Origin of the sequence: Mycobacterium arosiense ATCC BAA-1401 = DSM 45069 (assembly GCF_002086125.1) — a bacterium.
GTDB classification, from domain to species: Bacteria; Actinomycetota; Actinomycetes; order Mycobacteriales; family Mycobacteriaceae; genus Mycobacterium; species Mycobacterium arosiense.
The window spans coordinates 1-41910 of record NZ_MVHG01000040.1; the positions used below are offsets into that span (position 1 = coordinate 1).

Annotated in this window: 40 protein-coding genes; 12 read left to right on the top strand and 28 right to left on the bottom strand. The window is 69.3% G+C overall.

All coding sequences use genetic code 11. From position 1 onward, the window contains the following. The first annotated feature begins 102 nt into the window (after positions 1 to 102). The 4 genes from BST14_RS16025 (at position 103) to BST14_RS16040 (ending at position 3888) form a co-directional block, all read left to right on the top strand. Complete coding sequence (locus BST14_RS16025; RefSeq protein WP_083065334.1) at positions 103 to 1365, top strand: HNH endonuclease; 1263 nt, start codon at positions 103 to 105, stop codon at positions 1363 to 1365. A gap of 71 nt (positions 1366 to 1436) precedes the next feature. After that, positions 1437 to 2069 (top strand): class I SAM-dependent methyltransferase, encoded by a 633-nt coding sequence (locus tag BST14_RS16030; protein WP_142279429.1) that lies wholly within the window; start codon positions 1437 to 1439, stop codon positions 2067 to 2069. 52 nt (positions 2070 to 2121) lie between these two features. Continuing rightward, positions 2122 to 3336: a serine hydrolase domain-containing protein gene (locus tag BST14_RS16035; RefSeq protein ID WP_083065336.1), complete on the top strand. Its 1215-nt coding sequence runs from the start codon at positions 2122 to 2124 to the stop codon at positions 3334 to 3336. A 12-nt stretch (positions 3337 to 3348) separates the two neighbouring features. Next, positions 3349 to 3888: a GNAT family N-acetyltransferase gene (locus BST14_RS16040; protein WP_083065337.1), complete on the top strand. Its 540-nt coding sequence runs from the start codon at positions 3349 to 3351 to the stop codon at positions 3886 to 3888. On the opposite strand, the gene BST14_RS16045 is transcribed toward BST14_RS16040, so the two are convergent. The 6 genes from BST14_RS16045 to BST14_RS16070 are packed head-to-tail and all read right to left on the bottom strand — an operon-like array spanning position 3889 to position 10605. After that, a complete protein-coding gene (locus tag BST14_RS16045; protein WP_211280731.1) occupies positions 3889 to 6603 on the bottom strand; it encodes a fumarate reductase/succinate dehydrogenase flavoprotein subunit in 2715 nt (904 codons plus the stop codon). Next, on the bottom strand, positions 6600 to 7352 hold the full coding sequence (locus tag BST14_RS16050; RefSeq protein ID WP_083065338.1) for an ABC transporter ATP-binding protein: 753 nt from the start codon (positions 7350 to 7352) through the stop codon (positions 6600 to 6602). Before BST14_RS16050 ends, BST14_RS16045 begins: the two co-directional genes overlap by 4 nt. Then, complete coding sequence (locus BST14_RS16055; protein ID WP_083065339.1) at positions 7349 to 8221, bottom strand: ABC transporter permease; 873 nt, start codon at positions 8219 to 8221, stop codon at positions 7349 to 7351. The genes BST14_RS16050 and BST14_RS16055 overlap by 4 nt, the downstream gene beginning before the upstream one ends. Continuing rightward, positions 8218 to 9606 carry an ABC transporter substrate-binding protein gene (locus BST14_RS16060; protein WP_083065340.1) on the bottom strand — a complete coding sequence of 463 codons (1389 nt, stop codon included), beginning with the start codon at positions 9604 to 9606 and terminating at the stop codon, positions 8218 to 8220. The genes BST14_RS16055 and BST14_RS16060 overlap by 4 nt, the downstream gene beginning before the upstream one ends. 25 nt (positions 9607 to 9631) lie before the next feature. Continuing rightward, positions 9632 to 9862, bottom strand: a complete 231-nt coding sequence (locus tag BST14_RS16065; RefSeq protein ID WP_083065341.1) for a 4Fe-4S dicluster domain-containing protein — start codon at positions 9860 to 9862, stop codon at positions 9632 to 9634. Continuing rightward, positions 9859 to 10605 carry a GntR family transcriptional regulator gene (locus tag BST14_RS16070; RefSeq protein ID WP_083065342.1) on the bottom strand — a complete coding sequence of 249 codons (747 nt, stop codon included), beginning with the start codon at positions 10603 to 10605 and terminating at the stop codon, positions 9859 to 9861. The genes BST14_RS16065 and BST14_RS16070 overlap by 4 nt, the downstream gene beginning before the upstream one ends. A 260-nt stretch (positions 10606 to 10865) precedes the next feature. On the opposite strand from BST14_RS16070, the gene BST14_RS16075 reads away from it, so the two are divergent. Together BST14_RS16075 and BST14_RS16080 are read left to right on the top strand one after the other, a co-directional pair. After that, the gene (locus BST14_RS16075) at positions 10866 to 11324 is read left to right on the top strand and encodes a hypothetical protein (RefSeq protein ID WP_083065343.1); all 459 of its coding nucleotides are present in this window, start codon (positions 10866 to 10868) and stop codon (positions 11322 to 11324) included. 115 nt (positions 11325 to 11439) lie between these two features. Next, positions 11440 to 12108 carry a response regulator transcription factor gene (locus BST14_RS16080; protein ID WP_083065344.1) on the top strand — a complete coding sequence of 223 codons (669 nt, stop codon included), beginning with the start codon at positions 11440 to 11442 and terminating at the stop codon, positions 12106 to 12108. Here BST14_RS16080 and BST14_RS16085 read toward each other — a convergent pair. Beyond that, positions 12090 to 13505 carry a sensor histidine kinase gene (locus tag BST14_RS16085; RefSeq protein WP_083065345.1) on the bottom strand — a complete coding sequence of 472 codons (1416 nt, stop codon included), beginning with the start codon at positions 13503 to 13505 and terminating at the stop codon, positions 12090 to 12092. The genes BST14_RS16080 and BST14_RS16085 overlap by 19 nt on opposite strands. 106 nt (positions 13506 to 13611) lie before the next feature. On the opposite strand from BST14_RS16085, the gene BST14_RS16090 reads away from it, so the two are divergent. After that, positions 13612 to 13857: a hypothetical protein gene (locus BST14_RS16090; protein ID WP_245845429.1), complete on the top strand. Its 246-nt coding sequence runs from the start codon at positions 13612 to 13614 to the stop codon at positions 13855 to 13857. Between the two features lie 4 nt (positions 13858 to 13861). Here BST14_RS16090 and BST14_RS16095 read toward each other — a convergent pair whose 3' ends face one another. The 5 genes from BST14_RS16095 to BST14_RS16115 form a co-directional block, all read right to left on the bottom strand. Beyond that, the gene (locus BST14_RS16095; RefSeq protein ID WP_083065346.1) at positions 13862 to 16726 is read right to left on the bottom strand and encodes an aminotransferase class I/II-fold pyridoxal phosphate-dependent enzyme; all 2865 of its coding nucleotides are present in this window, start codon (positions 16724 to 16726) and stop codon (positions 13862 to 13864) included. A gap of 93 nt (positions 16727 to 16819) precedes the next feature. Continuing rightward, positions 16820 to 17341 (bottom strand): transcription antitermination factor NusB, encoded by a 522-nt coding sequence (nusB, locus tag BST14_RS16100; protein ID WP_083065347.1) that lies wholly within the window; start codon positions 17339 to 17341, stop codon positions 16820 to 16822. After that, complete coding sequence (efp, locus tag BST14_RS16105) at positions 17338 to 17901, bottom strand: elongation factor P (RefSeq protein WP_083065348.1); 564 nt, start codon at positions 17899 to 17901, stop codon at positions 17338 to 17340. The genes nusB and efp overlap by 4 nt, the downstream gene beginning before the upstream one ends. Before the next feature lie 125 nt (positions 17902 to 18026). Continuing rightward, positions 18027 to 18245, bottom strand: coding sequence for a hypothetical protein (locus BST14_RS16110; protein WP_083065349.1), 219 nt, complete (start codon positions 18243 to 18245; stop codon positions 18027 to 18029). A gap of 47 nt (positions 18246 to 18292) precedes the next feature. Further along, the gene (locus BST14_RS16115; RefSeq protein ID WP_083065350.1) at positions 18293 to 19402 is read right to left on the bottom strand and encodes a M24 family metallopeptidase; all 1110 of its coding nucleotides are present in this window, start codon (positions 19400 to 19402) and stop codon (positions 18293 to 18295) included. Between the two features lie 33 nt (positions 19403 to 19435). On the opposite strand from BST14_RS16115, the gene BST14_RS16120 reads away from it, so the two are divergent. Then, positions 19436 to 20146 carry a B-4DMT family transporter gene (locus BST14_RS16120; RefSeq protein ID WP_211280732.1) on the top strand — a complete coding sequence of 237 codons (711 nt, stop codon included), beginning with the start codon at positions 19436 to 19438 and terminating at the stop codon, positions 20144 to 20146. On the opposite strand, the gene aroQ is transcribed toward BST14_RS16120, so the two are convergent. The 9 genes from aroQ to BST14_RS16165 form a co-directional block, all read right to left on the bottom strand. After that, positions 20143 to 20589, bottom strand: a complete 447-nt coding sequence (gene aroQ, locus BST14_RS16125) for a type II 3-dehydroquinate dehydratase (RefSeq protein ID WP_083065351.1) — start codon at positions 20587 to 20589, stop codon at positions 20143 to 20145. The two genes, BST14_RS16120 and aroQ, sit on opposite strands and share 4 nt — an antisense overlap. A gap of 49 nt (positions 20590 to 20638) precedes the next feature. Beyond that, the gene (gene aroB, locus BST14_RS16130) at positions 20639 to 21736 is read right to left on the bottom strand and encodes a 3-dehydroquinate synthase (protein ID WP_083065352.1); all 1098 of its coding nucleotides are present in this window, start codon (positions 21734 to 21736) and stop codon (positions 20639 to 20641) included. Then, complete coding sequence (locus BST14_RS16135; RefSeq protein WP_083065353.1) at positions 21733 to 22257, bottom strand: shikimate kinase; 525 nt, start codon at positions 22255 to 22257, stop codon at positions 21733 to 21735. Before BST14_RS16135 ends, aroB begins: the two co-directional genes overlap by 4 nt. Continuing rightward, entirely contained in the window at positions 22257 to 23462 is a 1206-nt protein-coding gene (gene aroC / locus BST14_RS16140; RefSeq protein WP_083065372.1) for a chorismate synthase, read from the bottom strand. Before aroC ends, BST14_RS16135 begins: the two co-directional genes overlap by 1 nt. A 68-nt stretch (positions 23463 to 23530) precedes the next feature. Further along, positions 23531 to 25138, bottom strand: coding sequence for an ABC transporter ATP-binding protein (locus tag BST14_RS16145; protein ID WP_083065354.1), 1608 nt, complete (start codon positions 25136 to 25138; stop codon positions 23531 to 23533). A gap of 16 nt (positions 25139 to 25154) precedes the next feature. Beyond that, positions 25155 to 25988 (bottom strand): ABC transporter permease, encoded by an 834-nt coding sequence (locus BST14_RS16150; protein WP_083065355.1) that lies wholly within the window; start codon positions 25986 to 25988, stop codon positions 25155 to 25157. Continuing rightward, complete coding sequence (locus BST14_RS16155) at positions 25985 to 26947, bottom strand: ABC transporter permease (RefSeq protein WP_083065356.1); 963 nt, start codon at positions 26945 to 26947, stop codon at positions 25985 to 25987. Before BST14_RS16155 ends, BST14_RS16150 begins: the two co-directional genes overlap by 4 nt. A gap of 4 nt (positions 26948 to 26951) precedes the next feature. Then, complete coding sequence (locus BST14_RS16160; RefSeq protein WP_083065357.1) at positions 26952 to 28544, bottom strand: ABC transporter substrate-binding protein; 1593 nt, start codon at positions 28542 to 28544, stop codon at positions 26952 to 26954. Between the two features lie 10 nt (positions 28545 to 28554). Further along, positions 28555 to 29766 carry an acyl-CoA dehydrogenase family protein gene (locus BST14_RS16165; protein WP_083065358.1) on the bottom strand — a complete coding sequence of 404 codons (1212 nt, stop codon included), beginning with the start codon at positions 29764 to 29766 and terminating at the stop codon, positions 28555 to 28557. Between the two features lie 200 nt (positions 29767 to 29966). Here BST14_RS16165 and BST14_RS16170 point away from each other — a divergent pair, with 200 nt between their 5' ends. From BST14_RS16170 to BST14_RS16180, 3 genes are read left to right on the top strand one after another with little or no spacing between them, the layout of a single operon-like run. Next, positions 29967 to 30893 (top strand): LLM class oxidoreductase, encoded by a 927-nt coding sequence (locus BST14_RS16170; protein ID WP_083065359.1) that lies wholly within the window; start codon positions 29967 to 29969, stop codon positions 30891 to 30893. Next, a complete protein-coding gene (locus BST14_RS16175) occupies positions 30890 to 32173 on the top strand; it encodes an NtaA/DmoA family FMN-dependent monooxygenase (RefSeq protein WP_083065360.1) in 1284 nt (427 codons plus the stop codon). Before BST14_RS16170 ends, BST14_RS16175 begins: the two co-directional genes overlap by 4 nt. 21 nt (positions 32174 to 32194) lie before the next feature. Continuing rightward, the gene (locus BST14_RS16180) at positions 32195 to 33280 is read left to right on the top strand and encodes an LLM class flavin-dependent oxidoreductase (protein WP_083065361.1); all 1086 of its coding nucleotides are present in this window, start codon (positions 32195 to 32197) and stop codon (positions 33278 to 33280) included. Between the two features lie 5 nt (positions 33281 to 33285). Here BST14_RS16180 and BST14_RS16185 read toward each other — a convergent pair whose 3' ends face one another. The 6 genes from BST14_RS16185 to BST14_RS16210 form a co-directional block, all read right to left on the bottom strand. Continuing rightward, complete coding sequence (locus BST14_RS16185; RefSeq protein WP_083065373.1) at positions 33286 to 33723, bottom strand: prepilin peptidase; 438 nt, start codon at positions 33721 to 33723, stop codon at positions 33286 to 33288. A 10-nt stretch (positions 33724 to 33733) separates the two neighbouring features. Next, the gene (locus tag BST14_RS16190) at positions 33734 to 34564 is read right to left on the bottom strand and encodes a shikimate dehydrogenase (RefSeq protein ID WP_083065362.1); all 831 of its coding nucleotides are present in this window, start codon (positions 34562 to 34564) and stop codon (positions 33734 to 33736) included. Then, entirely contained in the window at positions 34539 to 35777 is a 1239-nt protein-coding gene (locus BST14_RS16195; protein ID WP_083065363.1) for an endolytic transglycosylase MltG, read from the bottom strand. The genes BST14_RS16190 and BST14_RS16195 overlap by 26 nt, the downstream gene beginning before the upstream one ends. Next, positions 35770 to 36276, bottom strand: coding sequence for a Holliday junction resolvase RuvX (gene ruvX, locus BST14_RS16200; protein WP_083065364.1), 507 nt, complete (start codon positions 36274 to 36276; stop codon positions 35770 to 35772). Before ruvX ends, BST14_RS16195 begins: the two co-directional genes overlap by 8 nt. Then, positions 36277 to 38979 carry an alanine--tRNA ligase gene (gene alaS, locus BST14_RS16205; RefSeq protein ID WP_083065365.1) on the bottom strand — a complete coding sequence of 901 codons (2703 nt, stop codon included), beginning with the start codon at positions 38977 to 38979 and terminating at the stop codon, positions 36277 to 36279. Positions 38980 to 39110: 131 nt separating this feature from the next. Further along, positions 39111 to 39500: a secondary thiamine-phosphate synthase enzyme YjbQ gene (locus BST14_RS16210; RefSeq protein ID WP_211280733.1), complete on the bottom strand. Its 390-nt coding sequence runs from the start codon at positions 39498 to 39500 to the stop codon at positions 39111 to 39113. Positions 39501 to 39675: 175 nt separating this feature from the next. On the opposite strand from BST14_RS16210, the gene BST14_RS16215 reads away from it, so the two are divergent. Then, the gene (locus tag BST14_RS16215; protein ID WP_083065367.1) at positions 39676 to 40299 is read left to right on the top strand and encodes a hypothetical protein; all 624 of its coding nucleotides are present in this window, start codon (positions 39676 to 39678) and stop codon (positions 40297 to 40299) included. Here the strand turns inward: BST14_RS16215 and BST14_RS16220 are convergent. After that, positions 40296 to 41669: a replication-associated recombination protein A gene (locus BST14_RS16220; protein ID WP_083065368.1), complete on the bottom strand. Its 1374-nt coding sequence runs from the start codon at positions 41667 to 41669 to the stop codon at positions 40296 to 40298. The two genes, BST14_RS16215 and BST14_RS16220, sit on opposite strands and share 4 nt — an antisense overlap. Between the last annotated feature and the right edge of the window lie 241 nt (positions 41670 to 41910).

Consider the following 41910-nt stretch of genomic DNA (forward strand, 5'->3'; position numbering starts at 1 on the left):
GCAGGCACGCCGCACACGCGCATTTTGAATGAGGCAACGAAGAGCCACTTCGCGCGCATAAAAGGCGAGTCAACGCGGCCGTGGCTTGCTACTATCGAAAGTATGTTCGAATCGCCGGAGGAAGCCGCGCTGCTGGAGCGAATCGCCGCGCAGGAGCGAGCCAAGTCGGCGGCCGCGGCCGACCAGGCGCGGGCGGCCGCAGCCCTGGACGCGCTGCGTCGCGCGAACGAGGCGGCCGCCGGAATGCCGGTCGCCCAGCGCGGCCGCGGAGTAGCCAGCGAGATCGCCTTGGCGCGGCGGGACTCCCCCGCCCGGGGCGGGAGACATCTCGGATTCGCGAAGGCGTTGGTTTACGAGATGCCCCACACCCTGGCGGCCCTCGAGAGCGGGCGGCTGTCCGAATGGCGGGCCACGCTCATCGTTCGTGAGTCGGCCTGCCTGGACGTCGAGGACCGTCGCGCCCTGGATGCCGAACTGTGCGGCGACGAATCCTCGTTGGACGGGAAGGGCGACGCGCGAATCACCGCGGCCGCCCGGGCGATCGCCTACCGGCTCAATGCGCAGGCGGTGGTCGATCGTGCCGCCAAGGCCGAATCCGAACGCACAGTGACGATCCGGCCGGCTCCCGACACGATGACCTGGGTGACGGCATTACTGCCCGTAGCGCAGGGCGTCTCGGTCTACGCGGCGCTGAAGCGCACCGCCGACACCACTTTGGATCAACGCTCGCGTGGCCAGGTGATGGCTGACACGCTGGTTGAGCGGATTACCGGGCGACCCGCCGGCGTCGCTCAACCGATAGCGGTCAACCTGGTCATCTCCGACGAATCGCTGTTGGGTGGCGCACCAACCGCGGCGAACGTCGACGGGTACGGCCCGGTCCCCGCGGCGGTAGCCCGCCACCTGGTGAACGGTGCAGTGATCGACTCCCGGTCCCGCGCCACGCTGCGCCGGCTCTACCGACATCCGCGTTCCGGGGCCCTGGTGGCGATGGAATCGCGGGCGCGGCGTTTCCCAAAGAGCCTGGCCGCCTTCATCGGGTTTCGCGATGGACGCTGTCGCACCCCGTACTGCGATGCCCCCATCCGCCACCGCGACCACGCCAGTCCGTACCGTCGCGGCGGGTCGACGAGCGCGGCCAATGGGCTGGGCTTGTGTGAACGCTGCAACTACGTCAAGGAAGTGCCCGGCTGGCGCGTCGCGGCGGAAACGGACGAAAACGGTTCACATACAGCCGATTTCACCACGCCCACCGGCATGCACTATCGCTCCGGCGCGCCACCGGCGCCCGGGCCGTTCGGGGTGGAAGTCAGTGAGCTGGATACCGGGATCGGCGTCCGCCTGGCCGACCCGCACGCCGCATAGCTGGATCCCGCCGCAACTCATTCGGCGGGTCTAAGCTGGCGAGAGTGACTTCGTCGTCTGGATTTTACGGCTTGCAGCACATGGACTTCGACGCGCTTTATCGCGGCGAGACCCCCGGGAAAGGCATCCCGCCAATGGCCACACCGCCGTGGGATACCAAGGCGCCCAAGGACAGTGTCGTCGCATGGCACACCGGCGGCTGGGTGCATGGGGACGTCCTCGACATCGGCTGCGGTCTTGGCGACAACGCCATCTATCTTGCCAAGAACGGCTTCCGGGTAACCGGGCTGGACATCTCCCCGACCGCGTTGCGCACCGCCGAGCGGCGGGCCGCGGATGCGGGAGTGGACGTGACGTTTGCGGTGGCCGACTCGACCAAGCTCGCGGGCTACGCCAACGCCTTCGACACCGTCGTCGACAGCGGCATGTTCCACTGCCTCGACGAAGAGGGCAAGCGCAACTATGCCGCCGCGGCCCATCGGGCGACCAGGCCCGGCGCCACCCTGTTGATCAGCTGTTTCTCCGACGCGAACCCGACCGACCCGCAGTGGCCTCGGCCCGCGGTCTCCGAGCAGACGTTGCGCGAGGTCCTCGGCGGCGCGGGTTGGGACATCGAGTCACTAGAGCCGGCCACCATGCGCCGCGAATTGGACGGCAATCAGGTCGAAATGGAGTTTTGGTACGTCCGCGCGCAGCGGCACTAGCTTACTAGCGACCGAATCTGAGAACCCCCGGCCGGACCGCTACCCTGACCAGGTGAATCGCTCGACCCTCAACGGCAATGCCGCCTCGATCCGCGAGGTGTGCGACGCCGGCCTGCTCGCCGGCGCGGTCACCATGGTCTGGCAGCGCGGAGAACTGCTGCAGGTCAACGAGATCGGCTACCGCGACGTGGATGCGGGCCTGCCGATGCAGCGCGACACGCTGTTTCGCATCGCGTCGATGACCAAACCGGTGACGGTCGCAACGGTGATGAGCCTGGTCGACGAGGGCAAGCTGGCGCTGAAAGATCCCGTCACCCGCTGGGCGCCCGAACTGGCCGGCGTGCGGGTACTCGACGATCCGCACGGCCCGCTGGACCGCACCCACCCGGTGAACCGCGTCATCTTGATCGAGGATCTGCTCACCCACACCAGCGGGCTGGCCTACGGCTTCTCGGTGTCCGGGCCGATCGCCAAGGCCTATATGCGCCTGCCGTTCAACCAGGGCCCGGACGCCTGGTTGGCCGAACTGGCCAAGCTGCCGCTGGTGCATCAGCCCGGCGACCGGGTCACCTACAGCCATTCCATCGACCTGCTGGGCGTCATCGCCGCCCGCGTCGAGGACAAGCCGTTTTACCGGGTGCTCGACGAACGGATCCTGGGCCCCGCGGGCATGACGGACACCGGGTTCTTCGTCTCCCCCGACGCGCGGCGGCGCGCCGCGACCATGTATCGCCTCGACGAGCACAGCCGGCTGCATCACGGCGTGATGGGTCCGCCGCACATCACCCCGCCCTCGTTCTGCAACGCCGGCGGTGGATTGTGGTCCAGCGCCGACGATTACCTCCGGTTCGTCCGGATGTTGCTCGGCGACGGCACACTCGACGGCGTGCGGGTGCTCTCGGAAGAGTCCGTCCGGCTGATGCGGACCGACCGGCTCACCGACGAACAGAAGCGGCACAACTTCCTGGGCGCACCGTATTGGGTGGGCCGCGGCTTCGGGCTGAACCTGTCCGTGGTGACCGATCCGGCCAAGAGCACACCGCTTTTCGGGCCGGGCGGCCTCGGCACGTTCAGCTGGCCCGGCGCCTACGGGACCTGGTGGCAGGCCGACCCCGACGCGGACCTGATCCTGCTCTACCTGATCCAGAACCTGCCGGACCTGACCGTCGATGCGGCCACGGCCGTCGCCGGCAACACGTCGCTGGCCAAACTCCGCACGGCACAACCACGATTCGTCCGCAACACCTATCGCGCCCTCGGTCGTTAAAGTCACATCGCGATGCCCGAATACCCGCCCGACCGCATCAGCGGGCCAAGGCTGTCACTGCGCCCGCCCACGCTCGACGACGCCGGCGCGCTGTTCCAGCGGGTTGCCCGCGATCCCCAGGTCACCAAGTACCTGCTGTGGGCGCCGCACCCCGACGTGGCCGCCACGCGGCGCGTGATCACCGAGAAGTTGAACACCAGCGCGGACGAGAAGACCTGGGTCATCGAGTCGCGGCACCGCGGCGAGGTGATCGGCCTGGCCAGCTGCCGGCGCACCGCGCCGCACTCGGTCGAGGTGGGCTACTGCCTGGGCCGACGCTGGTGGGGCAAGGGATTGATGTCCGAGGTGCTCGGCATGTTGCTCGCCGCCCTCGACGCCGACCGCGAGGTGTATCGGGTGTGGGCCACCTGCAGCGTGGACAACACGCGCTCGGCGCGGCTGCTCGAGCACGCCGGCTTCTTCTTGGAGGGGCGGTTGGCCCGGCACGCGGTCTACCCGACCATGGGGCCCGAGCCGCAGGACAGCCTGCTGTACGCCAAGATTCTGCGCTGATTAGCTTTGCCGCACCGCGCCGTCGAGTTCGAGCGCGCGGCGCGCGTAGGCCCGCACGTCGGCGTCGCCGTCCTTGAGCGCGATTCCCAGCGCGTCCCGGGCGGCGGGCTCGCCGGCCCACCGGGTCAGGGACAGGACGGCCGCCTTGCGCACGTCCAGATGGGCGTCGGCGAGCGCCTCGGACAGCTGCGGAACCGCGAAGTCGGCCGGCGCGCCGGCCAGCGCGCGCGCCGCGCCTTCCCGCACCTGCCAGGCCGGCACCCGCAACGCCTGCTTTATGGCGGCGTAATCCTGTTCGCCGCAACCCAATTGGCCCAGCGCGGCCAGCGCGGCCGCGCGCACCAGTGGATCGGAGTCGGCGACGAGCCGACGCACGGCCTCGCCGGCCGGTACCGACGCCCCCCTCAGGGTCGCCAGCGCGGCCGCCGCCGCGATGCGGACCTCCCGGTTCTCGTCGTCGGCCGCGGCGACGACGCCCGCCACGTCGTCGACGGACACCAGCGCGCGCACCGCCTCGATGCGCACCCGATGATCGACGTCGGCGAGGGCGCGGCGGTATTGCGCGGCGTCGCCGGCCCGGCGGGCGGCCAGCACGTACACCGACGCCGCCCGCACCACCCGATCGCCCGAATCCAGGTGCTCCCGCACGCTTTCCGGCTCGGGCAGCACCTCGACCAGCTCGCGGATGCCGTCGGCGCTGGTGAGTCGGACTCCCGCGTCGTCGTCGTTCAGCGCGGCCACCAGTGCCGGCGCATACCCGTCGGGGATGTGCTCGGTCAGCGTCGACACCGCCGTGCGGCGCACCCCGGGATCCGCGTCCGCCAGGTAGGGCCCCAGGTCGGCGATCGTGGGCTCCTCGAGCGCCAGCACCTCGGCGATACGGGGCGAGGGCGGTTCGAATGCCGTGGTGGACGGGGTGATTCGGGACACCGCGGTGGCCGGCGCCTGGCCGCCGACCAGCGGCGGCTGCTCCACCGGGTACACGGTCTGGTCGGCGGGCGGCAGCCCGTCCAGTTCCGGGACGGGCACGAAATAGGGCGCAACCGGCCGCTTGAGGAACACCATCTCGCCGCTGTCGTCCTTGCGCAGGTTGAGGTGATAGCCCCATTGGTTGTCGTCACGGCCCGGCAGGTCGGCGCGATCGTGGTACAGCCCCCAGCGCGATTCGGTGCGGGTGTGCGACGAGCGGGCGGCCATCTCGGCGCAGTCCCGGATGAATGACACCTCGACCGCGCGCATCAGCTCGTGCGGATTGCGGGCGCCCATCTCGGCGATCTCGGCGCTCATGCGCTCGAAGGTGCGGATGGCCAGTGACAGCTTGGCCCCGGTTTTGGGGGGCGCGACGTAGTCGTTGACGAAGCGGCGCAGCTTGTATTCGACCTGGGGCTGCGGCGGGCCGTCCGGATGGCGCAGCGGCCGGTAGATCAGCTCGTGCGCCTCACGCACCTGGTGTTCCGGAAGGCGTTGCGGCGCAGCAACTTCAGCGAGCGTCGAGGCGGCGTGTGTGCCGGCCAGATCGCCGAAGACGAACGCCCCGATCATGTAGTTGTGCGGGACGCAGGCCATGTCGCCGGCGGCGTACAGCCCGGGCACCGTGGTGCGCGCGTGCTCGTCGACCCACACCCCGGAGGCGGAATGCCCGCTACACAAACCGATTTCGGAGATGTGCATCTCGATGTCATGGGTGCGGTAGTCATGACCGCGGTTGGCGTGGAAGGTGCCCCGGGTCGGCCGTTCGGTGGTGTGCAGGATGTTCTCCAGCGCGGTGAGCGTCTCGTCGGGCAGGTGCGACACCTTGAGATAGATGGGTCCGCGCGCGGAGTCGATCTCCCTTTTGACCTCGGCCATCATTTGGCCCGACCAGTAGTCGGAGTCGACGAACCGCTCGCCGTGGGCGTTGACCTGATAGCCACCAAAGGGATTCGCCACGTACGCACAGGCCGGGCCGTTGTAGTCCTTGATCAGCGGGTTGACCTGGAAGCACTCGATGCCGGACAGCTCCGCGCCCGCGTGGTAGGCCATCGAGTAGCCGTCACCGGCGTTCGTCGGGTTCTCGTAGGTGCCGTACAGGTAACCCGAGGCGGGCAGGCCGAGCCGGCCGCACGCGCCGGTGGCCAGGATGACCGCCTTGGCGCCGACCGTGACGAATTCGCCGGTGCGGGTGTTCAGCGCCGCCGCGCCGACCGCACGCCCGCCGTCCACCAGCACCCGGACCGGCATCAGCCGGTTCTCGATCTGGATCTTCTCGCGCATCGATCGCTGCCGCAGCACGCGATACAGCGCCTTCTTGACGTCCTTGCCTTCGGGCATCGGCAGCACGTAGGAACCCGAGCGGTGCACCCGGCGCACCGCGTATTCACCGCGGGAGTCCTTCTCGAACTTCACGCCGTAGCGCTCCAGCCGCTGCACCATCGCGAAGCCGCGGGTGACGGTCTGATACACCGTGCGCTGGTTGACGATTCCGTCGTTGGCGCGGGTGATCTCGGCGACGTAGTCCTCGGGCTCGGCCTTGCCCGGGATCACCGCGTTGTTCACCCCGTCCATGCCCATCGCCAGCGCACCGGAGTGGCGCACGTGGGCCTTCTCCAGCAGCAGCACCCGCGCGCCGTGCTCGGCGGCCGACAGCGCGGCCATGGTACCCGCGGTGCCGCCACCGATGACCAGCACGTCACAGTCGAGCCGGGTCGGGGCCGCCGGGTCGGGAATCTGCATCATGCCGCCACCGCCGAGTGATCAAGTGCCGCAATGACTTCGGCCCGCAGCGCGGGGCGCTGCCGATCGACGCGGGGCTCCGGCACGTCGATCAGGGTGCGCAGCGGCTGACCGGCCTTGCCCAGCACCGCGATGCGATCGCCCAGCAGCAGCGCCTCGTCGACATCGTGGGTGACGAAGACGATCGTCGTGGGATGGGCACGCCAGGTGTCGATCAGTAAGCGCTGCATGGCCGTGCGGGTCTGGGTGTCCAGCGCGCCGAACGGCTCGTCCATCATCACCGCGCGCGGCGCGCCGGCCAGCCCGCGGGCCAGCTGGACGCGCTGGCGCATGCCGCCGGACAGGCTCTTGGGCAGATAGTCACCGAAACCGGTCAGCCCCAGCTCGGCGATCCAGCGGTCCGCCTCGGCGCGCCGGCCGGCCCGGGGGACACCGCGTAGCCGCAGGGCCAGCTCGATGTTGGAGCGCACGGTGCGCCAGGGCAGCAGCGCGTTGTCCTGGAACACCATGCCCCGGTCGCCCGAGGTGGTCGTCACCTCGTCGCCGTCGGCCACGATCCGGCCCTCGTCCGGCCGCAGCAGGCCCGCCAGGGCCCGCAGCACCGTCGACTTGCCGCAACCCGAGGGACCGGTGAGCACCAGAATCTCCCCGGGGCGCGCCGTCAGGCTAAGCCCGTCGATCACCGGTTCTCCGGTGTAGGACAGGCGAACTCGATCCAGTTCCAGACTCACTCCGGCATGTTTGACAGTCATCGCTGTTCCTCCTCCGCGCGCGGCAGCCAACTGGTCACCCGACGGCCCACCACCTCGACGGCCGCCGCCGTCGCGAAACCCAGCACGCCGATGGTGATGATGCCGACGAACACCTGGGGATAGGCCAGCACGGTGTAGTCCTGCCAGGTGCGATAGCCGATCCCGAGCCGGCCGGAGATCATCTCGGCGGAGATCACGCAGATCCACGCCACGCCCATGCCGACCGACAAGCCACCGAACACCCCCGGCAGGATGCCGGGCAACACCACCTGCTTCAGCACATCGGCCCGTCCGCCGCCCAGGGTGCGCACCGAGTCCTCCCACAGTGTGGGCAGCGCGCGCACCGCGTGCCGCGTGCTGACCAAAATCGGGAAGTAGGCCGCGAGGAAGGTGATGAACACGATGCCGGCCTCGTCGGTGGGGAACAGCAGGATCGCCACGGGCACCATCGCGATGGCGGGGACGGGCCTGACCAACTCCGTCAGCGGGCCGAAGGTGTTGGCGAACAACCGGGATCGGCCCAGCAGCACGCCCGTCGCCACACCGACCACGGCGGCCAACCCGAAGCCGGTGAGGATGCGGATCAGCGACTGGGCCAGGTCAAGCCAGTACTCGCCCGTCTGCAGCCGGCGTCCCAGCGCGTGCACGATCTCGGTGACGGTGGGCAGCGTGTCGAAGCGCAGCAGCAGCCGGACCTTGTCGGCGGTGAGCAGTTGCCACAGCCCGATCGCGGCGACCACCGACGCGAGCCGCAGCAGCCGCCACTGCCACGGCGAGCCGGTGCGCCGGGGAGTGGCCGCCGCCGGGACCGCGTCGACGACTTGCGCGGACACCGTGGCTGCCGGGTCGCCGGTCAGATAGGCAGTCATACCGAACCTCCAAGGGCCTGTTGGTAATCGACGATGCTGCCGCCCGGGTGCGCGGCGAGATAGCGATGCGCGCCGGCCGGCGTCCCGAACGGCAGATAGGTCTGGCCGTTTTGCACCCAGACCGCCTTGTCGGCGAACCACCGGGTGCCCAGTTCCGCGTCGGGAACATAGGCGGCGCGGACTTTGGCGCCGTGGGCGGTCGCGTCCCGCACGGCCCGCAGCAGGTCTGTCGGGTTGGCCAGCGTCTGGGTGGAATCAGCGCCTTCGAGCCATAATTCGCTTGCCAGGGTGGGATCCCCGCGCAGCGCGGACGGGTTGGCGGTGGCGGCCCGGGCAGCGTCGTAGTTGCGGCCACGAGCGCCGAACACGGTGCGCAACGGCCCGTCCTGGACGAAGCCTGGCACGTCGAGGTCGGCGAAGTCGCCGATCGACTTCAGGTACGGCACATCGTTTTTCAGCGCCTCCACCAGTGATGGTTTGAGCGTGGTGTCGAACGAGGTGCCACCGGGTCCGTTGTAGAGGTACACCACTTCCTGCGGCAGCCCGCTCTGCTGGGCGACGATGCGGGCGGCCTGAAGGGGCTTGGAGTTCAAGAAGTCGGTGGCGTCGAGTTGGGCCTGCAGGAAGGCGCCCAGCACCTCCGGATGCGACGCCGCATACGAGCGCCGCACCACCACCCCGTGCAGGGTGGGCAGGTTCAGTTCGGCGCCGTCGTACAGCAGTTTGGCCTTGCCCTGATACACCAACAGCCCCGGCCAGGCGACGAACTGCGAAAGACCCTGAACCTGACCGGATTCCAGAGCCGAGGCGCCCACCTGCGGTTGCTGGTTGAGCACTTCCACACCTTTGATCCCGGCCCTGTCCAGCGCCCGCATCAACGTGCCGTGACCGGCCGATCCCACACTGGCCGAGACCTTGGAGCCGGCCAGGTCGCTCAACGTGGTCGCCGACGAACCCGGCGCCACCACCACCATGTTCAGGGCGCCCTTGGGGTTGTAACCCGTGATCGAGACGATCTCGGTTTTCGCCAGCGGGTTGGCCTGCGTCTTGGAGCCGTTGATCAGCATCGGATAGTCGCCCATCGAGCCGATGTCGATCTTTTCGGCGAGCATCTGCGCGGTGATCGGGGCGCCGGTGTCGTAATCCTGCCACCGCACCGCGTATTTCGTGCCGGTGCGGGTGGTGGTGTCGGCCAGCCGGTGTTCCAGGTAGCCCTGCGCGCGCAGCAGCGTACCCGCGGTGACCGTGTTGATGGTCTTGGACTGATATCCCACCACCACGTTGACCACGCCGGACGACTGCGACAGGGATTCCAGTGAGCAACCGGAGGTGAGCGCGGCGATCGCGATCACGACCGACGCCAGCGCAATGGCGCGTCGTTTCATCGAAGATCCTGGGGTTGAATGCTTTTCAGCGAAGGAGATAGGGCATGTTGACGGTGACGGCGCCGGTGGGACAGCGGGCCGCGCAGGGGCCGCAGTACCAGCACTCGTCGACGTGCATGAAGGCCTTGTTGGTCTCCGGGTCGATGGCCAGCGCATCGAGGGGGCAGACCTCGACGCACAGCGTGCAGCCGTCTATACACAGCGACTCGTCGATGGTGACCGGCACGTCGGCGCGGTTGTTGTTGATCAGCGTCATGGGTCGCTCCTCATCAGGTTGCCGCGCATGGTGATTCGGTCGCCGCGCATCCGGATGTACTCCAGGTCGACGGGTGTGCCGTCGGCCAGGCTGGTGAGCCGCTCCAGCATCAGCAGCGCCGCGCCGTCGGGCACCTGCAGCGTGGCCGCCGAGTGCGCATCGGCCGGGATGGCCTCGAGCGCCAACGCCGCCGAGCCCAGCCGCTGCCCGCTCACCTGCTCGATGAGGGAGAACAGGTCGTTGGTCTCCAGCGGATGGTCGAGCACCTGCCGGCCGATGTCCGGGGCGAGGTAGGTGAGGTCCAGGCTGAGCGGCAGCTCACCCAGGTAACGCAACCGCTCGACGAACACCGCCTGCTCACCCGGCTGCAGCCGCAGCCGGCGGGCCACCGACGGCGGCGCGGTGACCGGCATCGCGGCGCGCACCTCGTTGCGGACCTCACCGAAATCCTTGAACGCCTCCTTCAGGCCCAGCAGCGCGTCGAGCCCGTGATCGTACTTGCGCTGCGCGACGTGCGTGCCCACCTTCGGCCCGCGGTCGATCAGCCCCTCTTGCTTGAGGACGGCCAGAGCCTCGCGAATGGTGTTGCGCGATACCGAAAATTCGGCGGCCAGCTGCTGTTCGGCGGGCAGGCCCGCCGGATAGGCGTCGGCGTGGATCTGCTGGCGCAGCACGTCGGCGACCCGGCGGGCGCGGTCGGCCCTGGGTCTGCCAATCGGTACCGGATGCGCCACGGGAGTCACGCTAACGCAGCTCAAGGCCACTTTTCGGGTCGCCCATCGGCGTCGGAGACGGCGGCCGGGCGTATTGCGCCGGGCGGCCTTTGGGCCCGACCAGCGCAAACCGCCGCCCGCCTCGTCATTGCGCCACCTGCGAGGCGATGCACGCTTTCCGATCCCGGTGAGCGGAACCCGGGAAGCGACTCGTGAGCGTGGCTGCGGATCGTGCCCGGGCTTGCTAGCGTACGAAAGACCTCTTGAGTGTTCGAGTTCGAAGGACTGCGGTGAGGCCGCTTCGAATCACCGGTGCAATCATCGCCGCGGGCGGTGGCGTCGCGTTGGTCTCGGCGATGACCGCAATGGAACGCATCGGAGGGTGCGGCAACGGCTACGACCCACCCTGCCCACCGGGCATCGAAAAAGACTTCTATCTAATGGCCGCGGCGGTGATCGCCGTCGCTGTCGGGTCGATCATGACGTGGGGCTTCGGCCTGGCGGTGGCCATCGTGACCGCGGGGATCGCCGCGCTGGTCTATTCGCAGACCGTTCCGCCCAACCTGCGCAGCGGCGAGTTGATCACTGCGGGTGTGTGTTTCGGGCTGCTCGCACTCGGGGTTGCGATCGGGTCGGGGGCGCTACGCGATGCGGCCGCCAAACGCAAGGCCGCCGAGGACTCAGCCGGAAACGGACTTCGGTCTTCGCGATCCGGGGTGATCGACGGACGTTCACAGCTGTGGCGATAGTCCGAGTAGCGTCGGAGTTTGTGCGCGCGACCACAACTCGCGCGCCGGTTCGGTGCGGAGTCGCCCGCCGGCCCGAAGACGAGGGCGTGCCCGGCGCTCGACGTAGCGTTGACCCATGAGAGTCCTGCTCGTTGAGGATGAACCGCGGCTGTCCGCGACGGTGGCCAGGGGGCTCAAGGCGGAGGGGTTCGTCGTCGTGGCCGTCGGCAACGGTGTCGACGGTCTGCGGGAGGCCACCGACAACGCCTTTGACGCCATCGTGCTCGACATCATGCTGCCCGGCCTCAGCGGCTATGAGGTGCTGCGCCGGATGCGGTGCCGCAACGTGTGGACGCCGGTGCTCATGCTCACCGCCAAGGACGGTGAGTACGACGAGACCGACGCCTTCGATCTGGGTGCGGATGACTATCTGACGAAGCCGTTCTCGTTCCGGGTGCTGGTGGCGCGGTTGCGGGCGCTGGTTCGCCGCGGCGCACCGGCGCGGCCGGTGGTGCTCAAAGCCGGGTCGCTGGCGCTCGATCCCATCCGGCACACGGTCAAACGGGGCTCGACGCCGATCGCGCTGACCCCCCGCGAGTACGGGGTGCTCGAGTACCTGATGCGCAACATGGACGTGGTGGTGACCAAGGCCGAGATGTTGCAGAACGTCTGGGATGCCCATCATCGTGGCCCGGACAACGTCGTCGAGGTCTATGTGGGCTATCTGCGCCGCAAGATCGACGTTCCCTTCGGCACCAACACCATCGAGACGGTCCGGGGCGTCGGCTACCGATTGCTGTGCTGAGAGTCGCGCCGCGGCAACGTCACGACCATTCTGGTTCCGCCGCCCGGCGGGCCGTCGATGGCGACCGTGCCCTGATGGGCGGCGACGACCTCGGCGACGATCGCCAGGCCCAGCCCGGTCCCTCCCCCGCTGCGGGCCCGGTCGGAGTCCAGGCGCACGAAACGTTCGAACACCCGGTTGCGGTCGGCGGGAGCGATTCCGGGGCCGTCATCGCTGACGCTAAGGATCGCCGCCGCGCCGTCGCCGCGGACTTCGATGGCGACACACGAAACCGCGTGTCGGACAGCGTTTTCGACGAGGTTGCGAATCATCCGCGACATGGCCACCGGGTCGGCGTCCAGGCGCACCGGGCGAAAATCGGTGTGGATGACGCTCGGCGCGTCGCGGCGGGCCCGGTCGGCCTCGGCCGAAGCGAGGTCGTCGAGGGCCACCGGCTCCTTGCGCCGGACCAGCCGCTGCTCGTCGGCACGGGCCAGCAGCAGCAGGTCTTCGATCAGCGTGTGCATGCGCTGCGCCTCGGGCAGCAAGGTGTTGACCGCCAGCTCGGCGTCGAGCAATTCGGGATGGGCCTCGGCCACTTCCAGGCCGGAGATGATGGTGGCCAGCGGGCTGCGCAATTCGTGGGACGCGTCGCCGACGAAGCGTTGCTGCGCGCGGTGACCCGCTTCCAGCCGCGAGAGCATCTCGTTCATGGTGACGGCCAGGGCCGCGATCTCGTCATGGCTGTCGGGCACCGGGACCCGCTCGGCCAGATCGGACGTCGAGATGTCGGCCACCCTGGTCCGAATCGCGTCCACCGACTGCAGCGAGCGGCGCACCAGCCAGTAGGTCGCCCCCGCCACCACCGCGACGATCACCGGCGCGCTGCAGGCCAACAGGATCGCCAGGGCTCGCGCGGTCCCCTCGACCGCCTCGCTGCCCCCTCCCACCAGCACGGTGTAGACACCGGATCGGGTTGCGACCTTTTGGCCGCTGACCCGCATGTCGTCACCGGTCACCGCGTCGTCGGGCAGGCCGCGACGCAGGTCGAAGTCGAACTGGTTCGGCGCGGCCAGCGGTGTTTTCGGCGCCGAGCCGGATCGCTTGACGACGTCGCCGTTCGGACCGATCAGCTGGGTCGCGACCACCCGCTGGTCGGTGTGCAGCAACGCGATGTCGAGGTCGTCCAACGAATCGGACCGCAGCGCCTTGGTGATATCGCGGACCCTTTCGGCGGCGGCGTAGTCGACGCCCGCCAACAGCGACCGGTACAGAATCGCGTCCAGTCCCGCGCCGGCGACGCCGAGCGCGCACAGCACGACGACCGCCGACACCGCCGCCGAGCGGGCGGAGATGCCCAGGTGCGGGCGAGCACCGAATTTCCGCACGCCCTCAATTCTGCAGGCCCGCGGGCACAGGAGAGAACACCGAGGTCAGCGCGCTCTCAGCGACCTCTCAGCGCAGCCGTCCTAAGCTGACAGGGTCATGTGTGGTACCGGACGCTCTTCGCGTCGTCCCAATCGTGTGATCACCCGAGTGCTGGTCAGCGCGGCAGTCTTGCTCGGCCCGGGCGTCCTGGTGGCGGCGCCGGCCGGCGCCGACCCCAGTCCGTTCAGCACCCTGCGCTCGAGCTGCAACCAAACGGCCCCGGCCGGCCGGGACGCGCTGATCCAGGGAATCCGGCGGGGCATCTCGGACTGGTCGCCCGGGGCGCCGCGCACCTCCGCGCGCACCACCTGCGCAGCCCAGCCGGTTCCGACACCGCGCTGATCGCTCAGCCGCTGTCGGCGACCGACCGCACGGACGGGGCGTCGTTGGCCCCGTTGTTGCGCGCACCATTGGTTGCGGACGCGTCCGAGGGCAGCTCGAAGGCCGCGGTCACCGATCCCACCGCGGCCATCGCGGCGTTGCGTTGCGCCTCCATGCGCGCCAGCGCCGTCTCGGTGAACACCGACAACCCCAAATCCGGGTTGTAGCCGTGGATTTCCTTGACGTCGAGCTGAGCCAGGAAGTAGACGATCTCCTTGGACACCACCTGGCCGGGGACCAGCACCGGGAAGCCCGGCGGGTAGGGCACCACGAACGTGGTCGAGACCAAGGTTTTGCCCTCGGCCAGTCGCCGCCCGGCCATGCCGATCAGCACGTGTTCGCGGTCGGACTCCTCGTATCCGGCGTAGAACGCCGAGCGCATGTCACCGAATCTGCACTCGTCGACGGGCTTGAACGCCAGGTCGAATGCACTGAAGTCGGGCAGATGCGGCAGGTCCTGGGTGATCTCCTCGACATGACGTTCGTGCAGCGCCCGGTCGGCGGCGCTGGCCGCCTTCTGGACGCGGTCGAAATCGGTTGCCACCCTTCGCAACACATCGAGCAGGTAGTGAACGCTCGACCAGGTGACGCCGATCGTGAAGATCAGCAACACGCTGTTGATCGACGTCTTGTTGATCTGGATGCCGAATCGCTCCATCAGGATCTTCTCGCGGAAGTCGTAGCCGTTCATCCCGGTCGCGCCGACGAACAAGGTCACCCGGGTGGCGTCCAGCACGAACTGGTCGGAGCGCCACGCCTCGTTCCACTCGGCCAGCGCCCCCTGCCGGACCTCGCGGTAGGAGCTCACCGAGGACTCGCGGAATTCCTCTGGCACCAAATCGGATTCGTCGAGGATGCGGAACCACTTGCTGATCAACCGGTCCTTGCGCACCCGATGCCGGAAGACCAGCGCCATGTCGTAGACCTGCCGGACCAGTTGGAAGCCCTCGATGTCGACCTGGCGGCGGGCCAGGTCCAGTGACGCCAACAGTTGCTGGTTGGGCGACGTCGAGGTGTGGGTCAGAAAAGCCTCAGCGAACGAATCGCGGGTGAGCGCGTTGAAATCCTGGTCGCGCACGTGGATCATCGACGCCTGCCGAAGCGCCGACAGCGACTTGTGCGTGGAATGCGTGGCGTAGACGCGAACCCGCGCGGTGGCCGGGTCGGGCATCAGCTCGCGCTCGAGCCACTCCGACCGGTCGACGCACTCCATGGTCGCCGCCCATTTCCGGTATTCCTCACCGTATTCCGGCGACGCCAGCATCTGCTCGAGGCGCTCGGCGGCCACCATCGCGGTCCGCTGCCGGGCCCATGGCACCGCCGTGGCGAACGCGTACCACGCCTCGTCCCACAAAAAGCAGATGTCCGGCTTGATCGCCAGCACCTCCTGCATGACCTGCAGGGGGTGGTAGACGACGCCGTCGAAGGTGCAGTTGGTCAGCAGCAGCATGCGCACCCGGTGCAGCTGCCCCGCCGCTTCCAGGTCGAGCAGGGTCTGCTTGATGGTGCGCAGCGACACCGCGCCGTAGATCGCGAACTTCGGCAGCGGGTAGGCGTCCAGATACAGCGGGTAGGCGCCGGCCAGCACCAGGCCGTAGTGGTGCGACTTGTGGCAGTTGCGGTCGATCAGCACGATGTCGCCGGGCCGGGTCAGCGACTGGACGACGATCTTGTTGGCCGTCGACGTCCCGTTGGTGACGAAGTAGGTGTGGTCGGCATTCCACGTCGTGGCGGCCTTGTCCATCGCCTTCTTGATGTTGCCGTGCGGGTCCAGCAGCGAGTCCAGGCCACCGGAGGTGGTAGAGGTTTCGGCCATGAAGATGTTGCGGCCGTAGAACTCCCCCATGTCCTGCAGCGACCTGGAATTGAAGATGCTGGCACCGCGCGCGACGGGCAGCGCGTGGAATTGCCCGACCGGCGCGGCGGCGTACGCCCGCAACGCATCGAAAAACGGTGTGGCGTAACGGTTCCGCAGACCGGCGAGCACGGTGCTGTGCAGGTCGGTGACGTCGTTGAGCCGGTAGAACGTGCGGTCGTAGACGTCGGGTCCGGTGTCGTCGCCGGCCGCGATCGACTCGTCGGTGAGCAGATACAGGTCGATGTGGGGCCGCAGCTCCCTGATCCACTCGCCGCACTCCACCCAATAGTTGGCGCGGTCGGGAATGCCGTCTTCGGCGTCCTCGTTGGGCCCGAGCAGCGTGTTCATCAGCGGCAGCCGGTCGCGGGACCGCAGCGGCAGGTCGTCGCGAATGATCGCGGCCTGGATCTCCCCGTTCAGCGCGACCGCGGTGATGGCGTCTTCGACGCTGGGCACCACCAGGATCTCGAACTGCACGTCGTCCGACGGTGCGCGCAGCATGCGCAGGCACTCGGCCAGGCTGTCCGGCGCGGTGCTGGGGGCGTCGTCGGCGAGCAGCACGGTATAGAAGTGCTGCTGTTTGGCCTGGGCCACCAGTTCCTGGTCATCCAGCGGCGCCGACGTGTCGAAAAGCCCTGCGCGGTCGCCATATTCACTGAGCAACCGCACGGCCAGGGACACCTCTTCGGTGAGCCGCACCGTGGACAGGCTTTCCAGGTGCGCGCGGAAGATGGCCAGATTCGCCGCCCCGGGGTACAGCCAGTACCGCTCGTAGGCGGCGATGCGGTCCATCAGGCGTTTCACCCGGGCCACGTCGTGGGTCTTGTCCAGTCCGGCGAGGTCCACCTCGGCGAGGTGCCGGCAGGCATCGTCGAGCAGGTTCCAGGTGTCCACCCGCGCGTAGGACGGATTCGCCACGGCCGCCAGGGCCGACACCCGAAGTCGCCGCGGCTGAGTGCTGTATCGAATCATGACCTCACCTGCTCTTCTCGGATCGCCGCCGCTGACGTGCCGCTCGTATTGTGAACCCGCCGCGGCATGCCCGTGGGCGTTTCACCCCGGCGATTACCCCGGGTGCTGTTCACCCAACGATCCGGGGCCCTCCGGGGTTGCAGCGTCGGGGCCCACCGGACCCCGGACCGCCTGGGCGGCGGCCCGGATCTGCGGCGTCACCAGCATGACGTGGCCGAGCACCCCGTTGACGAAGCCCGGCGAGTCGTCGGTGGACAATTCCTTGGCCAGCTGGACGGCCTCGTCGACGGCGACCGGCTCGGGCACGTCGTCGGCGTACAGCAACTCCCACACCGCGACCCGCAGGATCGCGCGGTCCACGGCGGGCAGCCGATCCAGCGTCCAGCCCTGCAGATGCGAGCTGATCAGGTCGTCGATGTGCGCGGCGTGCTCGCCGACGCCCCGGGCCGCCGCGGCCGTATACGGCTGCAGCGGCGCGATCTCGGAATTCGTTTCGGCGAGCCCGGTGCGGACGTCGACGACCTCCGCCGGGCTCAGTCCGCGGGCCTCGGCCTCGAACAACAGGTCGACGGCGCGTTTGCGGGCCTGATGGCGTCCCCTCACGGGTCTACTCACGCGTTGATGCGCCCCAAGTAGCTGCCGTCGCGGGTGTCCACCTTCAGCTTGTCGCCGGTGTTGATGAACAGCGGCACCTGGATCTCGGCGCCGGTCTCCACGGTGGCCGGCTTGGTGCCGGCGCTGGACCGGTCGCCCTGCAGGCCGGGCTCGGTGTGGGTGACCTCCATCTCGACCGACACCGGCAGCTCGAGGTACAGCGGTGACCCGTTGTGGAACGCGACCTGCACCGGCAGGCCCTCCAGCAGGAACCGGGCGGCGTCACCGACCAGCGACTCCGGCAACGGGTGCTGCTCGTAGTCCTCGCTGTCCATGAACACGAAGTCCGAACCGTCGCGGTACAGGTAGGTGGCGTCGCGCCGATCGACGGTCGCGGTCTCCACCTTGACCCCGGCGTTGTACGTCTTGTCGACGACCTTGCCCGAGAGCACGTTCTTCAGCTTGGTCCGGACGAAGGCCGGGCCCTTGCCGGGTTTGACGTGCTGGAACTCGACGATCTGCCACAGCTGGCCGTCGATCACCAGCACCAGTCCGTTCTTGAAATCGGCAGTGCTTGCCACGGTTCGGTATGTCTCCTCGGGATGAACAGTCGTCTGCGGACTGTCTGCGACTTGTCGGCTAGTTTAGAGCGCCGCGGGACCGGGGCTCGCGCGCCGGGGTCGGGCGGTCGACGGGCCAAACCGGATCAGCGGCGCACCTGTTCGGAGCCCAGCGCCACGTCCTCGTCGGGCGACGGCAACGGCTTGATCATGGTCAGCAGCGGGAGGCGGACCGTCCCGGCGAACGGCATGCGGATCGCGAAGTAGACGATCTGCATTTCCAGCCGCGTCTCCCGGAGGGGCTGGGCGTAGAGGTCCCACCGAAAATCCCGGAGCCGCGCCAAACCCCGTGCCACCCCGTTCACGCACCCGACTGTACTCGCGGGGGCAACCCCCGGAGGTCGCGCGACGACTACCCCAGGACGGCCAGCTCCTTGGGGAACTTGGTCAGCAATTCCGGTGGTTTGCCGCTGGCCTGCTGCGGCACCACCAAGGTGTCCTCGATGCGCACCCCGCCGCGGCCGGGCAGGTAGACGCCCGGTTCCACGGTCACCACGGATTCGGCCAGCAACGTGCCGGTGGACGTGGCGCCGATGCCCGGCGCTTCGTGGATTTCCAGGCCCACGCCGTGGCCCAGGCTATGGCTGAACTGCTCGCCGTAACCGGCGTCGGCGATCACCCGGCGGGCGGCGGCGTCCACCTCGCGCAGGTCGGCGCCGGCGTGCAGCGCCTCCCGGCCGGCCCGCTGCGAGTCGGCGACCAGCTGGTAGATCTCCAACTGCCAGTCGGCGGCCTTGCCGAGCACGAAGGTGCGGGTCATATCGGAGTGGTAACCACCGACCAGCGCTCCGAAGTCGATCTTCACGAAATCGCCGTTGGCCAACACGGCATCGGTCGGGCGATGGTGTGGGATCGCCGAATTCGGGCCGGCGGCCACGATGGTCTCGAACGAGATCGCGTCGGCGCCGTGGTCGAGCATCAGGGCTTCCAGCTCGCGGCTGACCTCGCGTTCGGTCCGGCCGGGCCGCAGGCCGCCGCGCGCCACCAGATCGCCGAGCGCGGCGTCGGCCGCCTCGCAGGCCAGGCGCAGCAGCGCGACCTCGCCGGCGTCCTTGACCTCGCGCAGCGCTTCGACGGTTCCGGCGGCCTTGACCAACTCGGTGGCCGCCTTGCGGTCGTCGAGCTCACGGGTCAGCGCGTCGAACCCGTCGACGGTGACCACGTTGCTTTCGAAGCCCAGCTTGCGCGCGCCCGCCTCGGCGGCCTGCGCGACCAGGTACCGCCCGAGCGCCCGTTCGATGGCCACGTCGAGGTCGGGCGCCTGCTCGGCGGCCTGGGTTCGGTACCGCCCGTCGGTGGCCAGCACGGGGCCCCGGTCGTCGGCGAACACCAGCAACGCGCCGTTGGACCCGGTGAAACCGGAGAGGTAACGGACGTTCACCAGGTCCGTGACCAGCAGCGCGTCCAATCCGCTGGCCTCAAGTCTTGCTTTGAGCCTGTCTCGACGCTGTGAATGTGTCACAGGTCTTGACGGTACTCGCTACGCTTTTGGGCCATGAGTAACTGGATGCTGCGCGGATTGGTGTACGCCGCGGCGATGGTCGTGGTCCGATTGTTCCAGGGTGCACTGATCAACGCGTGGCAGACGAACGCGGGGTTGTTCAGCGTGCTGCTGCTGCTGCTGTTCATCATCGGCGTGGCCATTTGGGGGGTGCTCGACGGCCGGGCCGACGCCCGCGCCAACCCGGATCCGGATCGCCGCGGCGACCTGGCGATGACGTGGCTGCTGGCCGGCTTGGTCGCCGGTGTGCTCAGCGGCGCCGTGTCCTGGCTGATCGCGCTCTTCTACAACGGCCTGTACACCGGCGGCCTGCTCAACGAGCTCACGACCTTCGCCGCCTTCACCGCGTTGTGCGTGTTCCTGCCCGGAATCGTCGGCGTGACCATCGGACGCTGGCGGGTGGACCGCAATCCCCCGCCGCGGCGGCCGGGCACCGACGACGAGCGAGCCGACACCGACGTGTTCTCCGCGGTGCGCGGCGACGACGCCCCCACCGGCGAGATCCCCACACAGAACTCCGGCGCTGCGGCGGAAGGGCGGACCGGGTCGGTGGCCACCGCCGAGCGCGAGGCGCCCACCGACACGGTGCCCACCACCGAATCACCGACCGAGACGATCCCCAAGCCCGGGGACGACCCGAAGACCGAGGTGATCCGCACCCGCGACGAGCACACCAAGCCGGACCACGGCAAGGGCCAGCCCTAGCCGTCGGCGCCGGGCTCGGTGGCCAGATAGCGCAGGGCGAGCAGATAGCCCTGCACCCCCAGCCCGACGATCACGCCGGTGGCGACCGGGCTCAGGTAGGAATGCCGCCGAAATTCCTCGCGCGCATGGACATTGGAGATGTGCACCTCGATCAGCGGTGCGCTCAGCTCGGTGCAGGCGTCCCGCAGCGCCACCGACGTGTGGGTAAGCCCGCCGGCGTTGAGGATCACCGGTTCGCCCGCATCGGCGGCCGCATGGATCCAGTCCAGCAGTTCAGCTTCGTTATCGCTTTGCCGCACAACAGCTTTGAGGCCCAGGACGTCGGCCTCCCGCTCGATGAGCGCCGCCAACTGATCGTGCGTCGTGTCGCCGTAAACGTCGGGCTCGCGCCGCCCCAGCCGGCCCAGGTTCGGGCCGTTGATGACGTTGACCACGGTGGTCATCGGCGCCGCTCCTTCTCATCGGTTCCCTCTGCGTCGTCGCCGGCGCGGGTCATGACCTCTCCACCTCCGCGAGTCCCGCATAGGCCGCCGCCAGTAGCGACGGGTCCGGCCCGGCCAGCCGGCCCGGCTTGCCCAGCCCGTCGAGGACCACGAACCGCAGCACCCCGGCGCGCTGTTTCTTATCCCCCGCCATGTATTCCAGCAGCTGCGGCAGCGCGTCGGCGTCGTAGCCGACCGGCAGGCCGAGCGCGGACAGGATGGTCCGATGGCGCCGCGCGGTGGCGTCGTCGAGCCGGCCGGCCAGCCGGGCCAGCTCGGCGGCGAAGACCAGGCCCACCGACACGGCGGCGCCGTGGCGCCACTGGTAGCGCTCGCGGCGCTCGATCGCGTGCCCCAATGTGTGCCCGTAGTTCAGGATCTCGCGCAGCTCCGACTCTTTCTCGTCGGCGGCGACCACCTCCGCCTTGACGGCGATCGCGCGGCGGATCAGCTCGGCCAGCACCTCGCCCGACGGGTCGACGGCGGCCTGCGGATCGGCCTCGATGAGGTCCAGAATCGCCGGATCGGCGATGAACCCCGCCTTGACGATTTCGGCCATCCCGGCGACGAGTTCGTTGGCCGGCAACGTCTGCAGCGTCACGAGGTCGACCAGGACCGCGCGCGGCTGATGAAACGACCCGACCAGATTCTTGCCCGCGTCGGTGTTGATCCCGGTCTTGCCGCCGACGGCCGCGTCGACCATGCCGAGCAGCGTGGTGGGCACGTGCACGATGTCGACGCCGCGCAGCCAGGTGGCCGCCGCGAACCCCGCGACGTCGGTGGCCGCACCGCCGCCGAGGCTGACCAAGGCGTCTTTGCGCCCGATGCCGATGCGGCCCAGCACTTCCCACAGGAAGCCCACGACCGGAAGGTCTTTGCCGTCTTCGGCGTCCGGAATTTCGATGCGGTGCGCGTCAACACCCTTGTCCGCCAATCGGCTTCGGATCACCTCGGCGGTCTCGGCCAGCACCGGCTGATGCACGATGGCCACCTTGTGCCGGTTACCGAGCAATTCGTCCAGCTCGCCCAGCAGGCCGGTGCCGATGATCACCGGGTACGGCGGGTCGACGGCCACCTCGATGGTGACCGGATCGCCGGAGCGGGTCATGTCGCGGCCCCCGCGCGGGCCTGCAACCGCGACAGGATGTGGCGGACCACCGCGCCCGGGTTGCGCCGGTTGGTGTCGACGCGGATGGTCGCGGCCCGCCGGTACAACGGGCTGCGTTCGGCCATCAGCGCGCGGTACTTGTCGGCGCGATCGGGCCCCGCCAGCAGCGGACGCACGGCGTTGCCGCCGGTGCGCCGCAACCCTTCGGTGGCGCTGATCTCCAGGTAGACAACGGTGTGACCGGCCAGCGCCGCCCGCACCCCCGGGCTGGTGACGGCGCCGCCCCCGAGTGACACCACGCCGTCGTGATCGGCCAGCGCGGCGCGCACCACTTGCTCCTCGATGCGGCGGAATTCCGGCTCGCCGTCGGTGGCGAAGATGTCGGCGATGCGCCGCCCGGTCTGCTGCTCGATGGCCACATCGGTGTCCAGGAAGTCGACCCCGAGCGCCTTGGACAACCGGCGGCCGATGGTGGACTTGCCCGAACCCGGCAACCCCACCAGAACCGCCTTGGGCGCCATTACGCGGTTCCCCGGGTGCCCGGCGACTCCCGCTCGGCGACCGCCCGCCGGTAGGCCTCGGCGTTGCGGCGGGTTTCTGCCAGCGAATCGCCGCCGAACTTCTGCAGCGCCGCGCGCGCCAGCACCAGCGCCACCATGGCCTCGACCACCACACCGGCGGCCGGCACCGCGCACACGTCCGAGCGTTGGTGGATCGCGACGGCCTCGTCGCCGGTCGCCATGTCGACGGTGGCCAGCGCCCGCGGCACCGTGGAGATGGGCTTCATCGCGGCGCGCACCCGCAGCGGCTGGCCGTTGGTCATACCGCCTTCCAGGCCGCCGGCCCGGTTGGTGGAGCGGACCACCCCGTCGGGGCCGGGATACATCTCGTCGTGGGCCTGGCTGCCACGGCGGCGCGCCGTCTCGAAGCCGTCGCCGATCTCCACACCCTTGATCGCCTGGATGCCCATCACGGCGGCGGCGAGCTGGCTGTCGAGGCGGTTGTCGCCGCTGGTGAACGAGCCCAGCCCGACGGGCAGGCCCAGGACCACCACCTCGACCACCCCGCCGAGCGTGTCGCCGTCCTTCTTGGCCGCCTCGATCTCGGCGATCATCGCCTCCTCGGCCGCCTTGTCGAAGACGCGCACCGGGCTGGCGTCAATCGCGGGCAGGTCGCCCGGACCCGGCGGCGGGCCGTCGTAGGGCGCCGACGGGCCGATTGCGATGACGTGCGAGAGCACCTCGACGTCCAGCGCCTGACGCAGGAACGCCCGCGCGATGGTGGCGGCCGCGACGCGGGCCGCGGTCTCGCGGGCACTCGCCCGCTCCAGCACCGGCCGGGCGTCGTCGAAACCGTATTTGAGCATGCCGGCGTAGTCGGCGTGGCCGGGTCGCGGCCGGGTGAGCGGCGCATTGCGCGCGCTGTCCGCCAGCTCGCCCGGGTCGACCGGGTCGGCGGACATCACCGCCTCCCACTTCGGCCATTCGGTATTGCCGATCTCGACGGCGATGGGCCCGCCCAGGGTGACACCGTGACGCACCCCGGACAGCACGCTCACCGCGTCGCGCTCGAACGCCATCCGGGCGCCGCGGCCGTAGCCGAGGCGGCGGCGGGCCAGCTGTTCGGAGATGTCGAGCGAGGTGACCTCCACACCTGCGACCATGCCTTCGAGCACGGCCACCAGCGCGCGGCCGTGTGACTCCCCAGCAGTGATCCAACGCAACACGGGTCCCATTGTCCCATGTCGACTTCCGAAAGACCGATTCGCGCAGCCCGCAGCGGTGCCGGCCGCTATCAGGAGGCGGACAGCGCCAGATGTGCCAGCCGCCGGCCCGGTGTGGCGTCCAGCAGCGCGCGCGTGTAGTCCGCGGCCGGCGCCGCGAACACCGCCGCGGTGGCACCGCTTTCCACCACCCGTCCGGCCCGCAGCACCACGACGCGGTGCGACACTCGCCGCACGACCGACAAATCGTGGGAGATGAACAGATAGGTCAGGCCCAGCTGCTCCTGCAGCCGCAGCAGCAGGCCGATGATCGCTTCCTGCGTCACGACATCCAGCGCCGACAGCGGTTCGTCGAGCAGCACGATCTGCGGTCGCACCACGAGCGCGCGGGCGATCGCGACGCGCTGGCATTCACCGCCGGATAGCTCGGCGGGCCGCCGGTCGAGCTTGTCCCCGGTCAGACCGACGCTGGCCACGGCCTCGGAGATACGCAACGCCCGCTGACCCTTGTCGCCCAGCCCACAGGAGCGCAGTGGGCTTTCCAGGATCTGACGGACTGTCCATCGCGGGTCGAGTGCCGAACCGGGGTTTTGGTAAACGAACTGGGTGTCTTGCCAGTGCTCGCGCCGGCCCCGCGACGACAACGAGACGACGTCGCGGCCCAGCACGCGCACCGTTCCGCGCGTGGGTTTGAGCAGGCCGACGATCATCTTCGCCGTGGTCGACTTGCCCGATCCGGACTCCCCCACCAATGCCAGCGTCTCGCCTCGCCGGACGGTGAAGCTCAGGTCCGCCACGGCGGTGTGCTTGCCCCGGGCACCGACGCGGAACTCCTTGGTGACGGCGGCGACCTCGATGACCTCATCGGAATCGGCGCGCGGCACGGCCGGGGTTTGGGCACTTAGCCGACGGATCAGGTGCGCGGCGTACTCGGTGCGGGGCGCCGCGACGATCGCGTCGGCCGCGGCATCCTCCACGACGGCGCCGTCGCGCATCACCACGATGCGCGACGCGTGATCGGTGGCCACCCCGATGTCGTGCGTGATGAAGACGACGGTGGTGCCGTGCTCGGCGACGAGCCGGTCGAACACGGCCAGGACGTGGCGCTGAACGGTCACATCGAGGGCGGACGTCGGCTCGTCGGCGATCAACAGATCGGGGTTGAGAGCGAACGCGATCGCCAGGAGGACGCGCTGACGCATCCCCCCGGAGAGCTCGCCGGGATACTGCTTCAGTCGTTGCTCGGCGCGGTCGATTTCGACCCGGTCCAACATATCGATGCAGCGCTGACGGACCTGGCGCCGGGAGAGCTTTGCCTTTTTCAGGGCGAAGCCCTCGGCGATCTGAGATCCGATGGTGCGCACTGGGTTCAGCGACGTGCCGGGATCCTGCGGAACCAATCCGACGGCGGTGCCACGCAATCCGCACCACTGGTGCTCACTCAGGCCGAGTGCGTTGCGGCCACCGATCGCCAGCGACCCCGCGGTGACCGTCGCGGCCCGCGGTAGCAACCCGAGCACCGCATTCGCCAATGTGGTTTTGCCCGAACCGGATTCGCCGACTACCGCGACGAATTCACCGGCTGATACCGCCAGATCGAGGTGGTCGAGGGCCACCTTGGGCGGCTCACCCGGGTAGGTCACGGTGAGGCCGGACACGTCGAGCAGCGGTGGGGTCACGGTACGTTCTCTCCGTTCAGATCCGGTTGGATGTCAGCGCCCGGCGGCTCAGCACACCGAGCGCCAGGATCACCAGCAGGATGACGGCCCCGGGCAGAGTGGTGAGCCACCACGCGGTCGCCAGGTAGCGGCGACCCTCGGCGACCAGCAGCCCCCACTCCGGTGTCGGCGGCGGGGCGCTGTAGCCGAGGTAACCCAACGCCGAGATCAACAGGATCGCGCTGCTGAGATCGATGACGGTCAGGGCGATCACGACCCCCGCCGCGTTGGGGACGATGTGCCGGCGAATCACCGACCACCGGGTCTCGCCGGACAAGAAGGCGGCCTCGACATAGTCCAGCGCCCGGACGCGGAGCACTTCGGCGCGAAACACCCGGGCGAAGATCGCGATCGAACCGATGCCCACGCCGATGCCGACCGACAGTGGGCCCGGGCCGTAAGCGGTGACGATCCACACGGACACCAGAAAACCCGGCAGCGCCAGCAGCACATCGGCGAATCGCATGCCGACCGCGTCGACGACGGGCCCGGACACACCGGCGAGGATGCCGACAACGCTGCCGATCAGCAGTCCTACCGCGACCGCCAACCCGGCGGTCGCGATGGTATGCGAAGTCCCGTAGATAACTCGGGTCAGCACATCGCGGCCCAGATGGTCGGTGCCGAACCAATGCGCCGAGCTGGGCGGCTGGAATTTGTCAACTGGCCTGCCCTTCAACGGGTTTCGACCGGTGAACAGCCGAGGAGCGACTGCCCATGCGGCGACGAGGATCAGCAACGCCACGGACAGCCGTACCGACCAGGGCAGCGAACGCCGCGCGCGGCGGGCCGGCGCCGCAACCGCGCTCAACCGAACCTGCCCAGCCGAGTGGTGAATCCGCGGCGCTGCAACTTGGTGACGCGCGGGTCCAGCAGCGGGTAGATCAAGTCGACCGCGAGATTCGCCGCCACGATGACCACCGCCGTCAGCAATACCAGGCCCTGAATCAGCGAGATGTCCTGGTTGGAAACCGCCTGCAGCAGTACGGCACCCAAGCCGGAGCGGGAGAACACGGTTTCGGTGACCACCGAGCCACCCAGCAGCGCACCCACCGTCGTCGCTGTCACCGTCAGCGCCGGCGCGGCGGCGTTCTTCAGCACATGCCTGCGGATCACCCACCCCGGTGTGCCGCCCTTGGCGCGCGCGGTGTTGATGTGCGGAAGCGCCAGTGTGGCATCGATGTTTTTGCCCAGCACCTGCGCGATCGGTGCCGAGATCGGCACGGCGAGCACCAGCGCAGCGACCAGCAGCGAGGTCACAGATCCGTCCGGAAACAACGAGATCAGCCCCAGCTGCACCGAAAAGACCTGCAGCACCACTAATCCCAGCCAGAATGTCGGAACGGCACCGAACAGCGGCGGAATCGCGCGCACCAACGACTTCACGGGTGCGCAGGTGGTCGCCAGCGCCGTGATCGCAGCGGCGAACAACAGCGCGAAGACGGTCGCCGTGGCCGCCAACCTCACCGTCTCACCGATCACCCCGCCGATGCGATCCGTGACGGACTGACCGCTGGACAGCGAGAAGCCAAAATGCCCGTGCAACACCTGATTCAGCTGCGAGAAGTACTGTACCCACAACGGCCGGTCATAGCCGTAGAACGCCCTGACCTGGGTGACGATCTCGGGGTTGAAATAGCCCTCGCCCTTGGCGACGAAGATCGCCGCAGGATCGGTCGGCAGGATGCTGACCCCCCAGAAGACGACGGTGAAGGCCACCAACAGCACGATCGCCGACTGGCCGACCCGGGTGAGAACGTAGGTGACCATCGCGTCAGGCCTTCCACGCGCTCTGCAGCAACGGCTCGGTGTAGCGGGTGAACTCCACGTGGACATTCGGCGCGGCGGCATGAACCTGCACCTCGTCCCAGAGCACCAGTGCGAGCTGGTCGGCGATGATCTTGCGTTGTTCGCGAGCGACGATGTCCTTGAGCCGGGCCGGGTCGGTCTCTTTGAGCTCTTCCTCCGACAGCGCGATCAGATCGTCGTTCTTGGCGAATGTCAGGTTGCTTTTCGGACGGCCGAACAGCAGGCCCAGGCCGATGTTGTATTGGATTCGAGTACCGAACAGCGGCGTCGACTGTTGGCTGCTGGAGGCGTTGAAGAACGTGGTATCACCCGCCCGGTTCTGCAGGACGACACCCAGTTCCCGCCACTGCGATTCGATGAATTCGAACGCCGGGCGGAACACCACGCTCTGGTTGGACGCCGCCAGCGTCAGATTGAGCTTGTGTCCGTCCTTTTCGCGCACACCGTCGCTGCCGCGTTTCCACCCGGCCTGGTCGAGCAGGTCGGCCGCCTGCTGCGGCTGAAATCCGATGTCGGCGCTCACGTCGGCGAATAACGGGTCGTCGTGGCCCAGAACGGAATCGCTTGCCCGATAGCTGTCCGACAGCACGGTATCCACCACCGCTTGGCGGTCGATGCCCAATTGCAGCGCCCGGCGCACCCGCACATCGCTGACGACCTGGTTGTTGATCCGGAATCCGACCAGGTTCGCGGTCTCGGCGGGGGCTGCGACCGCGATCACCTGTACGCCACCCTGTTTGAGCGCGGGCTCGTCTGTGGGCTGGATTCCGCGTGCCACGTCCACCTGGTGCGACTGGACAGCACCCGCACGCAGGCCCGGTTCGGCGATGACCCGGAACACGACCTTGTCGAGGTAAGCGGGCCCCCGGTTCGGCCACGACGACGGCGCCCACGCGTAATCAGGGCGTTTCTTGAGCACCACCTGTTGGTCGGGAATCTGCGATTCGTAAACGAACGGGCCTGAGCCGACGACATTTTCGATCTTGGCCTGGTGCTGGTAATCGAGCGCCAGCGTCGACGGCGCGCGGATCCCCGCGCGGCTATAGGACAAGACCTTGTAGAAGTTCGTATTGGGCCGTTTGAGGGACACGGTGACGACCTTCCCGCTGGCCTCGCTGTGGTCGTATCCCACGAAATCGGCGAAGGCCGGCATCTTCTTGCCGGGGTCGCCCTTGCCGAGCTGGTCGAAGTTCGCCTTCACCACACCGGCGGTCAGCGGTGTCCCGTCGCTGAATGTCACCCCGTCCCGGATCGTGAAGGTGTACCGGGTGGCGTTCTCGTTGCGCGAGAAGTTTTCCGCCACCCACCCGTGCACCGTGTCGGTCTTCGGGTCCACGTACACCACCCGGTCGAGCAGCTGGAACATCAGATTGTTCGCGCTGTAGTTGGCCGCCATGGTGTCGGTCACGAACTGGACATCGGAGTAGGTCAACGTGCCACCGCGCACCGGCGACCCCGTGGGCCCCGTGCTGGGACCATGCCGGTGACTTGAGCACGCCGCCACCACAACCGAGATGACCGCGCCCAGCACCGCCGCGCGCGTCGCTGCCTTCGACATCCGGGCCGGGTCAGAAGAAACTGGTGTCGGGCAGCGCTGCGCCGTTGACGGCGATATCGCCCAGCACCCGCGCCTTGTAGATAGTCGGGTTGTGCGAGAACAGCGTTCGCAGGTTTCGCCAGTGCCGGTCCAGCAGAGCCGATGCCTGGATGGCCGACGCACCCCCGGCGTCGAAGACGCGGGACGCCGCCCGCAGCGCGGGCTCCTGGATCGCGACCTTGACCCGCGCGGCGGCGATCGATGCCGCGGCTTCCAATTCGGGATCGATCCCGCTGTCACGCGCGGCGTCCAGCGCTGGTGCGATGTCGGCCGCCGCGCTGCGCACCAGGGCTTGCGCGGCGTAAGCCACCGCGTCGATCTCGCCGACGATCTGCAGCAACTGCGGGTCAGCGGTCGGGGTGTCGGTGCTGGCGAAGGTGTAGGTGCGGCGCCGGCCACGCACCAGGGCCGCAGCATCCGCCGTCAGGCTGCGCAGGATTCCGGCGGCCACCGCGTGCAGGTAGAGCTGCACCAGCGCACCCCGGGCGCGGTTCACCCCGATGGTCGCGCCCAGCGGGAAGACTTCATCGGCCGCGACCGCGACGTCATTGAATACTGTTGTGCCGCTCCCTGTTTGGCGCTGACCGATGCCGTCCCAATCGTCGAGGTGCTCGACGCCGGGCCGGTCCACCGGAATCACCACGGCGGTCGGGGCGCCGTCATCGTCTTGCGCGGTGATCCGTAGATAGTCGGAGAACTGCGCACCGGTGCTGTAGAACTTCCTGCCGCGCAACCGCAACCCGTCCTCGGTGGCCACCAATCGCGTGTCGCGGTTGTTGCCCCCCACGGACTTCTGGCTCTGTTCGGCGTTGGCGCCCCCGATCAACCCGCCCTCGGCGACCACCGCGACCCAGCGGTCGCTGCCGGCGCGTCGCGGCTTGACTTGCAGCTCCTCGACCAACGCGTAATGGATCCGCAAAATGTGCGCCAGGTCGGGGTCGGCGGCGGCCAGCGCGACGAGATAGTCGAAGAACTGCGGTGCCGTGAAGCCGGCACCGCCAAGTTCGCGGGCCAGTCGCACCGCACCCAGCCGATGGTCGCGAACGAGTTTGAGCCCGCGCAGCGGCGGTTCCGTTCCGCCGTCGGCCAACCGCAGACGATGGTCGGCGGCGATCTCGGCGAGCACGTTGCCGATTGCCGCCGGGTCCGCGGGTGTGTCCTGCCGGTGAACTCCAACGGGCATGTGTGACAGAGCCTTCCGGATGCGTTCCTGCCGTGGCGATCCACGGCAACCAGCCCCAAAACCTATGCGCCGCCGACCGACGCCGACAACGGTTTATAGCGTCACAATTTTTAAGCGGAACGGCGTGTGGTCAGCCATATTCGGGTCGACCTTGCGAGCGCCGGTTGCATCCCGGGTGCGTCCACGTAACGTCGTGACTCATGCCTGCCACGCTGTCCGTCGGGATCGAGGTCGCCGGCGACGGGATCGGCGACGAGCCGCCAGTACGGGGTGTCGCCGGGCTGGCGCACCGCCTGGAATCCGCCGGTGTGCACTACTGGGTGATCGGCGCCGACCGCACCGAACCGCTCGACACCTCCACCCTGGACGCGTCGCTGGTCGCCACCGTCGCGGCCCGGCGCAGCACCAGGCTGGGCCTGGTCGTGGCCGCGTCCGTGCATCGCGACCACCCGTATAACCTGGCCCGCCGGTTGATGTCGGTCGACCATGCGGCGCCAGGGCGGGTCGGCTGGTTCGCCCTCGATGCCGACCGACGCATCGGGCTCAACGCCGTTGCCGACACCTGGACCGGCGCCACCCTCGGCCCCGCGCACACCGCGGCGGCGATCGAGGCGGTGCGAACGCTGTGGCGCACATGGCCCTATGCATCGCTGGTGGGTGACCGCGCGACCGGCGTTTTCGCCGACGCCGCACAGATTCGGCGCGCCGACGTGCACGGCGCCTATCGCATCACTGGACCGCTGAACGTGCCCGGGTCACCGCACGGCGACCCGCCGGTATGGCAGTGGGCCGGTGCCGCCACTGCAAACGCGGACGTGATCGTCGTCGAGGACGGCGAGCCGGTCCCGGATGGCGCCGTCATCCGGCTGCGTTCGGTCGATCACGCGGCGCTGGATCGGGTGGCGGCCACGCCGGGCGCCCGCGGCGTGCTGCTGCGGGTCACACCGGATTCCCTGACAGCGGTGCTCGACGATGTGGTCGCCTCGGCGCAACGCCGCGGTGTACTGGCCACACCCAGCGCCGGCACACTGCGACAACGGCTTCGGCTGCCCGCCCCCGCCGGCCCCGACCTGTCGACACATCGCCGCGCCTTCGACGGCTCCCCGAATGCGGGAGCCCGGCTATGAGCAGCCACGAGCGCCGGCTGACGCTCAATGTCAACGTGTTGAACCTGGGCATTCACACCGCATCGTGGCGGCGATCGACCGAGGCGCCCACCGCGTTCACCGATCCCGGCTTTTACGTGCGAATGGCCGAGATCGCCGAGCGCGGAACGCTGGACGCGCTGTTCCTGGCCGACGGTCCCGCCTTGCGCGATCACCCGGCTCTGCGCCCGTCCCAGGCCCTGGAGCCGACCGTGATCCTGGCTGCCATCGCGGCGGACACGGAGCATCTCGGGCTCATCGGGACGTTGTCCTCGACATTCAACGACCCGGTGGAGCTGGCGCACCGGTTACTCAGCCTCGATCACCTGTCCGGTGGGCGCCTCGGCTGGAATGTCGTCACCACATATTCCGAGGCGGCCGGCGGCAATTTCGGCCTCGCCGCCCTTCCCGACCGGCAAACGCGATATCGGCGCGCCGCGGAGTTCGTCGACGTGGTGCTGGCCTTATGGCGCGACGCCGCGGCCGATGCGGGCGGCATCGACCACCGGGGCGAATTCTTCAGTGTGACCGGCTCGTTGCCGCCGGGCCCGTCCCCGCAGCGGCATCCGCTGCTGGTACAGGCGGGAGGGTCGCCGCAGGGGCGGGACCTGGCCGGCCGCGTCGCGGATGCGGTGTTCAGCGCGGAACTCGACCTGGACGCCGGTATCGAGCACTACCGCTACGTCAAGGACGTCGCCGCGGCACACGGTCGCGGCCGTGACGCGGTACGCATCCTGCCGGGACTCATCACCACCATCGGCAGTAGCCGCGCCGAAGCGCAGCGACGCTACGACGAGCAGAACGAGCTCCTGCCCGCGGGCCACGACGTCGAGCGGTTGTCACAGACCCTCGGGGCGGACCTGTCGGGACTCGCGCCGGACGAACCCATCCCCGCGCGGCTGCTGGGGCCCGTGCCGGATCCATCGAAGTTCGTCGGCTCGCTGGGCTTTCGGGAGTCGTTGGTGCGTCTGGTGACCAGCCGCGGGCTGACGCTGCGGCAGACGCTCCGCGAATTCAGCGGCTCGGGCCACCGGGTGATCGTGGGATCGCCGGTCGACGTGGCCGACACGATCGAACAGTGGTTTTGCGCCGGTGCCGCCGACGGCTTCAACCTGATGCCCGACGTCTTCCCCGACGGTCTGGAGGTGTTCGTCGACGAGGTAGTGCCGATCTTGCGGTCCCGCAAACTTTTCCGCACCTCGTACACGGACAAGACGCTGCGCGAACGGCTCACCGGCGACCGATACGTCGCCGCGGCGTGAACCCAAGAAAGAAGGTGCACCGTGCCCACCGGGAAGGGTCAATTTCTCTGGTACATACCGAATACCGTCGAGCCCGGCCATCGAGGCGACGACACCGTCGACGGCTGGGGCAGCCTGGATTACTCGGTCGATCTGGCGCAGCGCGCCGAGCAACACGGCTGGGAAGGCGCGCTGATCGGGACCGGCTGGGGGCGGCCGGACACGTTCACGGTGGCGACCGCGATCGCCGCGCGTACCAACAACTTCGCGCCACTGGTGGCCGTCCGCCCCGGTTACTGGCATCCGGCGCATTTCGCCAGCGCGGCGGCAACACTGGATCGCCTCAACAACGGCCGGTTGCTGGTGAACATCGTGAGCGGCGCCGATGACCTCGCCGCCTACGGCGACCCCGAAATCGACAAGGCGCGCCGCTACGACCGCACCCGCGAATTCATCCGCCTGGTCCGCCGGTTGTGGAGCGAGGACGATGTCACCTTCCGCGGCGAGTTCTACCGCGTCGAACACTCGACGCTGCAGCCGCGCCCGCTCGGTGCGGACGAAGGCCGGTACCCGAAGCTGTACTTCGGTGGAGCCTCGGCGGCCGCCGAGCAGGTCGCCGCGACCGATGCCGACGTCCAACTGTTCTGGGGCGAGCCACTGGACGGGATCGCCGAGCGCATCGACAGGCTGAAGTCGTTGTCCGACAAGCTCGGTCGCGAGCATGCGCCGCTGGAATTCGGCCTTCGGGTCACCACGCTGGTGCGCGACACGTCCGAACAGGCCTGGCGCGACGCCGAGGCGAAGGTCGCCAAGCTGGCCGGCACCCCCACCATGCTGCTGCTGCACGACCCGGCGGGATCGGCGGGCCAGCGGCGGCTGTCCGATCTCGCCGAGCGCGGCGAAGTGCTCGACTCCTGCCTGTTCACCACGCCGAGCAAATACGGCGGCGAGGGCGCCGGGACGACATGGCTGGTCGGCTCGGCCGGCGAGGTCGCCGCCGCGCTGCGCAAGTACGCCGACCTCGGGGTCACCCATTTCGTGTTGTCGGACACCCCGTACAAGTCGGAGACGGTCCGGCTCGGCGACCAGCTGTTGCCGCTGCTGCGCCCTACGGCCGTCGGAGACTGAGGACCTCAGAGCAGCGCCAGCCCCACGCCCACCGCGCTGGCCAGACACATCGACGGCCCGTGCGGCACCGGGGCCGTACCGCGGGCACCGCCGCCGAGCCGGGCGGCCATCCCCAGCGCCGCGGTCAGCAGCGGCGCCCCCAGCGCCGCCAGAAACCACGCGCCGACGCCGAAGCAACCGGTCAACGCCCCCAGGCCGAGTGCCAGCTTGACGTCACCGGCGCCCATCGCGCCCGGCGACGCGCAGTGCACCACGAAATAGATCGCGGTCAGCGCCCCGGTCCCGGCCAGCGCCGCCGGACCGCGGCCGGCCAGTGTGGCGACCGCCAGAATCGTCGGGGCGCCGGTCAGCGTCAGCGCGTTGGGCAGGCGGCGTTCCCGGATGTCATAGCCACTCAACACCGCCAACCAGGCCAGCACCACACACGCCGCCGCAATTCGCATGCGCGGCACGCTAATCCGGTGCGGCCACCGCGCAAGTCATGGCCTCGCGCGGCGCGGGCCGCCCGGTGAACTGCTCCACCTGCGCGAAGGCCTGATGCAGCAGCATCTGCAGGCCGCTGATCACCCGCCCGCCGGCGGCGCTGACCGCGGCGGCCAGCGGCGTGGGCCACGGGTCATACACGGCGTCCAGCAGCACACCGATGCGTGCGAAGGCGCCGGCGTAGCGCGCGGCGACGTCCGCCGGGATGGTGCTGACCAGCACCTCGGCGCCCGCCACCTCGTCGGCGAGCCCGTTCGCTTCCAGGCCGCAGAACCGGGTCGGCACGCCCAGTTCGACGCCCAGGTCCACCAGCCGGGCCGCCTTGTCGGGGTTGCGGGCTACCACGGTGATGCCGGCGACGCCCAGTTGGGCCAGGCCGGCGACGGCCGCCGGTGCGGTGCCGCCCGATCCACAGACCAGCGCCCATCCAGAAGCGCCGCCCAACGCCCCGGCGACCCCGTCGATGTCGGTGTTATCGGCCCGCCACCCCGTCGGCGTCCGCACCAGGGTGTTGGCCGAGCCCACTCGCTGCGCGCGGTCTGTGCGGTCGTCGGCGAACCGCAGGGCGGCGAACTTGCCGGGCATGGTCACCGACACGCCGACCCATTCCGGCCCCAGGCCGCCGACCACGCCGGGCAGCTGCTCGGCGTCGCATTCGATGCGGTCGTAGGTCCAGTCGGCCAGGCCCAGCGCGCGGTAGGCGGCCAGGTGCAATTGCGGGGATTTCGAGTGGGCGATCGGCTTGCCGAGCACGGCCGCCTTGCGGGGCGCCGGGCTAGCGGGGGGTGCTGTCGAGGACACCGTTGTGCTTAGCCAGCTCGATGTTGGCCAGGTGTTGTTGATAGTCGCGGGTGAACAGCGTTGTGCCCTGCGCGTCGATGGTGACGAAGTACAGCCAGTCACCGGGCTGCGGGTGCTCGGCGGCGTTCAGCGCGTCGGTGCCGGGCGAACAGATCGCGGTGGCCGGCAAGCCCTGCGACACGTAGGTGTTCCACGGCGTCTTTTGGGCCCGGTCGGCGTCGCTGGTGGCCACCTCGCGGCGGTCCAGCGGGTAATTGACCGTCGAGTCGAACTCGAGCGTGTGATGCGCGTGCAGCCGGTTGTAGATGACCTGCGCGACCTTGGCGAAGTCCTGGGAGTTGGATTCCTGCTGCACCAGCGACGCCACCACCAGGATGTCGTAGGGCGACAGGCCCATGGCCTCGGCGGTGTCCACCAGCCCGGACTTGGCGTACTCCTCGGCGCCGGCGCCGATCAGGGTGGCCAGGATGGCCTCCGGGGAGGCCGACGGATCGATGTTGAAGGTGCCCGGCCCGATCAGCCCCTCGATGCGGCGGTGGTCATTGCCGAGCTCACCGACGGGTTCGGTGGCCCATGGCGGCACCGCCAGCGCCAGGGCGGAACTGTTGGTGGCGGCGGCCCGCAGGCCCTGCACCGGGACGCAGCGCGTATCCCCGTCCAGGTCGACGCAGGTGGCGCGCGAGATCAGCGTGAGGATTCCCGGCGTCACCACGTTGGTTTTCATGTCGGTGGTGTCGTCGAGCTGACGGCCCTCGGGAATGACCAGCCGGCCCACCCGGCTCTTGGGGTCGGCCAGCCGCGCGACGGCGTTGGCGGCCGGGATCTCGGTGCGCATCCGGTAGAAGCCCGGCTGGATCGCGTTGATGGCGCTGTTGCCGTGCGCCGCGTTGACGAACGCCCGCACCGTCTTGATGACCTGCTCTTTTTGCAGCGTCTCGCCGATATTGGTGGTCGAGTCACCGGCCTGGACCTGGATCACCAGGTCCCGCTTGCCGCTGCCGGTGTAGTCGTCGCCGGCCCCGAAGAGCGTGTGCCACAACTTGCCGCCCACGAAGACGCCGGCGAGCACCACCACGACGAAAATGGCGAGCGCGATCTTGCCGGCGAAGCGGCGCCGCCGGCGGCCCCGCTCGGCCTTCCGCGCGACGCGGCTCGGCCTGCGCGCACCCACCGCCTCGGGCTCAGCCCGTTCCCGCCGTGCGCTGTCAACCATCGCTGAGCTCCCCCGCCATCGCGGCGCGGCGCTGATCCAGCCAACTCTGCAGGATCGCCACCGCCGCGGCCTGATCGATCACCGCACGCTGTTCTTTGGCCCGCACCCCGGCCGCGCGCAGCGAGCGCTGGGCGGCCACGGTGGTCAGCCGCTCATCGGCCAGCCGCACCGGTACCCCGGCGATGCGCCGGGCCAGCGCGTCCGCCACCTCGATCGCGTCGAGGGCCGACGGGCCGGTGCGATCGGCCAGCGTGCGCGGCAAGCCGACCACCACCTCGACGGCTTCGTATTCGGCGACCAGCGCGGCCAGCTGTCGCAGGTGTTTGCCGGTGCGGTCGCGGCGCACGGTCTTCACCGGGGTGGCCAGGATCGCGTCGGGGTCGCTGCAGGCCACGCCGATGCGCACGCTGCCCACGTCGATGCCGAGCCGCCGTCCCCGGCCGGGGTCCTGGTGAGGATCGCCGGGCCGGTCGGGCGAGCGGTGCTGTGTCAAAACCACTCAATCGACCCGCGCTATCACGGCGATCTCCGAACGTAGGGCGCCGAGCGCGGCGTCGATGCCCGCCGGATCCTTGCCGGAACCCTGCGCCAGGTCCGCCTTGCCACCGCCGCGGCCGTCGACCGTCGCCGCGAGCTGCTTGACCAGGTCGTTGGCGCGAAGACCCAGGTCCTGGGCGGCCGGGTTGGCGGCGACGGCATAGGGCACCGACCCGCCCTGGCCCTCGGCGATCAGCGCGACCACCGCGGGGTCGCTGCCCAGCTTGCCGCGGATGTCGCCGACCAGTGAGCGCAGGTCACCCGCCGTCATCTCGCCCGACATCCGTTGCGCCACCACCCGGACGTTACCGACGCGCTCCGCGCCCGCCGCGGCGTTGGTCGCGGCGGCCCGCGCGCCGGCCAGCCGGACACGTTCGAGTTCCTTCTCCGCCGCCTTGAGCCGCTCCACCAGGCCGGCCACCCGGGCGGGCACCTCGTCGGACGGCACCTTGAGCGACGACGCCAGCCCCGCCATCAGCGCGCGTTCCTTGGCCAGGTGCCGGAACGAGTCCAGCCCGACGTAGGCCTCCACCCGGCGCACCCCGGAACCGACCGAGGACTCGCCCAGGATGGTCACCGGCCCGATCTGGGCCGAGTTGTGCACGTGGGTTCCACCGCAGAGCTCCAGAGAGAAGGGGCCGCCGATCTCCACCACCCGCACCTCGTCGGGGTAGGCCTCGCCGAACATGGCCATCGCGCCCATCGCCTTGGCCTTCTCCAGCTGCTCGGTGAACGTGTGCACCTCGAAGTCGGCCTGCACGGCCTGGTTGGTCACCTCTTCGACCTGGGTGCGCTGCTCCTCGGACAGCGGCCCCTGCCAGTTGAAGTCGAACCGCAGGTAGCCCGGGCGGTTGAGCGACCCGGCCTGAACGGCGTTGGGGCCCAGCACCTGCCGCAGCGCCGCGTGCACCATGTGGGTGCCCGAGTGGCCCTGGGTGGCGCCGCGCCGCCACTGCGGGTCGACCGCCGCGACCACGGTGTCGCCCTCGACGAACTCACCGGACTCGACGTTGACCCGGTGCACCCACAGGGTTTTGGCGATCTTCTGCACGTCGATGACCGCCGCACGGGCGGTCTCACCGGCGCCCGTTCCGCTGATGGTGCCCTCGTCGGCGATCTGGCCGCCGGCCTCGGCGTACAGCGGCGTGCGGTCCAGCACGAGTTCGACCCGGTCGGCCCCCTCGGTGCCGTGGGTGACCACCGGAACCCGCTTGCCGTCGACGAAGATGCCCAGAATACTTGCCTCGGAAGTCAATTCGTCGAAGCCGGTGAACTCGGTGGGGCCGGCGTCGACCAGCTCGCGGTATGCGGTCAGGTCGGCGTGGGCGTGTTTGCGCGCGGCGGCGTCGGCCTTGGCGCGGCGGCGCTGCTCGGCCATCAGTTCCCGGAAGCCGACCTCGTCCACGTGCAGGCCGGCCTCGGACGCCATCTCGAGCGTGAGCTCGATGGGGAATCCGTAGGTGTCGTGCAGGGTGAAGGCGTCGGAGCCCGAAATCGCCTTCGCGCCAGAGGCTTTGGTGGTGCCGGCCACCTCGTCGAACAGCTTCGAGCCCGCCGCCAGTGTGCGATTGAACGCGGTCTCCTCGGCGACGGCGATGCGCCGGATCCGGTCGAAGTCGGCGACCAGTTCGGGGTACGACGGCCCCATCGCGTCACGCACGGTGGCCATCAGGTCACCGACGATGGGCCCCTCGATGTCGAGCAGCCTGGCCGAGCGGATCACCCGGCGCAACAGCCGGCGCAGCACGTAGCCGCGGCCGTCGTTGCCGGGCGTGACGCCGTCGCCGATCAGGATGGCCGCGGTGCGGCTGTGGTCGGCGATAATCCGGTAGCGCACGTCGTCGTCGTGGTTGCCCACGTCATAGGGACGCGCGGCGACGGTGGCCACCTTGTCGATGACCGGGCGCAGCAGGTCGGTCTCGTAGACGTTGTGCACGCCCTGCAGGATGAAGGCGACCCGCTCCACGCCCATGCCGGTGTCGATGTTCTTGCGCGGCAACGGCCCCAGGATCTCGAAGTCGGCTTTGCCGGTGCCCTCGCCGCGTTCGTTCTGCATGAACACGAGATTCCAGATCTCGATGTAGCGGTCCTCGTTGGCGATCGGGCCGCCCTCGACGCCGAACTGAGGCCCGCGGTCGTAGTAGATCTCCGAGGACGGGCCACAGGGGCCGGGGATGCCCATCGACCAGTAGTTGTCCTCCATGCCGCGGCGCTGGATGCGGTCGGTGGGCAGGCCGGCGATCTCCTGCCACAGCCGCACGGCCTCGTCGTCGTCGAAAAAGACCGTCGTCCAGATGCGTTCGGGATCCAGGCCGTAGCCGCCCTGCTCGACGCTGTTGGTCAGCAGGGTCCAGGCCAGTTCGATGGCGCGGCGCTTGAAGTAGTCACCGAACGAGAAGTTTCCCGCCATCTGAAAGAACGTGTTGTGCCGGGTGGTGATACCGACCTCGTCGATATCGGGCGTGCGGATGCACTTTTGGATGCTGGTGGCCCTCGAGTACTCGGGGGTGCGCGCGCCCAGGAAGTAGGGCACGAACTGCACCATGCCCGCGTTGACGAACAGCAGGTTGGGGTCGTCGAGGATCACCGATGCGCTCGGCACCTCGGTGTGGCCCGCCTTCACGAAATGATCAAGAAACCGCTTCCTGATCTCGTGTGTCTGCACTTTCGGAGTCCGCTTCTTTCCGTTACTTCGACGTCTGGCTCCCAGCCTATTCGCCGGGCGTGAGAAGCCCATCTAACGACGCATTTCGACCGCTCACAGTACCTGCCCCCGGCGCGCCGGGCGCCCGGGCGCTAACCCTCGAGAAAGCTCAGCCGGACCGAGCGTTGCGGGTTGTCCCGGTTCAGGTCGACCAGGACGATGCTTTGCCAGGTGCCCAGCATCGGCTCCCCGGCCGAGACCGGCACCGTCACCGACGGCGCGACCAGCGCCGGCATCACATGGTCGGCGCCATGGCCCGGCGAGCCGTGCGAATGCCGGTAACGATCGTCGCGCGGCAGCAGCCGTTCCAGCGTGTCCACCAGGTCGTCGTCGGAACCGGCACCCGTCTCGATGATCGCCACCCCCGCCGTGGCGTGCGGGACGAACACGTTGCACAGGCCATCCCCGCGCGACCAGCAAAACCCGCGCACCGCCTCGGTGAGATCGACGATGCGGCGGCGCGACGTGTCCACGTCCAGCACATCGGTATGCATCCGGCCAAGCCTACGGCGCCGGCCTCACGACCAGCCAATCCTTTGTGAGCGCGGCCACAATTGGCCATTGCGACGCGTAACCGGCAGGAGGAAGGTAGCGAGTGGGGCCGGTGCCACACCGGGCCCGTCAGATACCAGCCCCGACACGAAAGAGGGGTCGACCGTGTACGCACGTTCCACCACCATTCAGGCGCAACCCCTGTCGGTCGACATCGGAATTGCGCACGTTCGCGACGTCGTCATGCCCGCCCTCACCGAGATCGAGGGGTGCGTGGGGCTGTCGCTGTTGGTCGACCGGCAATCCGGCACCTGCATCGCCACCAGCTCGTGGGAGAGCATCGAGGCGATGCGCGGCAGCGCCGAGCACGTGGCGCCCATCCGTGACCGGGCCGCGCTGATGTTCGACGGCAGCGCCCGCGTCGAGGAATGGGACATCGCCCTGCTGCACCGAGACCACCCGTCCCGCCAGGGCGCGTGCGTGCGCGCCACCTGGCTCAAGGTGGTGCCGGATCAGCTCAACCGGTCGCTGGACTTCTACCGGTCCTCGGTGCTGCCCGAGATGGAAGACCTCGACGGGTTCTGCAGCGCCAGCCTGCTGGTCGACCACCCCGCCTGCCGCAGGGCCGTCACCTGCTCCACGTTCGACTCGATGGAGGCGATGGCCCGCAACCGCGACCGGGCCAGCGAACTGCGCAGCAGGCGGGTTCGCGAGCTGGGCGCCGAGGTGATCGACGTGGCCGAGTTCGAGCTGGCCATCGCCCACCTGCGGGTGCCCGAGCTGGTCTAGCGGGTCCCCCTCTTACTGCGGATGATCGCGCGCAACCGGTCTAGCCGGCCGGTCATTTCGCGCTCACCACCGCGGCCGGTGGGCCGGTAATAGTCGACACCGACCAGCTCGTCGGGTGGATACTGTTGCGCGACAACGCCATCCGGGTGGTCGTGCGAGTACTTGTAGCCCTGCGCGTTGCCCAGCCCGGCCGCACCCGAATAGTGCCCGTCGCGCAGATGGGGCGGAACCAGTCCGGCTTTGCCGGCCCTGATGTCGCTCATCGCCGCACCCAGCGCCGTGGTGACCGCGTTCGATTTCGGCGCGGTGGCCAGATAGACCGTGCAATGCGCCAGGGTGAGCTGCGCCTCGGGCATGCCGATCAGCGCCACCGTCTGCGCGGCCGCGACCGCCACCTGCAGCGCGGCCGAGTCGGCCATGCCGATGTCCTCGCTGGCCAGGATCATCAGCCGGCGCGCGACGAACCGCGGGTCTTCCCCGGCGACCAGCATGCGGGCCAGATAGTGCAGCGCGGCGTCGACGTCGGAGCCGCGGATCGACTTGATGAAGGCGCTGATGACGTCGTAGTGCTGGTCGCCGCTCCGGTCGTAGCGAACCGCGGCCTCGTCCAGCGACTGCTCGACGGCGGCGACGGTCAACTCGGCACCGGGTTGCACCGCCGCCCCCACCGCTTCCGAGGCGACCTCCAGCGCCGTCAGCGCGCGCCGGGCGTCGCCGGCGGCCAGCCGCACCAGCAGGTCGACGGCGTCCGGCGCGACGGTGACCTGACCGCCCAGCCCGCGCGGGTCGTCGATCGCGCGCTGCACCACGGTGCGGATGTCGTCGGCGCTCAGCGGCCGCAACTGCAGGATCAGCGAGCGCGACAGCAGCGGCGCCACCACCGAGAAGCTCGGGTTCTCCGTGGTCGCCGCGACCAGCAGCACCACCCGGTTCTCCACGGCCGACAGCAACGCGTCCTGCTGGGTCTTGGAGAACCGGTGCACCTCGTCGATGAACAGCACCGTCTGTTCGCCGGACAGCAGCGCCCGGCGGGCGGTGTCGATCACCGCCCGAACGTCTTTGACGCCGGCCGACAGGGCCGACAGTGCCTCGAAACGGCGGCCGGTCGCCTGCGAGATCAGCGCGGCCAGCGTCGTCTTGCCGCTGCCCGGCGGCCCGTAAAGGATGACCGACGCCACGCCCGAGCCTTCGACCAGGCGGCGCAGCGGCGATCCGGGGGCCAGCAGATGGTCCTGCCCGACCACCTCGTCCAGCGACGCCGGACGCATCCGGACCGCCAGGGGCGCGCCGCCCGACGCGCCCGCCCCGTGATCGGTTGGCTGCGGCGCGCCGGGTAGGTCAAACAGACCGTCGGACACGGCTTCAGGCATACCACGACGGGCAGACGCCCGCGCCGGCCCAGGGCACGCAGCCGGCAATCCGGGCGCCCACGGGGCATCTTTGCTAAGTTCCGGGTTGCCGACTTCCGCGGGCGTTCCCTCCTGGAAACTTTCGCCACACGAGGAAATCCGACAGCAAGGACGGACATGAGCCAACCTCCCGAGTACCCGGGCACCCCGGCAGACCCGCAGGGCACCAACCCTCCCGGCTACCCGCCGCCCGGTTACGGCG

Bases quoted from the DNA above. Each gene is read 5' to 3' on its own strand.
- BST14_RS16025 (WP_083065334.1), top strand. From the start codon at position 103: ATGTTCGAATCGCCGGAGGAAGCCGCGCTGCTGGAGCGAATCGCCGCG.
- BST14_RS16040 (WP_083065337.1), top strand. From the start codon at position 3,349: ATGCCCGAATACCCGCCCGACCGCATCAGCGGGCCAAGGCTGTCACTG.
- BST14_RS16045 (WP_211280731.1), bottom strand. From the start codon at position 6,603: ATGATGCAGATTCCCGACCCGGCGGCCCCGACCCGGCTCGACTGTGAC.
- BST14_RS16050 (WP_083065338.1), bottom strand. From the start codon at position 7,352: ATGACTGTCAAACATGCCGGAGTGAGTCTGGAACTGGATCGAGTTCGC.
- BST14_RS16055 (WP_083065339.1), bottom strand. From the start codon at position 8,221: ATGACTGCCTATCTGACCGGCGACCCGGCAGCCACGGTGTCCGCGCAA.
- BST14_RS16060 (WP_083065340.1), bottom strand. From the start codon at position 9,606: ATGAAACGACGCGCCATTGCGCTGGCGTCGGTCGTGATCGCGATCGCC.
- BST14_RS16065 (WP_083065341.1), bottom strand. From the start codon at position 9,862: ATGACGCTGATCAACAACAACCGCGCCGACGTGCCGGTCACCATCGAC.
- BST14_RS16080 (WP_083065344.1), top strand. From the start codon at position 11,440: ATGAGAGTCCTGCTCGTTGAGGATGAACCGCGGCTGTCCGCGACGGTG.
- BST14_RS16095 (WP_083065346.1), bottom strand. From the start codon at position 16,726: ATGATTCGATACAGCACTCAGCCGCGGCGACTTCGGGTGTCGGCCCTG.
- BST14_RS16120 (WP_211280732.1), top strand. From the start codon at position 19,436: ATGAGTAACTGGATGCTGCGCGGATTGGTGTACGCCGCGGCGATGGTC.
- aroQ (WP_083065351.1), bottom strand. From the start codon at position 20,589: ATGACCACCGTGGTCAACGTCATCAACGGCCCGAACCTGGGCCGGCTG.
- aroB (WP_083065352.1), bottom strand. From the start codon at position 21,736: ATGACCCGCTCCGGCGATCCGGTCACCATCGAGGTGGCCGTCGACCCG.
- BST14_RS16135 (WP_083065353.1), bottom strand. From the start codon at position 22,257: ATGGCGCCCAAGGCGGTTCTGGTGGGGTTGCCGGGTTCGGGCAAGTCC.
- BST14_RS16155 (WP_083065356.1), bottom strand. From the start codon at position 26,947: ATGGTCACCTACGTTCTCACCCGGGTCGGCCAGTCGGCGATCGTGCTG.
- BST14_RS16160 (WP_083065357.1), bottom strand. From the start codon at position 28,544: ATGTCGAAGGCAGCGACGCGCGCGGCGGTGCTGGGCGCGGTCATCTCG.
- BST14_RS16165 (WP_083065358.1), bottom strand. From the start codon at position 29,766: ATGCCCGTTGGAGTTCACCGGCAGGACACACCCGCGGACCCGGCGGCA.
- BST14_RS16170 (WP_083065359.1), top strand. From the start codon at position 29,967: ATGCCTGCCACGCTGTCCGTCGGGATCGAGGTCGCCGGCGACGGGATC.
- BST14_RS16175 (WP_083065360.1), top strand. From the start codon at position 30,890: ATGAGCAGCCACGAGCGCCGGCTGACGCTCAATGTCAACGTGTTGAAC.
- BST14_RS16185 (WP_083065373.1), bottom strand. From the start codon at position 33,723: ATGCGAATTGCGGCGGCGTGTGTGGTGCTGGCCTGGTTGGCGGTGTTG.
- BST14_RS16195 (WP_083065363.1), bottom strand. From the start codon at position 35,777: ATGGTTGACAGCGCACGGCGGGAACGGGCTGAGCCCGAGGCGGTGGGT.
- BST14_RS16220 (WP_083065368.1), bottom strand. From the start codon at position 41,669: ATGCCTGAAGCCGTGTCCGACGGTCTGTTTGACCTACCCGGCGCGCCG.